The organism is Salsuginibacillus kocurii DSM 18087 (assembly GCF_000377705.1).
GTDB lineage: Bacteria > Bacillota > Bacilli > Bacillales > Marinococcaceae > Salsuginibacillus > Salsuginibacillus kocurii.
In genome coordinates, this window is the sequence record NZ_KB898630.1 from 57,672 (window position 1) to 115,342 (window position 57,671).

The window sequence follows — 57,671 nt, forward strand, 5'->3', positions numbered from 1 at the left end:
CCATTTTCAATCAGCAATATCGCGATTCCATCTACTGCATTACGAAAAAAAACGCTCTTTAGCGATATAAAAGCTGAACTATACTGAATCAAAGCCAATAAAGCAATTGGAAAGAAAGCCTTCCACATAGGCAGTTCAGACTCATCAAGAGCTAAAACAGCAAGTTCTGCAATCATAATGGAGATAACAAAATCGAGCAACGATAATTGCCCGATCTCTCGTTTCCCCATAATACGCAAAACAAGCAGTAAAAATACATAAATGAGCACCGTTCTAACAACCAGCAGACTTAAATCCATGTGCACCACCTGCTACCCTGCATTGTAAGAGTAGCTTTTCCACAATTAAGACATTCATCCTTAAAATATCAAACGCCCGCCTAATACATGAGTAAATACCGAAATAGCACATATACCGTGGCGATGATAAAGGATAGGAAGACAACCGGTACTCCTATTTTTAAAAAATCCATATAGCTAAAGGGTGTCCCAGCTTTGGCAGCAAGCCCGGCAACGACCACGTTAGCGGTTGAACCAATTAAAGTGGCATTTCCCCCAAGACAAGCACCGAGCGCAAGCGACCACCAAAGCGGATCTAAATCGACGACCCCAAATTGTTCAAACTCTTCAATAATGGGAATCATAGCAGCAACAAAGGGGACATTATCGACAAAGCCGCTTAACACCCCTGACATCCATAATATGAGCAGTGAAGTGGTCGGCACATCTCCTTTTGTGGCATATATCAGAGATTGGGCGAGCTCGTCAATCACCCCTTGTTCTTCCAATCCCCCAACCAGAATAAACAGTCCGACGAAAAAAAAGATGGTCACCCATTCCACATCTTTATATAATGCTTCCGTATCTACCTCTTGGTACGAAATAAATAAAATTAAGAGAGCACCTGCCATCGCGATCGCTGTTAATTCCACGCCAAGAAATGGTTGAAGTGTGAAGCCAATTAATGTAGCTGTTAAAACGGATACAGATTTCACCATTAACCTGCTGTTCTTAATATAGGCTTTTGCCTCCATGTTCATCAGCCGATTTCTTAAATAAGGGTCTCCTTGTAAAGAACGACGGTAATAACAAGCAAGGCCAAGCATCACACATATAAAGATAACTAACACAGGCGGTCCTAAATGAACGAGAAAATCATTAAAAGTTAGCTCCGGGACGGCTTGGCCAATCATCAGATTAGGTGGGTCGCCAATAAGTGTGGCAGTACCACCAATATTTGAAGCTAAAATGATGGCAAGCAGATAAGGTAATGAAGGTACATTTAACATCCCTGTTACTTTCATCGCCATTGGAGCAAGCAACAAGACGGTAGTTACATTATTCAAAAATGCAGAGCCTACAGCTGTCATCGCAGCGAGTAAAAAAAACAATGGGAGTGCCCTGCCTCCAACAAATTGAGCAGCTTTAATCGCCATATACTCAAACAACCCGCTTTGGCTGGTTACAAGCACAAGAATCATCATGGCCAGCAAAAGGGTTAATGTATGCCAGTCTACATATTGGAAAAAGGCAGCATTCAAATCGAGCACACCGACAAACACCATGGCTGTTCCACCAGCAACAGCTACCAGTGCCCGGTTTCCTTTCTCAAAAATAAGAAAGGCATAGCTTATTATAAAAATCGCAAGAGTCCAGGCCACCTCCGTCATGGTCCAACCACCTTTGCATGGGTTTGTACCATTTCTATGTTAAATAGCCGGGAGACATGAATGCTTGTATTCTACTTTAAGACTTGCCCTCATAGTTTAGTAATACCAACAACATAGAGGAGGAGTCTTCATGGAACACCGAAAAACCAATGCCATTTGGAAAAGTTTTTTATTTATGCTTGTTGCGGGAATCATATTTAGTGCTGTATTTGCCACGGTCTGGAGTACAACAAATATCACACCTCAATCCATGGCCTGGATTTTCCCTGTAGCCATTGGACTGATCTTAATTAGTGGAGGATTTATTGCAGGTATTAAAGGACGGGAAAGAGGCTGGCTTCTTGGTCTATCATCAGCTTGTCTGTTTTTTATCACAATTCTTTTACTACAATTTCTCGGCTTTAACCAAGCGATGGGCTCATACCAACTTTTATATGTAGCAGCCTTTTTGCCAGTAGCTGCTGCAGGAGGGATTATTGGCGTCAACGTAGGACAAAATGAATGAAGATAACGAATAAAATATAGAGCAAAAGACATTCAATCATATATCAGTGACCGTATAGCATAATCCGTCTTCCTACTCAGGGCCAGCAAAGGCCTTTCCCGTACTATGTATACAGTAAGCATATTTCACTAGCGTTGCCAATGTACCCACAAGCAGGTATCTCAAAAAAGAGGGCCTGCTTTTTCGTTTGCCGGCTTCAGCTCTCCCTTGTAGTGAAAGCGTCCACCTGCAGCGAAAAACTGAGACCACTGTATTGAATGCTTAACCAATGACCATTTTTCCAATAAAAAAGCCGCTCTCTCCGTTTTAAAGGAGAGAGCGGCTTTTAAGTACATTAGTTTTCGTTAGCAACTTCTCTAACAGCATTGCGATCAAACGTCAATTTTTTGTTATCATCAACAAGAAGAACGATCTTGTCTTCATCGATTGCATCGATTGTTCCATGCAATCCACCGATTGTGATCACATCGTCTCCTTTTTGCAAGTTATCATGCATTTCGCGAATCTGCTTTTGCCGCTTTTGCTGCGGACGAATCAAAAGGAAATAAAAGATCGCGAACATTAGCACGAGCATAATAATCGCTTCCATGAAAAGTGTCCCCCCCTTCTAGACTAACACCAGCCTGCCTTAAAAGTTCTTGGCATCGGCACGGTTAAAACCATATTGCTCAAAAAATGTCTCTCTAAAATCAAGTAACGAATCATTACGAATCGCAAGACGTACGTCACTCATCAATTTTAGCAAGAAATGTAGATTGTGATAAGAGGTCAGGCGAAATCCGAATGTTTCATTTGCTTTAATGAGATGGCGCACGTACGCGCGGCTATAGTTTTGACAAGTATAACAGTCACACTTTTCGTCAATCGGTCGAAGGTCACGAGCGTACTTAGCATTACGAACCACAAGTCTTCCTTCGCTCGTCATGCATGTCCCATTTCGGCCGATTCGAGTAGGCAAGACACAATCAAACATATCAACCCCGCGAATGGCACCGTCAATTAAGGCATCAGCGGAACCGACGCCCATCAAATACCTCGGTTTATCTTGAGGTAATAACGGGGTCGTAAATTCTAGCACCTCATTCATCACATCTTTTGGCTCTCCGACTGAAAGCCCTCCTATAGCATACCCGGGAAAGTCCATAGAGACAAGGTCCTCAGCACTTTGTTTCCTTAAATCTTCATATTCTCCACCTTGTACAATTCCAAACAAGCCCTGATCTTGAGAGCGTTCGTGGCTTTCCAGACATCTTTCAGCCCAGCGGCTCGTTCGCTCTACTGATGCTTTCATATAACTATGCTCGGCCGGGTAAGGCGGGCATTCATCAAAGGCCATCATAATATCTGGGCCTAAGTCATTTTGAATCTGCATTGCTTTCTCCGGTGATAGAAAAAGTTTAGCTCCGCTAATATGATTACGAAACTGAACGCCTTCTTCCGTTATATTACGCATATCACTTAAACTAAATACTTGAAATCCGCCAGAATCTGTAAGAATTGGCCGATCCCAATTCATAAAGGAGTGAAGTCCACCTGCTTCTTTGATTAAGTCTTCTCCTGGGCGAAGCCAGAGGTGATACGTATTAGCCAAAATGATTTGAGCATTCATCGTTTTTAACTCTTCCGGGCTTAACGTCTTTACAGTAGCCAGGGTGCCAACCGGCATAAACATCGGCGTGTCAAAAGATCCGTGTGGTGTATGAACTTTCCCAAGTCTAGCCCCTGATTGCTTACATGTTTTTATATGTTCATACGTTATTGCTGCCATAATTTACGGCTCCCTTCCATGATGAGCATAGCATCTCCGAAACTGAAAAAGCGGTACTTTTTTTGAATGGCTTCCTCATATGCTCTTAATATATTTTCTCTTCCAGCTAATGCACTCACAAGCATTAGTAAACTGGACTTTGGTAGGTGAAAATTCGTGAGTAATGCATCAATGCCTGTAAAGGTATAACCAGGATAAATAAAAATATCCGTCCAACCCGAAGAAGACGTGAAGCGACCATCATTCTCCCTGGCAATCGTTTCAAGCGTTCGTAACGAAGTCGTCCCTACCGCAATAATTCGTTTGCCCTTGCGTTTCGTTTCATTTAAAAGAGCAGCTGTCTCTGCAGACATCTGATAAAATTCAGCATGCATCGTATGCTCTTCCACCGTTTCTGCTTCGACTGGCCGAAACGTCCCTAACCCAACATGAAGAGTAACCTGGCATAGTTGCACACCTTTTAGCTTCGCTTGGTCAAGCAACTCTTCTGTAAAATGTAAGCCAGCTGTTGGCGCTGCCGCAGACCCAACATGCTTAGAAAAAACGGTCTGATACCTTTCACGGTCGCCCAGCGTTTCTTGAATATATGGCGGCAGCGGCATTTCACCAAGCTGGTCCAGCACCTCGTAAAAAATCCCGTCATAATGAAAGGTAACTTGTCTTCCTCCATGCTCCAGTATATCTGTACATTCCGCTTTTAATCGACCATCGCCAAAGGTTAAAATTGTTCCTGGTTTAATTCGCCGGGCCGGCTTGGCTAGCACTTCCCAGGAGTCTCCGTCGGTCTGTTTTAAAAGAAGAAGCTCAGCTTTCCCGCCTGTCTCTTCTTTTTGCCCAAACAATCGGGCAGGCATTACCCTAGTGTCATTAATAACTAGCGCATCCCCTTCATCGAGTGTCTCTAACACTTCTGGAAAAGCCCGGTGTCTCGTTTCCCCTGTTTCAGGATCTAACACAAGCAGTTTTGAGGCATCTCTTTGGGTAAGCGGAGTCTGAGCAATTAATTCTTCTGGAAGTGAAAAGTCAAATTGTGAGACGTCCATAACACTATCCCTTTCTACATACTCATCTAAGTTTTATTTTAAACGTAAAAACAACAGGAGAATGGCTCTCCTGTTAACGAAAACGCCCAATCAGCATTAAGATCAATGATAACACTACACTAATAATAATTGATGTCATTAATGGAAAATAAAAGGTGCTGTTTTCTCCGCGAAATAAGAAATCGCCTGGTAACTTGCCAAGAGGGAGAAACCTTCCCCCAACTTGCCACAGTAATCCAATCAAAATTAATACAACGCCAATACCGATAATAATACGGGGCAGTTCTGCCATTATTTTGGCACCTCCAACCCGAAATGTTGATAAACATGCGGGGTTACTACCCGCCCACGCGGCGTCCGCTGTAAAAACCCAATTTGCAGCAAATAAGGTTCATACACGTCTTCAATCGTGTTTGCTTCTTCACCAATGGTTGCCGCCATGTTTTCTAACCCGACCGGTCCGCCTTTAAATTTTTCTATAATTGTTTGTAAAAGCCGGTGGTCCACATCATCCAAACCAAGCCGGTCAACTTGCAGGCGCTCCAGCGCTTCAATAGATAATTCTTCAGTTACAAATCCATTCCCTTGCACTTGGGCAAAGTCACGGACTCTTCTTAATAAACGATTCGCAATACGTGGTGTTCCGCGAGCACGGCGGGCCATTTCCAGTGCCGCTTCATCTTCCATTTCGACCCCAAGCAATTCCCCGCTTCGGTGTAAGATAGCTGACAATTCATTTTCTGTATAATATTCAAGCCTCGACATTACCCCAAAACGATCACGCAGCGGCGAAGAAAGCATGCCAGCCCGTGTTGTAGCACCTACGAGCGTAAAGGGCGGTAAATCAAGCCGTACCGAACGGGCAGTGGATTCTTTACCAATCACGATATCGATACAAAAGTCTTCCATGGCCGGATACAAGACTTCTTCTACCGCCCGGGGCAGTCGATGAATTTCATCAATAAACAATACATCACCAGGTTCAAGCGCAGTTAAAATGGCCGCCAAGTCTCCGGGTCGTTCAATGGCAGGACCGGAAGTGGTACGGAGGTTGACCTTCATTTCAGAAGCAATGATCATGGCCAGCGTCGTTTTACCTAAACCAGGAGGTCCGTAAAGAAGGACGTGGTCAAGACTTTCTTCACGCATTTTAGCTGCTTCTATAAAAACCTTCAAATTTTCTTTTACTTTTTCTTGGCCAATATACTCGGTAAAACTAAGCGGTCGAATTCCATTGTCCAGCTGTTCTTCTTCCCCGATGGACTCTTGGGTTATTAAACGATCATCCAAAGTGTTCAGCCTCCTTTCTTCCGCTTTTTTGCACTATACTACATGTTGAGCATAAGGCGTAATGCTTTTTTTACGTACTCATCTGCATCAAGCGACTCCTTTTGCAGCTCTGGGGTGATTTTTTTTATTTCTTTCTCAGCATACCCTAAAGCTTTTAGCGCTTCATGTGCTTCAGCAAGGGCTTTATCTTCCTCAGTCGCTGAGATTTCTTCGCTCACTTGATCTTCAATTAAAGAAGAGTGTGGAAATAATGGCTCTACTTTTCCTTTTAAATCTAAAATCATTTGCCGGGCTGTTTTCTTCCCAACCCCGGGGAACTTTACAAGAAATGTCTCATTTTCCTGTTCAATGGCTTCAATAACGGCATCAGGATGGCCAGCCGCAAGTATCGCTAACGCACCTTTTGGCCCAATCCCGGACACATTAATCAACTTTTCAAACAAACTACGTTCTTCACGTGTTGGAAAGCCATACAATTGAATGGCATCCTCACGCACATGTTGATACGTAAACACTTTCATTTGCTCCCCGACATGTTTTTGAAAACTATAGGGATTCGGACAGAGTACAAGATAGCCCACCCCTTGCACGTCAACTGTCAGACCTTCTGCACGAATATGAGCAATCTCACCTTGCAAGAACTCAATCATCAAATCTCCTCTTTCAACACGAACATATATTCATCATTTATAATAGCAAACTTTGGGTTATTAGAAAAATACAATTCGCCGTTGAGGAGTTCTCTAGGTAATTACTTGCACATCTTTCATAAAACGATGCAATGTTACTCTCCTTATACGCCCACTTGGACTTGTTTCTAGAAGAACTGTTTTTATACATCCAATCATAAGAAACAGTCCATCAGTATAAGACGGACTGTCAGGAGAGCATAAGCTATTGCAATAATCTTATTGTTTTAGTTGTTGGAATTGATTGATATACTGCTCAAACTCCTCCACGTGAGCTACCCGCAAGCCTGCTCGAAGTTCAGCACGCTCCGCTGTCGTCAATTCTTCAAGCCGCAAAGAAAAGAATGTATTAAGAATATTTCCTTGTTCTGGCATGCCTTGATATAAATGAAGAGTCCCATCTTCATCAATGCCTAAATATCCATTTTCCCGAGCAGCTGGTGACAACTGATTAATTTCACGGGTGAAGAGCATTTCTCCGTCAGTCTGCGTATCTAATGTCCAATCTTCATACTGTGCCCAAAAATCGTCCGGGGACCAAATGGTTTCATTTGATACATTCTCTTCTGTAACTCCGTCAATATATGTTTGCGCAGTAACGACTTCGACTGTTTTAGCACCATAATCTTCAGGTGTGTACGTTTCGACGTAATCTTCTTCAGGTTCATTCGCATCTTCAGGCCAAGTGATCGAAAGAAAGATAACAATACCAGCTACCACACAGAGAATCGAGAGGATGGTTAACCGCGCTGTGTTCATACTCTTTCACTCCCTTTCAATAGGAAGTATCTCCCACTTATGGAGTAGATATGCACAACGCTTCTCTACACATCGCTTCATTCCACTCTGCTTTTTTGGCTCTGTTAGAGGAAGCATTGATTTTTCACTAATGATAAGTGAAGCAAAAGGGGCGAAACCCCTGCCGGAAAAGCCGGTCAAGGCAGACCTCGCAGGTGCCAGACGTCAAGGGAGATCTTATTACTACGCCAACAACCAAGAAAAGTCGGCGACCTCAATCGAAAAGAGGAACCCGTGGTTGCCTTTTGCCAACGGTGAAATCGAGCAGCCTGAAACGAACGCATCAAGAACGTTTCATAGAAACTTTTATTTACCCTATAGTTAAATGTTGAATCTGCTCCTCGGTGATATCAAAATTGTGATAGACGTTTTGAACATCATCATTATCTTCTAATTGATCAATCAGTTTCATCATATTAGTTGCATCCTCATCACTTAATGTAGTACGTGTTTGAGGAATCATCGATACTTCTGCACTCGAAAATACATGCCCTTTTTGTTCAAGTTCATGTTTTACATCCTCAAAGTGAGCTGCATCTGTATAAATAATAAAGCGTTCTTCGTCATACTCAAATTCTTCTGCTCCTGCTTCAATAGCTTCGAGCATCATATCATCTTCGGAGATAGTAGTATCATCACGGTTCATCTCAAGGTAGCCTTTATGATCAAACATAAAAGCTACACAGCCATCTTCCCCCATATTGCCACCATTTTTATTAAAAGCTAGTCTTACCTCTGCTACGGTTCGATTCTTATTTTCTGTTAGTGCTTGCACCATAACTGCAGCACCGCCCGGACCGTATCCTTCATAGGTTAATTCTTCATAGGTGAGACCGTCTTGATCTCCTTTTGCCTTTTTAATGGTACGTTCAATATTATCATTTGGCATATTCGCTGCCCGAGCTTTACTCAATGCTAGGCGCAACCGCAAGTTTGTAGAAGGATCATCACCGCCGTTGCGCACAGCCGCAAAAATCTCTTTCGAATACTTGGTAAACATCTTCGCACGCTTATTATCCTGCGCCTCTTTCCTACGTTTGATGTTATTCCATTTTGAATGACCGGCCATTTACATCCCCTCCTTACGTATCTACCGCTTCTAATCTAATTTTTAGGAAGACCGCGTCGTTCAGCGTAAGGCACACAAAGGTGGCACACAAAAACCGTCTTTCCAGAGGTATCTTTATATTGCTGCATCGTTCCAGTAGTTTTTTTACAAAAATGGCAGGACTTAGTGCGAAAGAGTTGACGGATTTGCTTTAACATAGCTGTCACCTCCACTAGACGTATGTATTATATCATGGAATATATACCAGCCGACAAGCTATAATCCGTCAAGGGAATAACCATCACTTCCCTAGCCTCTACCTGAAAAAATTAATATAAGAAAGAGGCTGCCATAAAGAGACAGCCTCTAAAAAAACTGAGAGTTTATAGTTAGTCCCGAGTTTGTTCAAACGGACGTTGAGCAGCATCAGCGAGATCATCAATCATTTCGTTAAACGTGGCTCCCACTTCGTCAAAAGCAGCACCAGCTTCAAGCTGATGGTCCATTTCGCGAAGTTGGTCGTATTGGCTGTCATCGGTTACTACATATACTTCTTTATCCTCTTCAAACGCTTCCTCAGCCTCTCGCTCTACTTTACGTTCAAGATTTTCTGAGGCATCATCGTCAGCGTCAATACCAATCAACACTTCATCTTCATGGACAATTACACGAGCATCATTAACATCATCAATTTCCTCTACATAATCAACGATGTCTGAGGCAATTTTCCGGTCATTCCCATAATCATCGTCCCCGTTGCCATTGCCGTTGCCATTGCCGTTAAAGGTTCCCTCGTCTCCAACCATTCGAGGACGGTCACCAGTTTGACCTTGGACATTTCCCCCTTGGCGAGTTTCGTTAGGTGTTAACCCTTCTCCGGTTTGGCCAGGCATCATGCCTTGGTTCCGATGATGTTGAGCTGTTGGCCGTTGTTGCCCTTGCCCAGTAGTACCTCTTAGTCCTTGCCCACGGTTTCGGTCATCTACAGTAAACATGTCTGTGACAGGACCCTCACCTCGGTAACGGTTTTGTCCTGTAGTCGGAGCCTGCTCTTGACCCCCACCATCATTTGCCATATATCGCATATCTCCTGTAGCGCCATCATCACCGTCTACACCACAGCCACCAATCAGTCCCGCACAAAGAACCGTAGTTGCTGCAGCGGAAAGTGCCATCTTTTTCATTTATTTAACCTCCTTTCACCCATTAGGATAAGGAAAGGAGGTCATTTTTACACTGTTAGTTCAAACCATAACTTCCATAATGATTAAACATCCTCTTCATCGCTTTCATCATAATTATTATATTGACGTTCATTAAAGTTATTATCAGGCCACTCATTTGGAGGCATCTCTCCATAAGGTGCTATATGATAAGGAATCGTCGGATATGGTGATTCTGGATAACCGTTCATTTCTGGCATTTGATTGGGATGCATTGGCATGTCATTATTATTGGCATCATAATTAAAATTATTTTCATGCATCATAGGCATAGGCTGTTGCATATATGGATGCATTTGCGGGTGCATTTGTGGGTGCATTTGGTGCATGTGCGGATGCATTGGAGCAGGCATGCCATAATGCATTTGAGGCCCCATCATTGGCTGCTGCATAAACTGACCATGCATCGGAGCAGATGGCGCACACCCAGGCATAATAGGTGTCACTGGCACACAATGCTTTAACTTTGGTGGAGGGCATGGCTTTTTGGGTTTAAGCGGCTTTTTTGGTTTTTTCGGCATCGGTGGCGGTGGGGCCGGAGCCATTGGTTCTTTCACTGGCTTCTTTGGCGGGGTTGGTTTTACAACTGGTTTCTTTTCTTTAACTGGCTTTTTCTTTGGAGGTTCTGGCTTTTTTGGTTGTTTAGGTTTCGGTTTGTGAAAATGAACATTTAACTGCTGCTGTTGTTGAACAGGGTGGGTATAATGCATATGCACTGGTGGCATTTGCACAGTCGGCATTTTGATTTCTGGTTTTGGCGCTGGCTTCTTTTTAGGTTCTGGTTTTTTTGCTGGTGGTTTTGGTGGTGGAGCAGGTTTCTTTTTCTCTTTCACTGGTTGTTCTTTTACTGGCTGTTCTTTTTTTGCCTGCACTTCCTTGCCTGGAATTTTGATTTTCATACCAGGCATAATCATATCTGGGTTCGCCAAATGTGTATTTGCCTGTTTGAGCGACTCAAATTCCACACCGTAGGATTTTGCTAATTTCCATAGCGTATCACCCTTTTGGACGATATGAATTTTCACGGGCTTTTCCTCCTTATCGTTCTCAGCTCGTTCTGTGTTCAGCCTATGCAGTCAACCTGGCCCGTATGAACGATTTTGCTGAAAGGAAGGCGAGAGCCAGCCCGCGCAAGAAGAACAGTTTCTTTTGGTGTCTCACGCTCGAACAAGCATGCGGTCTAATGCTTTCTTTGCCATGTAAGCTGTTTCATCTTTCACTTTAATCTTATGGTGTATATGTTGCTTTCTAATTTCACCTAAACTCCAAGCTAAATGAGGAAGATCAATTCGATTCATCGTTAAACACGGACACATGTTAGGGTTCAAAGAAATGATGGAGCGGTCTGGATATTCTTTTATTAATCGATTTACTAAATTCATCTCCGTACCAATCGCCCATTTGCTCTCAGGCTTAGCATTATCAATCGCATCAATAATAGCTTTTGTGGAGCCTTTGTAATCAGCCGCTTGCACTACTTCCCATGTGCACTCAGGGTGAACAATGATTCTCCGGTCCGGCTCTTCTGTACGTATCGTTTCTATATTATCCATTGTGAATTTTTCATGGACGCTGCAATGACCTTTCCAAAGAATGATTCGAATTTGGTTAATCGGCCCCTCTGTTAAAAGAGTTTCTGAAATAGGGTCCCATACTGCCATTTCCTCTAAGGCGATCCCGAGATCATAAGCTGTATTACGCCCTAAATGCTGGTCTGGCAAAAATAACAGACGTTCCTTTTTATCGAGAGCCCATTTCACCATCTTGGCTGCATTTGAAGAGGTCACCGTCGCCCCTCCTCTTTTCCCGCAAAATGCTTTAATCTCTGCTGTTGAATTCACATAAGTGATCGGCAGAATGGTATCACCAAAATAGTCATTCAGCTTTTCCCAGGCACGTTCAGTTTGATGAATGTCGGCCATATCGGCCATAGAACAACCAGCACGCAAATCAGGCAAAATCACATGCTGATGATCTTCAGTTAATATGTCGGCAGTTTCAGCCATAAAATGCACACCGCAAAACACAATCCACTTCGCCTCTTTCCGCCGTTCTGCTGCTTGAGCAAGCTGCAGCGAATCACCTCTGTCATCACAAAATTGTATTACTTCATCTTTTTGGTAATGATGACCCGGCATGTACAACTTTGTTCCCAGTTCTGCTTTGATTTCTGTTACATAGTCACAGAGCTCCTCTTCGCTCATCGTTCGAAAGTGCTCAGGGAGCGCAGTTTGTTTTTTAAAAATTTCCATAATACTCATCATTTCACTACCTTTCAGTGGTCTTCAATAAAAAACTAATATCAAGTGAAGAAGGGGAATGGGTAAGACTTCCCATCGATATGTAATCAGCTCCACACATTTTATAACGCCTTAATTGTTCAATTGTCATTCCGCCTGATATTTCTGTAACAATTGATTCGGGTACCTTAGGCACTAAGGCGTGCACCTCTTCAGGTTCCATGTTGTCAAACATGATGATATCTACGCCTGCTTCAAGTGCTTCCATCATTTCTTCTTCATTCGTCGTTTCTACTTCAATTTTCACAGTAAATCCGGCATTTTGCTTTACACGTTGTACAGCTTCTGTGATCCCCCCTGCACCCGTTATATGATTTTCTTTTAACATAATTAACTCATGAAGATTAAAGCGATGATTGACACCTCCGCCGCATTGCACGGCATACTTTTCATACATCCGCAAACCTGGGGTAGTTTTTCTCGTATCAGTAATACAAGTCGTCCCCCCTTCTAATTCTCGAACCGCCCGTGTTGTCAAGGTAGCAATTCCACTCATGCGCTGCACTAGATTTAATAGTACGCGCTCAGCTGCCAACAGAGCAGAAAGCGGTCCTTTCACTACAGCTATTACCTCTCCTGCTGCAACCCTTTCACCATCGACGACCTTCATTTCTACAAGGATACTTGGGTCGATGAGCTTATAGCCTTCTACTATCACTTGCCTGCCTACGAAAACTCCACTTTCTTTAGCTTTCAAATACCCAGTCCTCCTGGACTCAGGATCTTCAAAAGCTGCGATTGACCGGTCGCCATACCCTAAATCTTCACATAGAAAATGATGCAGGTCGTTTTTGAGTTGCAGAACGTTCATTATTGACCACCTTTCTTTCCACTAAGGGCATATCGTTCACTTTATATGGTTGATCACAATATTTTGAGTGAATCAGCCAATAATCCCCTTTATCTTCTTTCTGACTCCCTTCTACATAATGCGCACCTAACGATTCAGGCCGGGCAAGGATCGCTTTTAAGATTAGCTGGCAAGCCGTAAGCGCATGTGAATTCTCAATATATTCGCCCGAAAGTGGCTTCCAGTCAGCCGTTTCTTTCTCAAGCTCTTGTAAGGCTTTATTCACTTGGGCAGGAAGACGCTTAACACCAGCTGAATATTCCATTTTGTTTCTTATCCGGGCCATTCCTTCTCTATCTACTGTGTTTACAGCTGTTTCCGGAACATGTACTGCAGGAGCAAGGGGTTTTTGCAAATACTTATGCACGCTTTCACTTATCTTACGGCCTGTTACAATTGCTTCCAACAATGAATTGCTTGCCAGCCGATTTGCCCCATGTACCCCGGTATAGGCTGTTTCACCAATTGCAAATAAACGAGAAATGTCGGTTTCCCCGTATTCATTTACATAAACCCCGCCCATCATATAGTGAGCACCTGGCTGTACCGGTATTTTTTCCATAGAAATATGGTGGGCCCGACACCAGGCCGAAATGGCAGGGAACATGGCTTCTTTATTAGGAATAGAGGCCGCATTCACGTAGACACTTTCCCCTTGCTCGCGTAATTGATAAATGGCACGTGCTACTTGGTCACGACTGGAGAGATCCCCATGCTCTAAATGGCTAGTTACCTGTTTTTTACGAGCTGTCTCCAGCTTGGCCCCAGCTCCGCGTAATGCTTCGGAAATAAGAAACACTTCCTTATTACTAGCTACACCCAAAGTTGGATGAAACTGAATAAATTCTACATCAACCAGACGGGCGCCAGCTTGGTAGGCTAGGGCCAACCCATCTCCGGTTGCATGTGCATGATTCGTAGTCGTTTCAAATAAGGCTCCGGCTCCTCCGGTGGCTAATACGACTGATTTTGCATAAAAACGTATATACTCACCTTTTGCCGTTAACGCATCAGCTCCTTCACACTCTCCTGTTGAAACATGCAGCTTGATCACTGAAGTATGGTCCTGCACCTTAATATTTGCACACTTGCTCACCCGTGTTTTAAGACGTTCCATTATATTTCGGCCAGTTTGGTCACCATTGCAGTGAACGATTCGCGGCTGGCTGTGAGCACCTTCACATCCTAATTGATATTGATTGCTCTCATTCTTACAAAACGCCACCCCTTGCTGCTCAAGCCAAGAAACCGCCTCTGTCGCTTCAGAAACCAGATCCCTTACCATACCTTTTCGGTTATGAAAGGCTCCAGCCCTTAAGGTATCCTCCTCATGAAACCTCCAATGGTCGGTTCTCGCAAGAGCTGCAGCCATACCTCCTTGCGCGCGCCAAGAATTAGAAGAACATAACGAGCCTTTGCTTACGATGGTGATACATTTGTCCTCTGGCATAGAGAGAGCTGCCGTAATTCCGGCCAGCCCACTTCCAATAATTAATATATCTGGCATCTCCAGCTTAAGTTCCTTCATAACATCACTACTTTACATGTGTCTTGACATATATAATCACATAAAATTAAACTAATGACAACACTAAATCTGAAAGTAGGGACTAAACCGATGATTTACTTAGATTACAGCGCTACCACACCCATGACTGACATCGCTGTAGATAGTTATGCTAAGGCGGCTCAGCAGTTTTTCGCCAATGCTTCTAGTCTGCATGATACAGGTTATAAGGCTGCAACGGCCCTTCAAGAAGCAAGACAGTCTTTAGCAAACATTACACATGTAAACTATAATGAACTTTACTTTACTGGCAGCGGTTCTGAAGCTAATATATTAACTCTTCTGGCTCTGGCTGAAGGAGCTAAACATAAAGGCCGGCACATTTTAACAACCGAACTTGAACACGCCTCTGTCAAACAAGCGATGTCCGCTCTAGAAACAAAAGGGTTTGAAATTACAATGATACCGATAAATGAAGAAGGGTTAGTTACAAAAGAGGCAGTAAGTGGGGAATTACGCCCTGACACCATCTTAGTTTCTATATGTCATGCCAGTGCAGACCTAGGTACCATCCAGCCAATTGAATCCATTGGTCCGCTATTAAAAAAGAAACATATCCTATTTCACAGTGACTGGGTGCAAACGTTTGGAAAAATTGGACTACCGATTCCTAAAGAGATTGGACTCGATGCCTTTACTCTTTCTGCCCATAAAGTGTATGGGCCTAAAGGGATTGGCCTTGCCTATATTCAAGAGAATGTGCGTTGGGTCCCACCATTGAAAGGAGGAACACATGAATCGGGGTTTAGACCTGGGACGGTAAATGTTCCTGCAGCGCTTAGTTTTACCGCAGCTGCTGAAGAAATCGTTTACCTACGAGAACAAGAAGCAAGTCGTTTACACCACTTGCGAAAAAAGTTTATGGCAAGCATTACCAATGATCGCCTTGAGTGGCTTGGCTCCTCTACTATGAGGCTCCCACATCATAGCGCTTTTTTGATTGAAGGTGTGGAAGGGCAATGGGTCATGTTAGAATTAAATCGACATGATATTTCAATTGGGACTGGAAGTGCTTGCCAAACTGGAGTAAGTTCACCACCAGACGCCATGAAAGCTATTGGCTGTTCTGCTGAAAAAGCTCATGGACTAGCCCGTCTTACCATGGGCCGGTTTACTACTGAAGACGAAATGGAAAAAGTGAGCCAAGTGCTTAACCGTTTAACCCGAGCTGGTCAACCCAACCTTTTCTAATAAAAAGGGAATTATGATCACTAGCGTTGTAAAACTATCTGCAGCTTCTTAATCCTTAGATAAATTTTCAATATAGTGGTTTTAGTTCTCCGCTCCAGGTAGACGCTTTCACCACAGGCACAAGAGCATCTGCTCTCGCTTCTTGGTCTACTCTCCCCCCGTGTCTTCTAGCCATGGAGAGCGTATGAGCCTCCTCGGGAACACCGACCTGCGGGGCCTTTTGCTGCCTTTTTCCCGTTGGAGTCGATCTTTTACTTTTCTAGCTTTAGTGTAAACACTGTGTGGGAAAACAGACTGAATAAAAAAAATGAGGAGTTCATGTATGAATACAAAAACTGATAAAATGAGAGGGGAAAAACGTCGTACGTTTATTAAGGAGTGGCTGGAGAATTCGGAGGCGCCATTAACTGGAAAAGAATTAGCCGAAGCTACAAATGTCAGCAGGCAAGTAGTGGTCCAGGATATTTCTATCTTAAAAGCGCGCGACCTGCCGATCCTTGCTACATCCCAGGGTTATGTGTTCATGAGGCAGGAAAAAGAAGAGGAAAAAAAGAAGCGGGTCTTTGCCTGTCAGCATGGCAAGGAGCCTAGCACCACCGAAAAAGAATTAACATTGATGGTTTCAGAAGGAGCCACAGTTAAAAATGTAATGATTGAACATCCACTCTATGGTGACTTAACGGCTTCTTTGATGCTCTCAAGCGTAGAAGAGGTGCAAACCTTTATCAGCCGATTAAAAGTGACACGAGCCTCTTTATTATCAGAATTAACGGATGGCGTTCATCTACATACTGTAGAAGCAGCCAGCGAAGACACGTTGGATAGAGTAGAAAAAAAACTCCAGGAACACGGTTTTCTGCTTTAATTACACAAAAAAGAAGAAACGGCCTGCCTTATTTAGGGGTGGCCGTTTCTTCTTTTTTTGAGTCTTGTGCCTGGAGCGTATAGCATGGATATGTTCCTAGAACACGCACTCCACATTGCAATGCTTTTAACTCTTCAATCACACCGGGCATTAATACCTCATCCATTCCTTGGTCAACATCTATTACGAAAAAATAATGCCCCAGACCAGTTTTCATCGGACGGGATTCAATTTTGGATAAATTCAAGCGCCTCCAGGCAAATGCGGATAGTACGTGGTGCAAAGCTCCTGAATAATCAGACGGCAACGTCACCATCAGCGTTGTCTTCTCCCCCGTCTTTCCCCCGTCCTTTAACGACAGAGTCTGTTTATGATCGGGCTTTGTCAACACAACAAACCGGGTATGGTTATGTTCATAATCATGAATGTTCGCTTGAGCAACTGTTAAACGATACAGTTTTGCCGCAAGCATATTAGCAATCACTGCAGCCGTCTTGCTTTGTTCTTCTTCAATCTTTTTTGCTGCTTCACCTGTTGAATTCATATAAATAATTTCAGCATCAGGCACATTTTCTTGCAAAAACTCATGACATTGAGCGATTGCGTGAGGATGCGAATAGACCTTTTCAATCTTGGCGAAATCCTGCAATTCATCGTTAGCTATTAATAAATGCTGTTCAATTGGAACTGTAACTTCTCCAACAATAGGTAAGTCTTTTTTATGGATTAAATGATCTAATGTAAGATTAACAGAACCTTCAATCGCGTTCTCTAATGGCACCACTGCACTCTCTACCGTTCCATCTGAGACGGCGTCCATTACAGCTGGAATCGTTTTAAATCCTTGTTTTGCTGGAGCAGAAAACACTGCATCTACAGCTAATTCTGTAAATGTTCCCTGTGGGCCTAGATATCCAACTGATGGCATGCTGACATCGTCTCCTCTCTCATAACCTCAATCTCTTTCAAAACTCAAGAACCTGAGCCTATAATTTCAACCTGTTCCACAGCTTCGGTTTCTTTCAACCTTTTGATGAGCATTGATATTTCCGTGTTGAGCGAACTTGTATCAATTGTCACCGTAATATTTGCCTTTCCCTGCAAAGGGATTGTTTGATTAATAGTTAATACATTAGCACCTTCTTCAGCTACGATGCCCAGAAGGCGCGACAGTGTTCCCGATTTATCCATTAGATGAATCGAAAGCGTAATAATCTGTTCTTTTAACATCGTATGAAAGGGGAAAATAGCATCCTTATATTTATAAAAAGCACTACGGCTTAAGTCTACAGCTTGAACCGCATCTGCCACTTTTTTGACTTTCCCACTTTCAAGCAACGCTTTCGCATCTAATGTTTTTTGCATAGCATCGGTTAACATATCTTCACGTACTAAATAGAAATGATCGATTCGATCAGCCATTATACCTCACCACCGAGGATTGAAAGATTGTCTCATTGTACCATTATATGATGGCTTCTTGTATTTGACAACGTTCCGCTCTTCATTTCAGCAGAACAGGGAAACAAATGTTATTCCACAAACTCAAACTCAAAGTTCAATAAGCGTACAATATCTCCATCTTCCGCCCCTTTTTCCCGTAATGCATCTTCAATCCCCATTTTTCGCATTTTACGAGTGAAGCGCCGGACAGATTCTTCTCGATTCATGTCTGTCATTTTATACATCCGTTCAATTTCTTCACCGGAAATCACAAATGCTCCATCATCATCTCGAGTAATAATAAATGCCGGCTTTTCTTCTTCATGCCGGTAGTAAACCCGCTCTTCTTCAGCTTCCTCTTCCATTAACGGGAATTCATCCGTTGAATCAACTAAATCAGCCACAGTTAACAAGCAGGCGTCCAAACCTTCTGTTGTAATAGCCGACACCGGAAAGATTGCGATATCTTCCCCTCGTTCTGCCAACTGTTCTTTAAATAGCTCTAAGTGCGTCTCACTATCAGGCATGTCCATTTTGTTTGCTAAAACGACTTGAGGCCGTTCCATTAGCCGCAGATTATATTCTTGAAGTTCTTTATTAATGGTCTGGTAGTCCTCAAATGGGTCGCGCCCTTCCATCCCTGACATATCTACCACATGGACAATCACTCGTGTCCTTTCAATATGCCTCAAGAATTGGTGACCTAAACCTATACCTTCATGCGCCCCTTCTAAAAGCCCGGGCAAATCAGCAGCCACAAAGCTTCTTCCGTCTGGAACAGCCACAACGCCTAAGTTTGGCTGCAAAGTAGTAAAATGGTAATCAGCAATCTTCGGTTTGGCCGAAGAAATCACTGAAAGGAGAGTTGACTTTCCTACACTTGGATAGCCGACAAAGCCGACATCCGCCAAAACTTTCAGCTCGAGAACAATATTACGCTCAGCCCCTGGTTCACCGTTTTCGGCATGTTCAGGAGCAGGATTTACCGAAGAAGCAAATCGTGTATTCCCACGACCCCCTCTCCCGCCTCGGGCGATGACAGCTTGTTGCTCATGAGCAATTAAGTCTGCGATCACCTCGCCTGTATCTTCATCTTTTACCGTCGTTCCTGGCGGGACAGCCACAACCATATGAGCTGAATTCTTCCCGTGCTGGCCTTTTGGACGACCATTTTCACCGGCCGGCGCTTTATAATGACGCTGATAACGAAAATCCATCAAGGTGCGCAGCCCTTCATCCACTTGGAAAATGACTGAAGCGCCGTCGCCTCCATCACCGCCGGCAGGTCCTCCTTCCGGAACATATTTTTCCCTCCGAAATGCAACAAGACCGTTTCCACCGTCTCCACCTTTGACGTATACCTTTACATGATCTACAAACATTTTCTTCACTCCTTTTTACAAGGGACAGTAAGCCATATCTCATCTGCACGTATTACACGCTCTCCTTCCAACAGGAGAGGCTCACGTTTTGCAGCTGCATCGAGCAGATGTGAAAATGTATCAATTGAAACCCCCTGGCCTTGCCAATCAAACTCTACGGCCAGAGCTGGTTCAGTCTGAATACTTACGAGGACTCGCTCTTCCTCATCATAAGACAATGCTTTTCTGTAACATTCCAGGACATGACTAACCACCTTTACTAACCAATTATCAAGGTGGCTGAGATCATGAACCGGTCCTGTAACGTCAAGGTCAATCCGAAGCGAATCTGAGCGGCTGTTATAAGTAAGTAAAAATGCAGCAAGTTTAACTGCATTTAGGTTAGTTAACCTACCTTCATTTCTTGCCTTCATGACCATATCATCAATCAGCCGATCGACGTCTTCCAACCTTCCAAGCGCCAGATTGGATTTTAAAAGCTGGGCTTGGTTTAACCATTCATGTCTTATATATCTAATTATCTCAACGGTTTGTTTATTTTCATCCAACGACCGATTGTCCAAAAGATCACCATACCCTTTTAACTCTCAAACATTGTATCATAACCCCACATTGATAGAAAAACCTGGTTTAATGTAGAACTATGTCACGCTTTATATTTCGGCATTGCTACTTTCAGTTTTAAAGCACGTAGAGGATGAAAATATATTTGAGGTAGAAGCAGTGGCAATAACTTTCTAGCTTTTTTTAGCTATAATAAGCATAATCATCAAAAAACCAGTGATATGTAACTGCTCATATCAACTGGCTTTCATTTCTTATTAACCTATTTTCTATCCACTAAATTTTCATTAATTTAAGAAGATTGCTTTAACTGAAAACGATTGACCATTGTACGCAGCCGATCAGCCTGATTGGATAAGTCTACTGCTTGTTCAGATAAGTTCATCACTACCTCTTCTTGACTTTCCAAGCCTTTTGCCGTATCAGCCACCACCTCTGAAAAATCTTCAGCTATTTTGTATATTTCTTCAATAACTTGCTCTAATTCTGCTCCTTCGCTTTTCACATCTTCAGCAAATTGGTGATTGTTTCTCACAGCGCCCCTGGTTTCACTTACAAGCTCACTCAACTTATGAATAGCATTACCAGCAACCGAAACCGTTTCAATCCCTTCATTCATTTTTACTACATTACCGCTGGCTTGTTCCACTGCTCCTTGCACGTCTTTCTTTACGAGCTCTAATCGTTCTACTACTTGGGTACTAAACGAATTTGTTGCTTCAGCAAGCTTCCTCACTTCAGCTGCGACTACGGCAAACCCTTTTCCGGCTTCACCAGCTCTAGCTGCTTCAATAGACGCATTCAATGCCAACAAGTTCGTCTGCTCTGCTATATCTGTAATAGAAGCAACTTGACCTAAAATTTCATTCATTTGTTCAGAGACACGCTCTAACCGTTCAGATGATTCAGTTACCCCTTGTTGGATTTCATTCATCTTCTCAGCTGATTTATCCACTGCTTCTGTACCCCCTTTAGAAGCTTCTTCTGCCCCTTCCGACTGCGTTAGGGTCTGAGCGATATCCTGCTGCATATCGTTCACTTCACTCATCATCTTTTTCACATGCTGATTTGCATTCCCCAGCGCGTTCAACTGATTTTCAGCACCATCTCTAAATTGGCCCAACGTGCTTGTCGTCTCTTGATATGTGGCAGACAAATGCTGAGATTCTTCCTCTTGATTTTTGCTGACCTGTCTAACAAATCTTGACGATTCGTTCATCTCATCTATGATCGAACGAATACCCAGCACTACTTTATTCATCTCAAAACTTAATTGATGAAAATCATTGTTCCTATGTTCAGTAACTTCCTGCGTTAAATCACCTGCTGATACAGAGCGCGCCACTTGATACCAGCTGCTTACTGCTTGGGTAATTGACTTATATAAAAAGAAACATATTAAAAACGTAACAATAAATACCGTAGCCGTTATAATGAATGTTGCTGACCAAGAACCCGTCAATATAAAGCTGCTAACAAAGGCAGAAACCGCCGGTAATACAGTCAGGGAGGTGAACACAGGTTTTAGAAAAGAACGTTGAACACTTCGTCCCAGTCGCAAATTAACACTCTTGCCGTTGTTACTTTTACTAATTGGCGCAGAAGCATCTATTAACACTTCTCCCGTATTTCGTACATATTCCTGAAGGAGAGGTTCAGCAGTAGTAGCGGCTTTTAATCCTGTCTCATCTTGAAAAAAATCCCCTTCTCGCAGCCGGTTGGTATGTATAATGCTTTTCCCTTCCTGATCAACGATGAGCAAATATTCGTCCCGTTTCAGCTTACTATCTAATAATTCCCGAAAGTATACAAGTTCCGTCAGCAAGTCCTCATGATTTTCTATCTTTTCGGCCAATTCTTCTGCAATCGCTTTCACTTTTGATAAAGCTTGCTCAGCGGCTCTTTTTTGAATTAGTGTCCCCAAATTGACCCCCCCTTAAATTTTACTACAACTTAAGTATATTAAATTAATGGAAATTTTCAAATATTTTTTCCGTCCATTGGTTTGTATGCTACTTTAAAGTCGTTAAACAAAGGAAAAGCTTTAAATTAAAATTTCTATTGACAGATTAATAAAGAAAAGCATATACTAAGTACCATAATTCCGACTAAATTTATATGTTTTATAAACTCTTATGCCTTGAGGTGTTTTTATGGCTGAAGTAGCAATTGAAAATGTAGAAAAAACGTTTGTTAACGAGGACAACGAAAACTCATTTACCGTGTTTAAGGATATAGATCTCAATGTGGAAGCTGGAGAATTTGTTTCATTACTTGGGCCTTCAGGATGTGGTAAGTCCACATTGTTAAATATTGTGGCTGGGCTTGAGCAAGCAACAGCGGGAAAGGTTTCTGCTGGGGGAGAGCCTATTACAGAACCAGGTCCCGACAGAGGAGTTGTTTTTCAAGAAGCGGCTCTTATGCCATGGTTATCAGTACTTGATAATGTAAGGTTTGGCTTAAAAAAGCAGAAGCTCTCTGCTGAAGAAGAGATGGAACGCGCTGAATACTTTTTAAAATTAGTACACTTAAGTAAATTCATGCAATCATTCCCACATGAACTATCAGGCGGGATGAAACAGCGGGTAGCCATCGCTCGCGCCCTCGCGCTCGATCCTGATGTACTATTAATGGATGAACCGTTTGGTGCCTTAGATGAACAAACCCGAACCATGCTTCATCAAGAGGTGCAATATATTTGGGAAGAAACTCGCAAAACGATTTTATTTGTTACACATAATATTCGCGAATCGATTCTTTTATCTGACCGCATTGTGTTGATGGGTACCCGGCCTGGCCGCATCGTAGAAACCTTTGATGTAGACCTTGAACGTCCTCGTAAGCCTTCAGATCCAGCTTTCATTGAACTAGAAGAAGCAATAAACAAAAAACTAGCGGTCGAAATAGATAAGGTTATGAGGGAGGAAATTGGCGATGACTACAACTCTAAGAAGAGTGCTCTTCTTTATCATTCTCATCGTGATATGGGAGACAATATATAGAGTAAATTTGCAGGTTGAATTCACAACAACATCCCTGCCTTCATTTCTCGGAACGATGGAGCAATTATATGTTGGTTTTTTTGAAACTCAAATCCTCTTAGGCGCCACTGCTATTAGCTTTTACCGGATAGTACTAGGCTTTGTCATTGCAGTAGTGGTAGGAACTATTGTCGGCATCTGGCTCGCGCGTTCCAAAGCAGCAGATGAAACACTGGGGTCGCTGGTGATTGCCCTGCAATCCATTCCAAGTATCGTTTGGCTGCCAATCATGATCATGATCTTTCAAAGCTCAGGTACAGCACCAATTGTTACAGTAGTAGCGATGGCTGGAGCCTGGGTGATGATATCCAACATGCGCGTCGGGATCAAATCGGTTGAACCGATTCTCATAAGAGCTGCTCAAACGATGGGGTATAAAGGACCAGAACTGATTTGGAAAGTAATGATTCCAGCTTCTATACCAACGTTTCTGTCAGCAACACGGTTAGCGTGGGCGTTTGGCTGGAGAGCATTAATGGCAGCTGAGCTCTTGGGTACCGGTGGCCTAGGGAGAACGTTAATGGATGCCCGCGATTTCTTTAATATGGACTTAGTCATTGGCATCATGGTAATTATTGCCACCATTGGATTGACCATGGAGTACTTTGTCTTTAGAAAGCTTGAAAAACGAATCTTCTCAAGATGGGGTTTGTCTAGTTAATTTTCATATATTCATAAACAGAAAAGGAGTTTTTACATTGAAAAAGTGGATTGCAACTGGCGCACTTGCTTCTCTTACTTTATTTGCATCAGCGTGTGGTGAAGGGGGTTCTTCAGGGTCTGGAGACGAGAGCATTAATCTTGGCTATTTCCCTAACCTGGACCATGCAGCCGGGCTGATTGGCAAACAGAACGAAATATTTGATGAGCATTTAGGAGACACACAAGTAGAATACACCCACTTTCCAAACGGAAACGATTTTATCGATGCACTTGATACCGGTTCCCTTGATATTGGCTACGTTGGCCCTGGCCCTGCTATTAATTACTATTTAAGCGGCGGGGACATCAGAATTTTAAGTGGAGCAGCAAATGGAGCAACCCTCATTGTTTCGGCTGAAGACTCTGGCATTCATGAGCTTGAAGACTTTGATGGCAAGTCATTTTGCACCCCGGGTAATGGCTGTACACATAATGTTCAACTTGAGATTATGCTGCAAGAACTTGGGCTTGAATCCAACCGTGTAGGCGGCACAGTCGAACACCAGTCACGTATTGATCCTGCTTCTATGACGATGCGTTTTGAAAATGGGGAGACTGATGCAGCTGCTGCTCCTGAACCTTGGGGAACTTACCTTGTTGAAGAATATAATGCAAATGTAGTGGCAGAATGGGACGAAGTATTTGTCGGCGAAGAGCTCCCGAGCGTTGTGTTAGTAACCTCTGAAGATTTCCTTGAAGAACACCCAGATAAAGTAGAAGATGTATTGCAGGCACATGAAGAATCCGTCGAGTTTGCCCAGAATAATACAGATGAAACGCTTGAAAGTGTAAATGAATATATTTATGAACTTTCACAGCAAGAATTCTCAGATGACGTTCTTTATAATGCCTGGGACCGGATGCAAATCAGTACAGAAGTTCACGAAGATGCATTGAAAGATTGGGCCCAAGCCTCCTATGACCTCGCATTCCTTGAGGAAGAGCCAGATTTGGAAGGCCTGGTTGATACCACTTATATGGAAAAAGCTCTAGAAGACTAACATGTAGCACATTATCTTTTTAAATAAACGACCATACAAAAAGCGCCTCTTTTACTGAGGCGCTTTTTGTATCTATTTACTTATTATGGAGCTCCAATTTCCTCTGGGGTATTACAGCGTTCAGCGACGACTTGAGCGGCCTTTTCTCCTTGAGAAATACAATCCGGCAGACCAATTCCTTCAAATGACGCTCCTGCAACATGTATCCCCGGGAACCTTGCTTCTAGTTCTTCTCTAAACGCAGCTAACTGCTGAACATGACCGACCAAGTATTGCGGCATAGCTTTGGTCCAGCGTGTAACCCTTGTAAACAAAGGCTCTCCGTGTATAGGCACAATGTGATTTAAATCTGCTAACACCGTTTGTTTAATGGCTTCGTCTGATTCGTGCACAATCTCTTCTTCCCCCGGACGGCCCACATAACATCTAAGCAAAGCATACCCCTCTGGCGCTGCATGTTCCCACTTTTTATGCGTATATGTGCAGGCAGTAATTGTCAGGCCACCCCCTTTTGTTACTAAAAATCCAGTCCCATCTAAATCTGAAGGCAGTTGCTCTTCTTTTAAGGCCATAGCTACTGTAGCAACGGATGTGGAAGGCATGTCCTTAAACCACTGACTATTTTTCATATCAGGTAACGCATTAGCTATTTGTGGGTGCGGGGTTGTCATAATAATTTCATCAAAATGTTCTTCGTGCCCATTAGCAAACCGCAACAGATAAGACCCTTCCTCAGCCGGGGTAACCGCTTCAAGCTCGTGCTCTAGATATAAGGCATCTTCGTCCAAATGATTGCCAATACTCTCAACTAAGGAAGAGAGCCCATTCCTAAGTGATTGGAACATTCCTTTTGGTTTGCTGTCCTTTTCTTGAGAAGTAGCTGTTTGGCGTTCAGCCATTGTCTGTCTCATGCCTAAAATTAAACTACGATGCTTCTCTTCTATTTGAGCAAATTGTGGAAAAGTAGCCTGTAAGCTAAGTGAATCGATTCTTCCAGCATAGATACCAGAAAGCAGAGGTTCAATCAAATGGTCGACCACTTCAGAACCCAGCCGCTTTCTAAAAAAAGCCCCTATAGATTGATCTTCATTTTGTTTGGCCGATTGAGATCGAGGCAAAAAAACATCTGCACCTGCTCTTAATTTACCAAACGGTGAAAATAAAGAAGTGGTTGCAAAGGGAGCTACTTTTGTTGGGATCCCCATAATCGCGCCGCCAGGCATGTTATGCAATTTTTGATCTTTATAAATATAGGCGTGACCTTTGGTATTATAAATGAGCTCATCGTCCATGCCGACTTCTTTGGCCAATTTGGCTGCACTCGTTTTACGAGCGAGAAATGAATCCGGTCCCTTTTCGAGGACAAATCCATTTGTATAATCGGTCTGTATTTTCCCCCCTAACTGAGCGGAGGCTTCAAATAATTTATATTCTCCAGAAAGACCACGGGCAAGTAATTCCTTTTGCAAGTAATAGGCGGCAGAGAGACCTGTTATCCCACCACCGATAATCGCTATTTTCATATAAATTTACCTCGTTTTTCTAATTATGCTTAAATCGGCGCAACACACTATCAGCTAAGCCATCGATAAACAAAGAATCCGTGTTCGGCATCGCTGGTCGATGATAACCAGCTCCGATTTCATCTGTTACGACTTTACACTCAATATCATTATCATAAAGCACTTCTAAATGATCGGAAACAAAACCTACTGGACAATATACAAATTCAGTAAATCCTTTTTCTTCATACAGGTCTTTCGTAAGGTCTTGAACATCTGGTCCCAGCCAAGGGTCAGGGGTATTCCCCTCACTCTGCCAGCCAATTGCCCGATGTTTTACATTAGCTTGTTCACTAATCAAACGAGCTGTTTCTTCTAATTGTTTAGGGTAAGGATCGTTGTGCTGCAGAATTTTCTCAGGTAAACTGTGCGCTGAAAATATCACGACAGTTTGATCTTCGTTTAAGCCATTCAATGTTTTCTGTAAGTTTTCTGCCCAGTATTGAATAAATTTAGCTTCCTCATACCAGCTTTCTACAGAGTAAATGGCTGGTCCACCGATGCGTTCACTTTCTTCCTGGGCTCTTCCATTATAGGATTTCACACTGAAAGTAGAAAAATGTGGAGCCAGGACAATGGAGACCGCTTCTTCTATGCCGTCATCCTTCATTTCTTGAATCGCATCTTCTACAAACGGGTCAATGTGCTTTAAGCCGAGATATGCTTTAAACTCCACCTCTTCTACCCGTTCATTCAATCGATTTTCAAGTGCAAGCATTTGTTCATCCGTAATTCTCGCTAATGGTGAAATGCCTCCAATTGCCTCATACCGCTCAATCAATTCATCAAGAGCTTCTTGCTCTGGCGGTCTCCCCCTTCTTATATGCGTATAATATGGTTTTACTTCATCCAGGCTTCGAGGTGTTCCATAAGCCATAACGAGTAAGCCTATTGTTTTTTTGGCCATTCAAAAATCCCCCGTTTATTTTTGTGTATAATCATGAACAAAAGAAGTTACGCTTGCGAGAGTCTCGGGTTGAATCTCGGGAAAAACCCCATGCCCTAAGTTAAAAATGAAAGCATGGTCATCTTTAGCTTGATCTAAAATGTATTTCGTCTCACGCTCAATTGCTTCCCATGAAGACAGTAAGACCGTAGGATCCAAATTCCCCTGAAGGGTCTTTGTAATCCCCAGTTCTCTCGCTTCTTGCACACTCATCCGCCAGTCCAAACCAATCACATCAATGGGCAGATCATCCCACTCTTTGATTAAATGAGAAGCTCCAACTCCGTAAAGTATAAGTGGAACGCCTTCTTTTCTCAGTTCCTGACATATCTTTTCCATGGTTGGTTTTATATAAGCTCGATAATCTTTCACACTAAGAGCTCCCACCCATGAATCAAACAGCTGAATCGCCTGAGCTCCTGCTTTAATTTGGCTTTTTACATACGTAATGATCATATCAGCAAGCTTGTCCATTAATAAGTTCCATGTTTCAGCATCACCAAACATCATAGCCTTTGTCTTCGCATAGTTTTTGGACGGACCGCCTTCAACCATATAACTTGCAAGCGTAAAAGGCGCGCCGCTAAATGAAATAAGTGGAACCGAAAGCTGAGTCCGGAGAAGACGGATCGTATCTAACACATAATAAATATCCTCTTCAGGATTTAGTTCAGCTAACTGCTCAACATCTGCTTTGGATCGTATCGGATTATCAATGACCGGGCCAATCCCCGACTTAATTTCTACATCTACCCCCATGGCCGGCAACGGCGTCATGATATCTTTATATAAAATGGCAGCATCATTATTATACTGTTCAACCGGTAAGCGTGTAACATACGCGCACAATTCAGGGTCATGAGTAATTTCAAAGAGAGAATACTTTTCTTTCAATGCCCTGTATTCTGGTTGAGATCTTCCGGCCTGGCGCATATACCAGACAGGTGTGTGTGTCACCGGCTCCTGCCGACAAGCTTTTAAAAACTGATCGTTAAATGTTTCATTTGTCATGATCGTGGCACCCCTTTATCTTGCATGACCTTATGTATAAAACAGCACATCCTTCGTACCATTTTTAACACATCCTACCCTATTACGATACTCGTAATTCATTAGAATGTATAGTAGTCTGCTCGAACGTTCAAAAAATTGCTATACGATCGATTTGGTTTTCTCATTTCCATTTCTATTCACCCTTATTATTCGCCACCTAAGCTATAATCTTAATCAGAGTGTGTATACTTTAGTCAGCCTATTCGATTCCTTCTCTTTCTTTTCGAGAATTTTCTAATTACTGCTTTCCATACCTTAATTTTTCCATTACAATGATCATATGTTCCTAGAATGATTTTAAATTCATGCGAAAACGTGCCCAACCACTACATAAGGCTCAGGAGGATTCACACATGAATATATGGAAAAATGCCAGCCTCCGTTTTAAAGTGTTAGCGGGACTAGCTTTGACTTTGGTATTATTTTTTATCAGTTTCGCCATTATTTTCACTCAATTCCAAACGATTAATTCCCAATCTTCCCATATGGAAGAAACAAGTGTTCAAGCGATCGACGCAGTTGATGCAGCATCTCTTTTTCGGGAAAAATACATATTTGCATTAGACATGATGCGTGATGAAGATGCTGTTCCAGAAGACTATGAAGAGCTTAGCTCTCAGCTTGATGAGCGACTTGAACGAATGTCTGGTTATCTCTTGACTGAAGAAGAAGAAGATATGCATGAGACCCTTGTTTTTTTAAATCAACAGTTTGATAACCGGGTGGACGAGTTAATCAGTGTCGGGTTAACCCCTGATGATAGTATTATGAACCAACTTGGTTCAATGCGAGACCAAACAGTAGAAGTAGCGTCTGACTTGGAAAATATTTTAACGAACCGGGTGGAAAATGCAGGTAATGAAGTGACTTCAGCCATTGATCAAGCTATTATTACAAGCATCGTTTCCTTTATCGCGGCGACCATTTTAGGTATCACCCTGTTTATGCTTCTTACCGCAGGGATTAAACGCTCGTTAAATAAGATATTAAAGACAACCGCTCGTATTAGTCAGGGAGAGTTAACAGTGGGCAAACTGGATGACTCCCCTAAAGATGAATTTGGACAATTAAACCATCAAATTAATGATATGAGTGAGAATCTACGTTCTCTAGTGTCTGATATTTCCACTACTTCCCAATCAGTGTCGGCTTCAAGTGAGGAACTAGCTGCTTCAGCCGAAGAAGTCAACGCTGGTGCTGAACAAGTTGCTTATGATTTACAAAACATGACCGACGGACAGCAAGAGCTGCACACTTCAATACAGAGGTCTGCTGAAACTTTTCGTCACATGGAACAGGAGCTAAAAGGAGTAGAAAAAGCAAGTTCAGACATTGCAGCTGCTACTGCTATAGCAGAAGAAAAAACGGCAAATGGGCAAGAACGTGTAAGTGCCACGCAGGAAACAATGGGCAGGATTAAAACAGCCAATGAAAACAATGTGCAAGTTATCGAAGAACTTGGCAGCGAATCCAATAAAATTTATGATATTATTCATTTGATTCAAGATATATCAGCGCAAACTACGTTACTTGCCTTAAATGCAAGCATTGAAGCAGCCCGGGCTGGGGAAGCTGGAAAAGGGTTTGCCGTTGTGGCAGATGAAATCAGAAAACTAGCTGCACAAAGCGAGGAAGCAACTCATTCAATCAGTGAAACCATTGAACGTATCAGCGGAAAAGTCGAAATGTCAGTTAACCAGGCCAAAAACAATTCTACACTCGTGCATAACGGGGAAAACGAAATGAAAGAAACAGCACTAGCATTTAAAGATATTGCTGATAGCATCGCTCAGATGACAGGGCAAACCAACGAAATTCATCAGCTTGTAGACGGAGTTAATAAGCGGAGCCGCTATATTATGGAAGCTGTCACTCAAGTTGAAGAAACGGCCGTCCAGTCTGCAAATACAAGCGAAAACATAGCTAGTACCACAGAAGAACAGACTGCTACCATGGATAGCATCACCCAATCAGCTCAAGAAATGGCGAATATTGCAAATGATCTGCAGAAAAAAGTCGACTCGTTTAAACTTTAAGCGCTAGACTGGCTTGAGACAATAGCATACGAAGCCTGCTCTAAGTAAAAGGCCAGCTGAACATTGCGTTCAGCTGGCTTATTTCAACTCCACTTTTATCGTTATCAGAACCAGAGCCCCACATCAACTGATGCAACATTTGAAGGGCTGCCGTCTTCTCCGGTCTGCGGGTTATGGGGGACAACCATATACTCTTGTAAAGAAAATACATTAACGCCATTTACTGTATATTCTTCCCCACCTTCTACAGTAGCTACTTTTTCAGAGACATCACCTGAAACCTCATAAACATGATACTCTATGCGCTCATCCGTCGCAGGCGTCCATTCCAAATGAACATTAATTATGCCTCCACCTCTTAAAGAAAGAGAAGCTTCTAAGTTATCCACTTGTTCAAGCTCTACTGGTTCTTCTAGTTCCTCAACATGATCAGGTTTATTAAAAGCAACAGCCTGTTCGGTTGGGGCTTTGGTGTCTATTATTTCTTTAAACAAGGCAGTAGCATAAGCGCTTCCCCCTTCAAGGTAACTGTCCTCTCTTGTTTCATCATTTCCTATCCACAGAGCACCGGTTACTTCTGGCGTATAGCCCGCAAACCAAGCATCTCTAGCAGCTCCTTCTACTTCTGTAAAAGACGTAGTACCAGTTTTGCCTGCTAAGGCATGGTCCGTATGACCATTTGTTCCTGTGCCTTCATCTACAACATCTTTAAGCATTTCCGTCATATACCAAGCATTTTGTTCACTCATAACCTGGACTTCTTCGTCAGCAGTTGCTTTTGCCTCCTCATTCATTTCCACTAGGTCTCCCTGCCGATTTACAATACCATCAATAAAGGAAGCATTTTGTCTGACCCCATTGGAGGAAAAAATCGTATAAGCCTCTGCCATCTCAAGTGGAGAAAAGCCATCTGTCAATCCACCAAGCGCAATGGAATAACCATCATCATCTAGTTCTAAGCCAGCCTCTTTCATCCACTCTATTGAATAATCAATTCCAAGCTGGTCTAAAAGCCAAACCGCTGACGTATTGGTCGACTGAGTAATTGCTTCCCGCATCGTGACCTGTCCTTGATACGTGCGATCATGATTTCTTGGCTGATATCCATCCATATCCATTTCTTCATCTTTAAGCAATGAATACGGTTCATATCTCCCGGATTCAAGCGCAGGCGCATATACAGAAAACGGTTTAAAGGATGAACCTGGCTGCCTCGCTATAAAGGCCCGGTTTAAACTTTCAGACTCATACTCACGTCCGCCCTGGATCGCTTGTACCCCTCCAGAATGATGGTCCATCAATACGACGGCAGCTTCTGTAGTGTCATTGTTTCCCGGGAAATATTCATCTTCCTGCAGTAACTGATAAGAAGCTTCCTGGTATTCTTGGTCTACTGGTATTTGAATTGTATATCCACCGGTACGCAGCTCTTCTCTTGATAAATCGTAACTTTTCTCAGCTTCTTCATAGATTGCATCGATATAAGTGGCATATGCAGGATCATTGCTGTTTCTATACAGGTCTTCTGATACAGTTCTACCTTGGTATGCCGATGCTTCTTCAGCATCAAGAAAACCATGTCTTTCCATCACTGCAAGTACTGTATCCCTACGCTCTTTAGCCCGGTCTGCATCTACTGCCGGGGAATACATATTTGGTCCCTTAGGTAAAGCCGCCAACAAGGCCCCTTCATGAACATTAAGCTCAGAAACATTCTTATTAAAATAAAGTTGTGAAGCTACTTGAATCCCGTGTGCACCGTGTCCAAAATATATTTGATTTAAATACATTTCCAGTAATTCATTTTTGCTGTAATTACGTTCTAAATGCATTGCAATTAGAACTTCCTGGGTTTTACGCATCCACGTTTGATCATGTTCTAAGAATACATTCTTAGCTAACTGCTGGGTGATTGTGCTTCCCCCTTCATCAAGAGAGCCAGCCATTATATCTCGATACACTGCCCGTCCAATAGCACGAATATCTATGCCTTGATGTTCATAAAAGCGAACATCCTCCACGGCAATAAAAGCATCCTGTACATGTTGAGGGATCTCAGTTAAATCGACAGTTTCACGATTTTCCTGATAAAGATGAGCTACCTCTTCCCCATTCTCGTCTACAATATATGATGTCTCGTCCATTACAAACTTTGATTCATCAACAAGTAAACTTCCCGTAATTAATACAGCTGCATAAGTACCAACAGCCAGTACCATACCGGCAAGCAAAAAGATAACCGGAAGTAATATTCGTTTCCTCCGCATAGCTTGTTTCTCCTTTTCGGAAAGCATTTGAGCATATTATAATATACATTCTGATTTTCACAAATGGAAAAAAGCCTCCACTTATGTGATTCGATCTTTCCAATAGGGTCGACACTCCTCTAGAAGACGTGACAAATTCCGTCTTAAACCAGTTACGTATCTCTTTTACTTTGGTTTCAAAATAAAGCTCTTTTTTATTACAGGTTCTGTTAAAGCACGTTGCTTATAACGGTCGTTTCAGTTCCTGAAATGGCCGAGATGCCTACAAACCAAGCGGTCCCGAAAAGACTTGTGGATCGCCCGCGCAATAAGTTGCCATGGAAGAAATATCACCACTACTCGTTGCCAGAATCGTTTTATACGCTCTTTATAACTTTCCAAAAACGTAAAAACCAGCCGCAACTTTTTGGCGGCTGGTAACCTATAACTAGAGGAACAGCTGGTCATAGTAAGGGAGGCTCATTTCTAGCTACGGTTATGTCTTTCTCTTACTTTTGCATGAATTGCTTTGCCAATTTCTAAAGCTGCAGTTGCTGCCGGGGACGGTGCATTTACTACATGGACACAGCGCGATGTTGAAAACATTAAAAAATCATCGACCAAATGACCATCTGCATGAACGGCCTGGGCCCGGATCCCCGCTTCCGCGGGAATTAAATCATCAGCTGTTAAATCAGGGATCAGTTTCTGGGCCATACGAACGAAACGATTCTTACTTAAAGAGCGACTAAATTCATCAACTCCTGTTTTACCATGAGCTGCTGCCAGCTTAAAAAAGGCAGAAGAATTTAATGTTGAAAACATTTCTTTTACATCAATACCATCTGTCTTCGTATAACGTTCCTTATTTAACGCCCAGACAGCATTGGGACCAACATGAACTTCATTATCAATTGAACGAGTAAAATGAACGCCTAAAAAAGGGAAAGCAGGATCTGGCACAGGATATACTGAGTGCCTGATTAAATGAGCTTTATCTTCCTTTATTTTAAAATATTCACCTTTAAACGGGATGATGGAAACATCACTTCTTATACCACTTTTCTTTACGAGCGTATCACTCCATAAGCCGGCACAGTTAATCAATGATGCAGCGGTGAAGGTGCCATTGTTTGTTACCACTTCAACTTTTGCCCTTTGTTCATTTACTGTTTTTACTTCTGTATGATAATAAATAGTTCCTCCAGCGTTTTCGATATCTTGTCTTAATTGATACGTTACTTTTTTAAAATCAGTCACTGCTACTGTAGGAACATATATAGCAGCAATTGCGGCCACATGGGGTTCCTGCTCCATCAAATCTTTACCTTTCAGCCATTTCACTGGAACTTGATTACACTTTCCTTGTTCGTACAAAATTTCAAGCCGTTTTCTTTCTTCTGAAGTAGTAGCGGCAATTACTTTTCCTTTTTCATGGAGCGGTAGTTGGTGTTCTTTACAATAGGCTTTCATCGATTTGTTGCCAGCTACAGCAAATTTCGCTTTTTGTGAACCTGGTTTATAATATAGCCCTGAATGAATAACACCGCTGTTTCTACCTGTTTGATGTGTTGAGATATCAGCTTCTTTATCTATTAGCAATAGTTGGTCAGCTGGATGATTTTTTAACCACTCTCTTGCAGTGGCCAGCCCAATAATCCCTGTTCCTACAATTATAACGTCATACATAGCCCTTCCTCCTCTTTTACCCAACAAACCAGTATCTGTCACACTTGCTCGACCCGGATTTTTCCAACTAGAACCGAAGCGGTAATCACGAGCTCTTCTTTCTCTCTTCTCCTTTTACTTCCTGTTGCCACAAATGTTCTAGGTAAAATTCCTTTTTCCTGCTGCCCAAAAATGATTTGCTTTCCTAATAAGGAATGAACGTGAATTTGGCACGGCACACCATAAGGGATATAAAGAACGGTTTCTCCTATCCCGCTTCTTATGGAAATGTGAGCTCGTTTTTGAGCTGAGACTGCCCGAGAGATATCAAGATGAACCTCTCCAATCCCATGTTTCACACGAAAGTCCTGTAGAACAAACGGTTGGTCTCCCATTCTTAAAGAACCGAGCCATATGGTATTTTTCACAGGAACATGTATCGCCCTGTTATTTCCATGGTAACCTTGTGAAAGGGTTTCCGTAATTAGAGGGGGTGGTTCACTAAAATTAAGAGCACCTTGTATTTTGGCAGGATCGGCTAAATCCCGGTCAATATCAATAGCTGTATCGTGTAGCTTTATTCTATATAGTGACTGGCCGACTAAAAGGACACTTATCAGTACGGAGTATAGATAAAGCGGAGCTATAATTAAACTAGCCAAAAATAGAATTCCAAAAAAGAGGAACCCCAGCCGCACTTTTAATCCAGTTGGCATTAAATGAGCTGCCCACACTGACAGAACCAGGGGAAGAAACACAAAAACTGTAGCTTGAAAAGAATAAACAGCTGTCACTGAATAAAAGATGCCACAAACAAGCAAAGCCAGCCCTGCCCAGACGGTCATTGGTACACGCACCATAATCCCCCCGAAGAAGAAGAAATAGGACGATTATTCCTTCTCTTGTGTTTTTTGTACAGAACGTTTAACCTGAAAATCTAAACTTATTCCTGTTTTCCACTTGCTTGGGTGTTTATGCTGCGTTGCTAGTTTTTTTGGCCCCGGACCTTCTTACTCTCTTTTTACCCCTATCTCTCAATCTAACACTGCCTAGCCAGACCTTCACCTTGCTAGTAAGGAACTTACCTAAGAATAATGAAAGAGTGAACTGTTACCTTCTATTTTTATAAACAGAACCCTTCTTTTTCTTGTTTAAATCTATATGTTTCAGCCCAAGAGCTTGTCCGTATTGAAGTGCTAGTAACGTTTGTCACTAAAGCAGTAAAAGAAATACATATGCTATAATAGAAGGGCTTATCTCGTCTTGCTAGATTTCTTTTTTACAGCGCTGGCATTGGATAGGTTTTGATGAGAATGATTTCTGGCTTTTTATGTTGCACAGCCAGAAAGAGGAAACAAAGCTTTGAATTTAGGGAGGCGAACCATGGAAGACCGCTTATACCAATTATTAGATGATTCTTATGAGGAAATGGTCGAAATAAGACGTTACTTACACCAACACCCTGAGCTATCGTTCGAAGAAGTAGAAACCCCTAAGTATATTGCTTCTTTTCACCGAGAACTTGGACACGAAGTAAGAGAGCAAGTCGGAAGCCGAGGCGTAGTCGCTACCTTAAAAGGTGGGAAAGAAGGACCAACCGTAGCCTTACGGGCCGATTTTGATGCCCTCCCAATTCAGGATGAAAAGGACGTTCCTTATCGCTCAAAAGTAGAAGGCAAAATGCATGCCTGCGGTCATGACGGCCATACTGCCACATTGCTCGTCTTAGCAAAAGCCATAAACCGCTTGAAGGACGAATGGCCAGGGACGGTCGTCTTCATTCACCAGCATGCTGAAGAATTTGCTCCAGGTGGCGCAATCGAAATGGTTGAAGATGGCTGTCTGGCAGGAGTGGATGTTGTTTTTGGGACTCATTTGTGGGCAACCGAACCAACAGGCGTGCTGCAAGTAAAAAGTGGGCCAATGATGGCTGCTTCTGATCGTTTTGAAATTACGGTCCATGGAAAAGGCGGACATGGAGCTATGCCCCATCTAACAAATGACGCTGTGCTGACCGCTTCACAGCTCGTAGTTAATTTGCAATCAATTGTTAGCCGTAAAGTGGACCCGCAAATGCCTGCGGTTCTTTCTATTGGTTCGTTTGTAGCAGAAAATGCTTTTAACGTGATTGCAGACTCTGCTTATTTAATGGGAACGGTCCGCACATTTGATGAAGAAGCTCGCAATCAAATCGAAGAAGAAATGAATACAATTGTAAATAACACATGTGAAATGGCTGGAGCTACAGCGGAATTTAATTATTTACGTGGTTACCCTGCTGTTGTTAACCATAAAGAAGAAACTGAATTTATCCAAAAAGAAGCTACTAGTGTCCCGGGAGTTACTCGAATCGAGGAAAGAGAAGCGGTGATGGGCGGCGAAGATTTCGCCTATTATTTGCAAAATGTAAAAGGGACATTCTTTTTTACCGGGGCCCAAGCTCCTTCGGTGCAAGAACCTTATCCTCACCATCATCCAAAATTTGATATTGATGAAACGGCTATGCTGATCGCAGCAAAGACATTAGGAAAAGCAGCTCTGTGTTACGAGAACTAAGCTGGCCCCTTTTCTGCTTAGTGTTTTACTCGAAATTAATAAGTAATTATATTACATCCAGCTATCAAAAAAAGATCTTCATCGATGAAGATCTTTTTTATTTGTCTCGCTCGGTAAAAGGCGAAACCGGTAACTTTGCTTTGCCGCATCAGCTAACACTGTCAAAAAGTGGCGGTTGACCACTGCTCCCACCACCGCTCCAAAGCCAGGCACTAATTGTAACAATTTTGGAAGGTCTATCGCATCTCGATACCCTTCTTGAAACAATGTCCAATCTACCCAATTCTCGGGAGGTTCTTTGCTTTTTATGTTATCAATCCATGTCTCCCACTCTCTAATACGCTTTGCTGCTTCTGCTTTTTGCTGCGGGGCCGAAAAAGCAGATTGAAACACATGAACAAGAAACAATCGTTCTTCTTCAATGCTTGGGTCAAAACCATAAAGTTGAGCCGCTTCCCAGAGAAAACGAAATTTGATAGATAATAAAGCAGGAAAATCAACCATCCCTAAAAATAACCCGCCTGCTCCAGTTCCCGCCCCTTCAGCAGTAGCAATATTGCGGTGCTTTGCTGCTAACTCTTCGATTGCATTGTCAGCTTCCTTTAAAGAAGGTGTTGAAACAGGAGCGATCTTGCCAAACGTTGTAGATGAACTCAAAACGGTTTCGATCATGGCTTTTACGGCCTGGGCTGAAGCGTCATGTACTTTTTGTGGAATGTAACGATTCATCTTATACTGAATTTGTTTTGTCATTGTCGCTGTCATCGAAGGAGGCTTAGTGGTATTGCGATACCAGGCAAAAGCTTCATCATGCGCATTCTTTTCATAATTCGTCATTCTTTCACCCCGATTCATTCCCAATCCCGACTTCTCTATGCCTATGCTTTCTTTCTTGGTTTTAATACCCGATATTCAGCGTACCAATACACCGTTAGAAAAGCTAATGCAATACCTGCAACAGTCCATAACCAAGAAGCTGATAATAAAAGCAGGCCAATACTAAACAACGCTACTTGGCCAAATAATAAATACTTAACGAGTCGTTTAAACGACGTTTCTTTAAGACCATGGCGAATCGGATAAATATCTGGAAGCTCTTTCGTAGCAAAATGATGATAAAGAGTTGATAGTTGCAGCCCAGTCATATAGGCAAACAAAATCATCAACCCAACAGTCAGCCATGAAAACGGTGAAGCATACATGAATAACAAACCAATCGCCGTCAAACGCAAATAAATGCCAAGATAATCATTAGAACGAACAAACGCTTTCCCAAACATAAAATCGTATACATGATCTTGGCTATGTTCAACTCGGTCAATAAGTTTGGCAAATGGAGTGCGCGCTTTCACTTTCCCTTTTAAGTGCGGAACATCTGTAAACGCATTCGCCATCCGATAAAACAACATCAGCATGCGATTTTCCATCTCTAAAAGATGCTGCCATTTAATGCGGTGCTGCTTCAACAGCGGATAATAGTACCAGACATACACTACAGCCATTGCCGCTAACACGGCGATTTGAAAACCAACCCCTGCATTAGCAAATAAAAGAAACGCAAAAACCAGATTTACTACAAAACGAAGCCAAGCATGAAACCAGCGATGACTTTCTGTCTGAATTCTTAATTCTGCCCACTTAGAGGCCATGTTCCATCCTTTCGCCAGCATCAAACCAAGGAATACAACAAACCAGTATGCTGCTTCAGGATGAATTCGATCAAAAAATAACGGAGCGAGTATTACAAGAATTAAAAGCATGCCTGCTCCTTGAAAAATACCGGAATACACTGTTGACTTTCTAAAGTAACTGGACATCCTCATTTCAAGCGGGAGCAAAAACACAAGGTCCCCTTCTTTAACAAACGTACGGATTGGCGACCGAGTTAACATATAAGCAAACAAGACAGAAAAAAATAACACAGTCGGGAACTGTTCAGGCAGCCATTCTAGAAACGTGCTGTAATAATAACTCCCTACCAACACAAGAATATAGAGCGAAAACATAAAACCGCTATTGCCAATTAACCGCAAATAACGAATAGCTTCATTCCAAAACATCATTGCCCGCTCTTGCCATAATTGCTCCACATTCATCCGATTTCATCCTTTGTCACAGCAATATAAATATCATCCAAGGTGGCTTGAGGCATGTTAGCATCCCGTTGAAGCTCACTCATCGTCCCATGCATGTGGACTTGACCATTGTGAAGCAAGACAAACCGATCACAGTATTTTTCAGCAGTTGATAAAATATGAGTAGACATTAAAATGCCTGCTCCCTTTTCTTTCATATCAAGCATCATATCCAATAGCGACTGAATCGCTACGGGGTCGAGCCCGACAAACGGTTCGTCCACCACATATAATTCAGGCCGTACTAAAAAGGCACACATAATCATAACCTTTTGCCGCATCCCTTTTGAAAAATGGCTGGGGAACCATTTTTTCATGCCATTCATTCTAAATTGTTTCAATAACTCATCTGCCCGCTGTTCAAACGTAGTTTCTTCAATATCATAAGCCATGGCAGCCAAACGTAAATGCTCCCACAAGGTCATATCTTCATAGAGAATAGGGGTTTCAGGAATAAAAGATAGCGATTGCCGATAGGCCTCCGGCTCTTCAGTAAAGGCCTTACCTTTGATCTGAATTTCCCCTTTTGAAGCTTCCATCAAGCCCAAAATATGTTTAATAGTCGTGCTCTTCCCAGCTCCATTTAAGCCAATTAGCCCAACGATCTCAGCTTCTTGCACCTGTAAAGAGATATCATGCAAAACCGGCTTGTGAATATTATAGCCGCCCGATAAACCGCTCACATTCAATAATGCGCTCATAAGACAAGTCTCCTCGTTCAGTTCTAATCAACGTCTCCATTGTACCTTTTTTCCATTCCAGATGAAAACCTTGTCCTTTAGAGATAAGATACTCTAACCTTGGACCTTTTTAACATATACATAAACTAAAAAAGTTGTGTGAACAGGAATAAGCCTTTCACACAACTTTCAAAATTATTATCACATAATTACTAGCCACTCTCCATAAACACCAAAGCAGTAATCACTTTACGGATGCGGGGTTGGGGTAGCTTCTGGATAGCCGTCTGCATAATGAGCGTCAATAGCTGTACGAATATCCTCGGCTGACAGTCCCGCTTGTTTCATTTGAATGGCGTCACGGGCAATTTCCAGGCACACTCCGCAGCTCATCCCATGAGTGTCCCAGACCACCGTGCCATCCTCATTAAATTGATGAACAAAACATTCATACACATCTCTGTGATTAGCTGATTCATAACAGCCGCAATAACACGGAATATGTTCAAGCAAATCTTGATGTTTAACTACCTCTTCATACAGCTCAGCTATATCCTCATGCGTTTCATCCAGAAAAGCTGGCATCTCAGCAGCATCTGCTGTCGTTTCAATAATATCAAAACCATGTTCTTGTTGTTCCCCTACATCAGGAATTTGACTCTCTTCATTACCGCATGCCGCTAATACAAGCATCAAACTAAAACATATTACAATAAAGGTAAGCTTCTTCACGATCCATTCTCCTTACCATTTTTCTTTAGTTTCAGTATAGCATGAATATGGGTTGAAAAATGTTACAGCCTTTTGAACTGATCATAGTGTCTTTCTATCTCTATTTTTTTCCCTGGCTCAATAGTTTTTACTAACAATTCCATAAAGAAAACCTGGTAGAGTCAAGCTACGGCGTAGGCTGAGTCTTAGTTGCACTTATACCGTTTCCTTCAACTATTTATGCATTCTTACGGAGTGCCAAACAATCAAATTCCTGATTAGCGTTCTATACTGGTCATAAGAAAGCTAGTTCACCAACCGGCCGGTATCTCCCCATAATTCTTTGCGGATTTGCACTTTTTGGATTTTTCCTGAAGCAGTTTTGGGCAGTTCATTTTTGAATGAAATCTCTTTAGGAGCTTTAAAATGGGCTAGCTGTTTTCGCGCAAAATCAATTAATTCCTTTTCTGTGGCGGCACCCTCTTCTCGTAGAACCACAACAGCATGAGGAACTTCTCCCCATTTTTCATGCGGAGCAGCTACAATAGCTGTTTCTAGCACGGCTGGGTGTTCATACAGACAAGCTTCTACTTCAATCGAAGAAATATTCTCCCCGCCGCTTATAATCACGTCCTTTTTGCGGTCGACAATTTGAATATATCCATTTTCATCAACTACAGCCATATCACCAGTGTAAAGATAGCCATCTTTTATAGTTTCAGCGGTTGCTTCAGCATTTTTCCAATATCCTTCCATTACATTGTTCGAACGCGTTACAATTTCACCGATCGTCGCCCCGTCATGCGGAACATCTTCTCCAACTTTATCTATTACACGAACGGTGGAGCCAATCATTGCATAACCGGTTTTTGCTTGGGTTTGATAACGTTCTTCCTTTTTCATATTTTTATGCTGTCTTCGTGGTTTGGAAGTTGTAATGAGAGGAGAAATTTCAGTCATCCCATACACTTGAATAAACGTCCAGCCTAAATCTTCCTCTACCCGTTTAACAAATGTCGGCGGGGGCGCAGATCCTGCAATTACAATTCGCATGTTTTGATTGATTGCAAGTAAATCTTTGTTATTGTCAAAGTATTCAAGCAGCATATTTAAGACAGTAGGAGCCATATGGCAAATAGTGACCCCGTACTTTTCGATAGCAGCAAAGATCTCAGCCGGGTCTATTTTTCTCTGCATTACCTGTTTAGCTCCGTTCGCCGTATAATAAAAAGGTGAGCCCCACCCGTTCACATGGAACATTGGTAAAACATGTAGAAGAGTATCCTCGTCTGTTATTTGTAAATGATGCATGGTAGATAAGGCATGTAAGTAATTGCTGCGGTGACTAAGCATGACGCCTTTTGGATTTCCAGTTGTCCCGCTTGTATATAAAAGACTCGCGATATCTGTCTCATCTACTTCTGCTCGTTTAAAAGGCTCATCTGAAAAGGACTGCAGCCAAGGCTCGTAAGCTAATTGACCCTCTTCTTCTTGTTTTTGGCTTAATCCATGTACGATAATTGTCTCTACGAAGGTTAGCCTTTCTCGAATTGGTTCTATTTGTGTTAAAAGTGTATAATCGACAAATAATACCTTACTTTCACTATGATTAAGGATAAATAAATAATCCTCCGGTTTTAACCTTGTGTTTAATGGCGTCATAACAGCTCCAATTTGAAACACGCCATAAAAGCCTTCCAGCATTTCTAAACCATTAGGAGCAAGATATGCAACTTTATCGCCTTTGCTAATTTGAAGCGCTTTCAAACCATGGCTTAATTGATTGACCCGTTTGTTTACTTGCCTGTAACTCCATTCTTTATCTTGGTCAATCACCCCGGTTTCGTCTCCGTAATGAGCCACAGCCCGATCCAGAAACTCAGTCACCACTAATGGTACATGCATTATACATACCTCCCGACATTCTTTAAAAAAAAACAATATTCTGACTTTGTTTATTATATCACAGCCTGAAGCTGTTATGAGGAAAGTTTATTATCGCTATTAACGTTGGTCAGTCCTCCCTACTTTTTGCTATGATAGCTTTAGATTCGAAAAGTGAAGGAGGATTTATTATGGCCCACGATCCAGATTGCATATTCTGCAAAATTGTAGCAGAGGAAATTCCTGCAGCTAAAGTCTATGAAGATGACTATGCTTTAGCTTTTATGGACATTAGCCAAGTCACAAAAGGGCATACGCTGCTCATCCCAAAAGACCATCAGCCTAACATTTTTGAACTGCAAGAAGAAACAGCTGCTTATCTTTTTTCTCTTGCCCCTAAAATTGCCCGTGCGATCGAGTCAGAGTTTCAACTTGAAGGTATGAATTTGTTAAATAACAACCATGAAACAGCAGATCAATCAGTGTTTCATTTCCACCTTCATTTCCTCCCTCGCTATGACAAAGATGCTGATGGATATAAACCAAAGTGGCAAACTCATAGCGATCAGTATACGGCTGAGGACTTACAGCACATGGCTGCTTCAGTAAAAAAACAACTCGATCTTACCACGTAACGTAAAGAAAACGTTAGACAGGAGGTAAGCAAGAGTACCAGCTCTTATTACCTTGTCTAACGTTTTTTAAATCTTATTTTCAAGCCTATCTAAACGACCTCATAATACGATTTGGTTGGTTCGCTTCGTAGCGCTGTTAATTTTCACCGCAGGCTGCTCCTTCTCACCACAGAATCAAGGGTGGTCTCAGTGCATTTGAAGTCGCCATTCATCCTTTGCCGAAAATGTATCCAGAATCTCCCTGGCCCTCCGTTTTTTGGCGTTTTCCTTGAGCCGCTTGTCTCTAGAAACCATACGTATCGCTTCCATTAACACTACATAAAAAATTTACATTCACCTAAAACAGCACCTTCCTTAAGGAGGATGAGTTAATGGAAAGCTCATGAACTTCAAAAGCGGCTGTAGCCTTTATAGCCCTTCCTTTGATAAGATAAAAGAAGAACCTACAAAACAGCAACGCGTTAATTGCTTAAAGGAGTGGAGATTACATGCCTCGGGCACATAATTTCAATGCAGGTCCCGCTGCATTGCCAACTGAAGCTTTACAACAAGCTAATGATGAACTTTTAAATTTAAATGGCACTTCGATGTCGGTGATGGAATTGAGCCACCGAAGTGACGACTATGAAGCCATTCACAATGAAGCTATTTCACTACTAAAAGAATTGCTTGCTGTGCCTGATAGTCATGATATCTTGTTCCTTCAAGGCGGGGCAAGCCTTCAATTCGCCATGCTTCCGATGAACTTTTTGACCAATGGCCAGCCGAATTATATCCTTACGGGTTCCTGGTCAGAAAAAGCACTGGAGGAAGCAAAACTGCTAACATCCCCAAAAGTGGGAGGCAGCACTAAAGAAGTAGATTACCGACGAATTCCCAACTTCTCTGAGTTAAACATTTCAGATGATGATGACTATGTGCATATTACATCAAACAACACCATTTACGGTACGCAGTGGAAGTCGTTTCCTGAAGTCATTCATTCACCACTAATCGCTGATATGTCAAGTGACATTATGAGCCGCCCCCTCCCAGTTGATCAGTTCGACCTTATCTATGCAGGAGCTCAGAAAAACTTGGGACCATCCGGGGTAACAATTGCTATTGTTCGTAAAAGCTTATATGAACGTATTCCTGACAACACCCCTACTTTAATGCGTTATGATACCCATGCTAAGAAAAACTCGTTGTATCATACTCCCCCAACATTTTCGATTTATATGCTCAAAAATGTACTTCAATGGATTAAAACAAACAAAGGGTTAGAAGGGATGGAAAAACGTAATCAAGCAAAAGCTTCCCTCCTTTATGAAACAATGGATGAAAGTGACGGCTTTTATAAAGGCCATGCTGAAAAAGAAAGCCGCTCCACTATGAATGTAACGTTCAATCTTCCAAGCGAAGAGTTAAACAAAGCATTTTTACGCGGCGCCGAAGAAAAAGGATTCATCGGTTTGAATGGCCACCGGTCCGTCGGCGGATGCAGAGCCTCCATCTACAACGCTGTCACCCTAGAATCCTGCGAAGCACTAAGAGACTACATGAAAACCTTCCAAAAAAATAACCGGTAGACAGAAAAGCGGAGCGAGCTTGATTAACGACGCAGAGCCCTTCTCTCCCACCGAGGAGGCTGTCGCCGCCGCAGTGTGGGAGAAAGGGATCTCAAGTCGTCAGCTCGCAAAGCTGGACAGAAAAGCGGAGGCGCTTTGCTCAGAGGCGACAAGTTTTTCAGCATCCGCACAGCGTGGCTTGCCGCGCGAAGCCGGAGGCAGAAAAAACCTCGAGCCTCTAAGCGCCGCAGCTGGACAGAAAAGCGGAGCGGGATGGCTCAGCGGCGAGACACGATTCTTAACCGTCTGTTGCCGATTACTTCCGCAGGGAGCCGCCGACTGCGTTACGTTTTTACCTTACAACAATAACCGGTAACAGAATCATAAAATAAAGAAGAGCATATAAAGTCTTCCCACCTAACGAATTCTACTAATTTTTCGTTAGGTTTTTCTTTTAAAATAGTTTTGTTCTATAATAAACGGTAATAGATAGATAAGAAGGAGGATTTGATATGAAGAAAACTTCAGTAGCCTGGGGTGGAATTTGCGGCTTTCTAGGTGCTGCCTTAGCTGTTTTGCTAACTACGCCAAAATCAGGCAAAGATATACGTGCCACCATGAAGACAAAACCAAGCCAAGAACTTACGAAAGAGCCAAGTCCAGAAGAATGGAAAGATGTTCTTGCCGACAGCCAAGCAGCTTATAAAGTATTAGGCCAGGAGGTGAACACTTCCATTCAACGCTTCCGTGAAGAAATTGAACCCGATATCCGCACCATTGAACAAGAAATCCGAGAGGCGATTCAACTGATCCGAAATTGGTCCAGTCAGGCTAGATAAGCACACACAACAGATTAGTGGCTAGGTCTCAGCGTGCTCTGTGCGCCTATCCACTAGTAATTATATGGGATGGGAGGAGCTGTATGGATTATAAACCGCCTCATTCGGTAAAAGAGTCCATGGTATTCAGCCATAAGCTAGCCCAGCTTAGTAAAGCCCTGTGGAAATCAGTAGAAAAAGATTGGCAACAATGGATCCAGCCATTCAATTTGAATATCAATGAACACCACATACTGTGGATAGCCTATTATATGGATGGAGTATCAATCTCAGATGTAGCTAAATTTGGAGTCATGCATGTCTCAACTGCTTTCAATTTTTCTAAAAAGCTAGAAGCGCGGGAATTGCTTGTTTTTTCGAAACGAGATAGTGATAAGCGAAACACTTACATCTTTTTAACTGAGCAAGGTAAACAGCTGTTTCTTGAAACGCTTGAACACTACCAACCAGACACTTACAACATTTACACTGGGGCTTTACCGATAAAAGAATTATATGGAAGATTTCCTGAATTTAGTGAATTAATGACGATTGTTCGTTATGTGTATGGCGAAGACTTCATGGAAATATTTGATGGATCCCTTGAAGCCATGGAAGAGCACTTCACAGATAACGAGGGAAAAGTGCAGTCAATATCAACTGAAAATTCAAAAAATGATCCTTCCTAGCTTTACTTTTTTTATTGTCAAAACTTTGGTTCATCTCCTTCTTTTTCTACTTTTTTTGTAGAACCTATTGAAAAATTCTCTCCAAGGGAGTAAATTAATCACTTGGGGAGAACAAAGGAGGAGATGTAGGTGAATTGTCTAAAATCAGTCAGCATTCGTAAAAACCACGATCATTCCAAATTAAATCTATTATCTATAGGAACAATGATTTTTTGCTTTGTTCTTTCTTTTTTGTTTTTTAGCTTATTAGGCCCTGAGGTTTCATATTATGATTTACATGTGCTTTACGCGCTCATGATTGGAATAGCACTTATACCTATACATTTAAGTTTGCATCTTTTCCCTCTATGGTTTAGAGGCTATAAAGCTTATCCAAGAAGACAGTATATCCGAAAACGCAAAACCTATTACATTACGTTCTTTTGTAAAAATCCAGTTCCACGAAATGTATATTTAATCGCCCTGCTGTTTCCAACTATTGTTTTAACCGGAGGCGGGCTTGTACTTGCTTTACTATTGCCAGCGTTTATGCCATACATTCTTTTATTAGCTTCAGCTAATGCAGGATTAGCCGTATTTGATTACCGATGTGTGAAGGAAGTTGTATCAGCTCCAAAACACGCTTATATTGAAGGGGACCATCACAACTTTGATATCATCACAAATGAACCGGCTTCTGCTTAAAGGGAAGCCGGTTTTTGCTTTGGGATATTTATTGGTTTTGGTAAACGTTGTTGTTCGTTTCAGGCTCCTCCGATACTGACAGACATATGGACAACATCGCTTAACCTTCACCTCGTTAGTTCTCTTCCGCTTCTTCTTCTTTCCTGAGGGCGGGTTTAACTGTATACTATAACCTGTAATAAAAAGGTTAATGATTCCTGCGCAAGCTCGCTTTCCGGGAAGAAGTCTCACTTGCTCCGTTCTCGTCAACTGATTTTCACTATAACTTGTAGTGAATGATCTTTTTCAGCAGCCTTCGTCCACAACTCCTGCAGCTGTCTCGCGGCAGGTTCAGCTTCATTCAAAAATGTCCGTTAACCGGTGTGCAAAAGAAAAAGGTTATACATTCTCTCTCATTCAACGCTGATAAAGAGTTAATTGTGCTGTTTCGTGTTCGAGGTCAATACTCTCTGCTAACATATAATAATCTTCACTAATATCCATCTCTGCCATTTCTATCTGCAGCATTTCATTTGCAGGATCAATGTGAAGCCATTCCGGTACATCCCCTTGGCTCTGAACAATCTCAAGTACTTGAGGGCCAGGCAAATTGATCGGCCCAAAGGAGAAAGATTCTTTAGTTAACCGAATATCCCCTTGCTCTGTAGCTTCAGGAATAAATCTCATATCCAGTCCAGCTTCTTGACCTAGAACTGTATATGTATTACTTAACGTTACTCCTTGTTGATCAAATACAACCTCAAATCCTCCAGTATCTTGGGCATTGATAAGCTGATTAAGCTGGGAGAAATTTGTTTCAATCTGTGCTACTGACTGCCCTTGTTCTTCTACTTCTCCCCCGTTATCCGATTCTTCAAGCTGGGACGTTGATGTATCCGAGGTCTCAGGTATCAAGCTTTGGACAGCAACCCAACCGAGAATAAGGATCAGGAGATTGAGCGATAATAAGAATAAAAAGGCCCACTTCCATCCATTTCGTCGTTGTCTCACATTGTTTCCCCCTTTAATGAAGTACGACCTCCTCGTATTTATCTTACCAAGAAATTAACGGCTTGTATAAGGTTATATAACTATCATTTTTCACTCATGTTTGGTAAAGTATAAATGATATGAATATTGGGGGTCCAACTATGTTTATCGTTTTATTCGTGTTAGTCTCTTTGTTATATATTTTTCTTATTAATACGATGACCAATGCTTTATGTATACAAAGAGAAATCCCTGAAGAGCGGGTTCCTAAGGTATTTCGAACGGTGAACGTGCTCATAATGATCTTGCTTACATCCACCTATGTAAAAGTGTTATTTACTTAAACATTATGTAGAAGCAAAAGAGCCGAACTGCCTTGGCAGCTACCGGCTCTTTTTATTGCTTTCATTTTTAGCACCACGCCGCTCCAATTATCACCAATAAAATAAAAAGAACGACGATGAGCGCAAAATTCGATTGATAGCCGTAGCCCATAGTCTCACCACCTTCTTACTTTTTTAGTTACAAGTTTAATACCAGGAAGCGCCGACAATGACTAGGAGGATAAACAAAACTACAATAAGCGCAAATCCTCCATGATATCCTTTTGACATCGTGCCACCTCCCTCATACCGAGTTATCCTTATCCTATGAAAAGTACCTACAAAGAGGTTAGGCTTCTGTCTCCGCTTGGAAAATGTTTTTCCAAGTTTAAGTTATTTATGGTATAGTTAAACTTGCTTTAAGTAATTCAAGATATATGTTAAGGAGTGGGGAACGATGCATCATCGTTTATTGCTTAGTTTGGGGCTTGCCGGCACACTTTTTCTTGTAGGTTGTACAGATAATGATAATAATGAAGACGCTTCAGACGAGCAAACAGAAAACGCAGAGGTTGAAGAAAATGGGGCGGGAAGTTCAGAAGCTATCGCCGAAGTTGGCGACCTAACCCTAACCGAAGATGAGTTTAATGAAGAACTAAGAGACCGTCACGGTTCGCAAGTACTAAATGACTTGGTCCAAACATTAGTGCTAAGAGACAAGGCTGATGAAATGGATATATCAGATGAGGAAGTCGAAGAAGAACTTGATGACTTTCGCGAACAACTTGGGGCGGAAGATGATGATGAATTACTTGAACTGCTTGAGGTTCAATTCCAGATCTCAGTCGACTCCATAGATGAACTTAAAGAAGAATTTATGAAGCCACAAATTGTATTACAAGAGTTGGCTGCTGAAGATGTTGATATTTCTGAAGAAGAAAAGGAAGCATATTTTGAAGAGAACGAAGAGGACTTAGTTGAAGTAGAAGCTAGACATATTTTGTTAGAAGATGAAGAGACAGCACTAGAACTAATAGCTCAGCTTGAAGAAGGAGCTGACTTCGGCGAGTTGGCCGAAGAGTACTCCGAAGACCCTGGATCTGCGGCCGAAGGAGGAGAACTTGGCTCCTTTGGACGAGGCACAATGGTTAGTGAATTTGAAGACACTGCTTTTGACCTCGAGCCTGGTGAAGTAAGTGAACCGGTGGAGTCCGAACATGGGTATCATATTATTGAAGTATTAAACATTCAAGACAGCTATGAAGAACTGGATGAAAATATTGAACGAATCCTAGAAGAAGAACAAACGCGCTCAGGGGAGGAAATCCTTCTTGAGCTGCTTGAAGACACTGATGTTCAAGTAAATGAAGAATATGAAGATTGGCTTCAATATTAGTTCAATTTAAACGCGAACCCTGCCTATAACTAAAGGTGTCCTGTTGGTCTATACAAACCGACAGGACACCTTTTTAATTGGAGATATCTCGTTCTCTCTTCTTTTCCTCTAACCGTCTAATGTAAACATTCCCCTCTTGTTCTATCCATTGTGTATCCACAGCTGCAGCTTCTGCTTGTCGTTTAGCACGCAGCCACATGATTCCACTTACTAAAGCAGCAAGCATAACAGCATATACCCATATTGGTGTAGCAAGAGGAGCTGCTGAAAAACGTTGCAAAGTCACAAGCACGAGAAATAGTACAATTACAGAGAAAAGGAAACGTTTCGTCCGCTTATTCACCTGTCCATCCCCCCATATCATTCATATCATCATTCGTATGAAGCAAAAGGACAAGTTATGCTCTTATCTCGCCATTCTATTCCTGTGAAGTTGATGAAGAAAAAGACGGTTTATAAAATTGACGATTTTCCATAGCAAAAATCCGTTCAGAAAAAGAGCCTGGGTCCACCGTTTCCAATGCTTGTTCTAGCATATTCATGCGGGCGTCAATATTATCGATGTAATGTAGCATCTCCGCTTCCTTAATCAATGGAACTTTTGGACTTCCCCATTCTCCTTTGCCATGATGACTTAAAATCATATGTTGCAGCATAAGTGGTTCTTCCCCTTGAATATTCAATTCAGTCGCAGCCTTTTCAATTTCAGCTGACATGATTGAAATGTGGCCAATAAGGTTACCTTCTAGCGTGTAGGCAGTATCAATTGGTCCAGTAAGCTCCCTTGTTTTTCCGAGGTCATGCAAAATCACGCCACTGTACAATAAATCAGCATCAAGTGTTGGATAAAGTTGGACAAGAGCTTTGCTGAGGTGGAGCATGCTGATAACATGATAAGCTAAGCCACTCATAAATTCATGGTGGTTTTTTGTGGCCGCAGGTGAGGTCTTAAACGCCTCTTGATATTTTTTCAAGATATGCCGGGTTAAGCGTTGGAGATTAGGATTTTTCATATCAAATATGTACTCTTGTACTGTCTCAAACATTGCTTCAGCATCAAGCGGGGCCGCCTTAACAAAATCCGTGATATTTACTTGGTCAAGGTTATTCACGGGCCGGATTTTAGCAATTTTCAGCTGCATCCGTCCTTTAAAATCAATTACTTCCCCTGCGATATGAACAATCGTTCTGGCCTGGAATATTCCTTCATCCTCCGGTGTTACTCCCCAAAGCTTCGCTTCAATGTCTCCGGATTTATCACTTAACATCAGGGTAAGGAAGGGCTTTTGATTACTCGCAATCCCTCTTGTTGAAGCACGTATAAGCGCGTATTGATCTACTTTTTCACCAACTTTTTTTAATCGAATACCTTCAGCCATAACAGGCTCCTTTCCAGTTTTTCTTTTTCCATTTATATACGGTTTCTAACTTTTGTATTATAGCATAATTTCCCTTTAGACTATTAGGGCTGACCCCTGTGGCGGTTCTCGGCACTAACAGTTGGAATACTTGCTTTCACCTCAGGCCCACCTGCGTCATTAGTTTCACCTGCACTGCAGTGGCTGGATACCTTTCACCTTCTAAACTCATTTTTTTAAAGAACCCCATTGTTTCAGTACAGGCTTAAGGTCTTCTCGAAGAACAGGCTTACCTCATGGTAAAAGAGGAAACGGACTGTTTCCTTCACAGTCCGTTTCTATTATTCTTTTAAAGAACGCGGAATATAAATTCGAAAAGCAACGCCACGTTCCGTATTACGAACTTCGTGAGACCCTTGATGAAGCTCGGCAATACGTTTAACAATGGCAAGTCCAAGACCATACTGGCCCTTGTTACCTTTACGGAAAGGGTCAAACAAGTGGGCAAGCTCTTCTGCTGGAATGGGCTCTCCATCATTTTCTACTGTCAGCATAATATCTGCCTTTCGACGTTCAGCCCGCATCCATATTGTACTCTCGGCATAACGAATCCCATTTTCTACTAGGTTATCAAGCAACACTTCAATATGCTCAGCATCTCCATAAAAGGTAACGTCAGGGCCTTCGATATGAAAGTGCAAATCATCGCGTTGGACTCGAAACCGGTCTTCTACATGGTAAGCTAACGCCCCAAAAGTTAATGCTTCTAAGTTAATCGTATCGTTTTTCAGAGCGTCTAGTTTCGTAAAGTAAAGCATATCCCTAACCCGCTTATCCATTCGATTCGCTTCTTCTAAGATGACATCCATTGTCGCTTCCATATCCTTTTTAGGCAAAATACCATCTTTTACAGATTGTGCATACGTTTTAACAACCATAATTGGTGTTTTCAACTCATGCGAGGCATGCTGTATAAACGTTTTTTGCGATCGATCATACCGAATTAAGTTTTGCCTCATGCTTTCAAATTGATCAGACAACTTTTTGAAATCATCATCCCCTTCCCAATGGAAAGGTTCTTTCCAATTTCGTTTTGCAATCTGCTCAAAATGGTTCCCTAAAAGACGAAGAGGTTGTCTTAGATAACGTTTCAACCAAATAGCAGGAAGAAGACTTAAGGCCCCGGCAATTAACAGTAAGTAAATCAGCCGTTCATATAATCGGTCCACCATTAAATCTCGATATGTATCCCACATATACGAAATTTGAAAAGCTTCTTCCTCTTCACCTTCTTCGTTTTCATCTTCTATTTTTGTAATAACATAAAATAACGTAGCTCCACTATAAGTCAATTCATAACGGCCGCGTTCAGTTTCTTGATTGACAGCATTAGAGACCATTTCTCGTAAAACATTATCAGGAACCGGGTCGCCGCGCTGTGTCCCAAATTGATTATCAAACAAAAATAAATGACCGACTGCCCGTTCTGCTTCGCGCCGTTCGGTAAAGTCCAATTCCGACTCCGGGGGCGAAAAATAATCACTAAATGGATTAGCATAACGAGCTTGTTCCTGTTCAATAATTCGATACGTTTCTTCAGTAAGGGTTCCACTAATAGAAATGGGATAAACAATAACTACCGTCAAACCTAACAATACGATGAGGGCAATAAACGAGAGCCAAATTCGTCTCGTTAAATTTAACTTAATCATGAGGATAAAACTCTGTAACCAAACCCGTACAGTGTCTCCAAATGAATCCGAGGCATTTTCTTCCGCACCCGGCGGACGACATCGTCAACTGCACGTTCCGAGCCAAAATAATTTTCGCCCCAAACGCGTTCGATAATATCTTCTCTAGATAAGGCCTTCCCAATTTGGGCAGTTAAAAGTAGGATCAAATCCATCTCTTTCGTCGTTAAATCGACCAGGTCATTGTCATTCTCTCCATCTTCGACTGTTCTTGCATCTGGGTCGATGAAGTAATTATTTAGCTCGATTTTGTTTGATTCCCCGCTCTCTTCTGCATACACCCGTGATAACAACTTCTTCGCACGGATAATTAATTCTTGAGGAAGAAATGGCTTAGCAAGGTAATCATCACTTCCCATTTCCAGCCCGAGGACACGGTCTAAGTCCTGGTCGCGAGCAGAAATAAAAATCACTGGAATATCGCCTTGTTTTTCACGAATACTCTTTAGAATCTGGTAGCCATCTGTTCCAGGCAGCATAATATCAAGCACCCAAAGATGCGGCGTTTCTTCTACTGCGTTTTGGGCAGAGTCTCCGTCGGGATAGACACGTACTTCCCAGCCCTCTTTTTCCATATATGCTTTTAACGCTTCCGTTAAATTCTCTTCATCTTCAACTAAAAAAATTTTGTATTCACCCATGTCCTCGTATCCTTTCTATAGAGAAGTAACGATTTATTGATTGAGCGCTATTATTCACTATGATTTCTTTATACCATACATTGCTTTCTTGCAACAGGTTTTCTATCATTAATTTAAGGCTACCACAGCGAAGAGGTGTAGATAAAATAAGAGAAACACCTGAAGATGGTTAAAAAGAGAGAGAAAACCGTCCAAAGGGGGAGAACCATGAACGTATATACCGCCTATGTAATGACAATTGCTGCAACAACCTGTTGGGGATTGACCGGTTTATTTGTTAGTGGCTTACACGAAGCAGGATTTAGCTCGTTAGAAGTGGTAACCATTCGTTTATCGGTATCTACAATCGTCTTATTCCTTCTAATCAGTATCTTTGCTCCCCGCTACTTAAAGATCCAAATGAAACATCTGCCTTTTCTCGCCGCACTTGGAATTGTCAGTCTTTCGTTTTTTAATTGGGCGTATTTTACAGTCATTGAACAAGCCAGTTTATCAATCGCTGTCGTACTTTTGTACACTAGTCCAATTTTTGCGGCAATTCTTGCCCGTGTTTTTTTTAATGAGCCCTTGACCAAACAAAAAGCAGCAGCCCTTGTTCTAACATTTATCGGCTGTGCCTTTGTGGTAGGGTATTTCCCGGGAGGAAACTTGGATATCACTCCAGTTACACTAGTAATTGGTATTTTATCAGGATTTTTCTGTTCACTATACAGCATCATTGGCAAAGCAGTGAGTCGGTATTATCATACCCTTACTATTACAACTTACGCCATGTTTACGGGAACTCTTTTTATGTTCCCACTAAGTCGAGTGTGGGAAGAACCATCTCGGTTTATGAATAACACAGTATGGCTGTATATAATAGCTATCACCTTAATTTCTACCCTTTTAGGTTATCTGCTGTATACGTATGCTCTTGCTTTTATCGAATCTAGCCAAGCAACGATCTTTTCAACCATGGAACCTGTTATTGCAATTTTAATAGGTGTTACTATTTTAAATGACCCGCTTTCTTCTTTTCAGGTTTTTGGAATCTTCCTCGTTTTATCAGCCATTTTTGTTATGATCATAAGGAAGAAAAAACGAAAAGTTACTCCCTATACTTGGGACCAAGCAACTTAATTTGTATAACCTGAAATGTTGCTTCAGAGCCTGTTTGAATAAGTCAGCGCCTGACCATCCTCTATTCATTTCAGCGTATTAATAACTACGCTCTCCCCCTATCTGTTCAGTGAAGATATATAAAAAGCTGTCCAATCTGCCACATTTTCTCGGGCTATTGGACAGCTTATCTTTTTCGTTTGCCTTTTTATGATTCTTTATCTAGCCCTGCTCCGATCCGGTTTCTATTGGAGAGATTCGGACGATAGCAGCGTCAACCGCTTGGGTATCCCCTGTAATTGAAGAGTGCCTACAATGTCTTTCGTCTCCATGCAAAAAGGTTTACTTAGTTGGCTACCAGATGCCTGGGAGAGCGGATAGAGCGACTAAAGCTGCAAGGGGCAATGCCAGCCTGCGCCATGGTGTATAAGGATAATAACCTCCGTAGTATGGGGAACCGTAATATGGATACCCTCCGTAACCTATGCCAAATTGCCGGTCAGTTCCACCAACCATTGGAGGATAGAAATTATTGTTATCCCATGGTAGTTGGTTATTGTTATTAAAGTTATTGTCCCATGGCCATTGGTTATTATTATTGTTATTTGCATACGGCGGCATCATTTGATAATTATTATCCCAATTCATGGACATCATCTCTGGATGAAACTGGCCTTGCCCTTCAAAATTAGCGAAGTCAAAGTCTTCAGGGTCAAAATCTTCAGGAACCATTAGGTAGATATATTCATCATCTACGTGTTCAACCATTCCTTGATGAACCGAATTATCATTCATTTGCGCCGTTACCATCTGACCAAGGTGTTGTTCACACCAATTTTTCATATTACTCATGTACATCGCCTACCTCCTTTTCACCCTTATGCTATTCAAAGAAGAATTACGATGTGATTGTTACTTATAAGCAGGCAGTTCAATTAAAAATTGTTGTTTTTCACTTCCTAGATAACTGCTTATTTATACATATTTAACGCTCTTTTTATATCTTGTAAGAGGCGGAACTTTCCATACATGAGCACTCCATTTCTATACACCCGCGCCCCAATCCAGGCAAACAAAGCAATAGTGCCGATCAATATACCAATTGAAAGAGCTAACTCCCAAAATGGCACATTGGTCATCCCAATTCGTAAGAACATAAGCATCGGCGCAAAAAACGGAACGAATGAAGCTATCGTTACAATTAGAGAATTTGGAGCATTCAATCCAAACACAGCAAGCACAAATCCTGCAATCACGACCATATTTAAAGGCCCTGTAGCTTGGCCGACATCTTCAATTCGACTGATAATTGATCCTAGCATAGCAGAGAGGGTAGCATATAATAAAAAGCCAAGCACAAAGAAAAGAAACGCGTAACCTATTAATGACAGCGAAACAGTACCCGCTCCAAACAACTCTTCACCTCCATCCATTTCGGTTCCAGTCATTGTGCTTATTTCTTGAAAGCGCCCTGCCATTGAACTAGCACCAATGAGAAATATAAGTGCAAATTGTGTTAACCCAAGCAAAGCTATGCCCGCAATTTTCCCAAACATTTGCTTCTCCGGTGAGACGCTTGAGATTAAAATTTCCATTACCCGCGAGGATTTTTCTGTCGCTACTTCCATCGAAACCATGTTTCCTAAGAAAATCACTGAAAAATAAATAACAAATAAAAGAATATACACTAAAAATGTTGTTTGACTTCTTTCTTCTGCCGTAGAATGTTCAGCAGCATCTTGCTGAAGAGAAGAAAAATCCAGCTCTATGCCAGCACTTATAAGCTGTTGAAAGTCTTCACCCACGCCTGCTTCCTCTAACATATGTTTTGAATGAATCTGGTCCACCCAAGTAGTGAGCTCCATTCTTTCGTGATTATCTGGAGTGGAAGTAGCTTTATACTCAGCCTCCAAGCTTCCATCACTAGCTTCTGTGAGTATTAACAAACCATCTGCTTCACCGTCTAAGACTTGCTGCTCGCCTTTTTCTGCATCTCCAGTTGGCACTACCATCAACAGTTTTTCTTCTGCTTGTTCTTCTGCAATAGCATAGTGTGCTTCATTCGCTTGCACAACCACATGTTGCTCAGTACTATTAGCTGGGTCGCTCGCATCAAAAACCCCAAAAACTCTATCAATATTCAGAAAGAGAAATAAAAAAAGAATTGTAATGAGGGTCGTTGTAATAAAGGCTTTGGACTTAACTTTCATGAGATATGTATGCCCCATCACTACTAGAAAGTTACGCATAAGCCATTCCTACTTTCTCAATAAAGATCTCCTCAAGAGTTGGTTCTTCTAGCGCAAAATGCCGGACAAACCCTTTTCCTTGCAAAGCTGCAAAGACTTCTTTTGCTACATAGTCTTTAGTAACCTGCAGCCAGACATCACCTGCTTTTTCTTCATATTTCATAACACCATCAATATTCTCTAAAAAACGACAGTCAAAATCAGTTTTTAAGCGAATGTTTTGTTTTCCAAAGGAGCTCTTAATATCATTAATGTTCCCATGAACAACCGGCTTGCCACTATGAAGAATAGCCAGATGCTCACACAATTCTTCGACATGCTCCATCCGATGGCTAGAAAATATGATCGTAGTACCACTTTGTTTCAAATCATGCACTGCTTTTTTCAACATCTCTACGTTCACGGGGTCAAGTCCACTAAATGGTTCATCTAGTATCAACAGCTCAGGTTTATGCAATACTGCGGCAATGAACTGTATCTTTTGTTGGTTCCCTTTTGACAGTTCTTCTACTTTTACGTTTTCATACGAGCGAATATCAAACCGTTCTAACCATACACGCATCTCTGCTATAATCTCTTGTTTCTTTAACCCTCTCAATCTTCCTAAATAAAGCAATTGTTCAACTACGCGAAGCTTAGGATACAAGCCTCTTTCTTCCGGCAAATACCCAAGTGAAGTGCTGTTTTTATACGATAAAGGCGCGTTTCTCCATCTAATCGTACCGTTTGTCGGGTCTAGTAAACCAATAATCATACGAAACGTAGTTGTCTTTCCAGCTCCATTTGCCCCGAGCATGCCGAACATTTCACCTTCAGGTATAGAGAGTGTGAGATTATTAACAGCAGTATGCTCACCGAAATTCTTTGTAACTTGATGTAATTGAAGAGTCATATATCCACCCCGTTATTAGTAAAATCACTTTTCTTAGCGTATCGATCTTTCTTCCAAAAAGCACCTATTACTCATTTGATTATATATGATAAATCAAGTAAACTATAGATATTATGAATGAGTATTCAGCCAAAAGGGGGAGAGGTTTCATGAACTATGCCTTAACGGTATTTGCTAAAGATGGTTCTCTTTTATTAAA

At 42.0% G+C, this 57,671-nt stretch carries 58 protein-coding genes (2 of these 58 cut by a window edge); 17 read left to right on the forward strand and 41 right to left on the reverse strand.

Annotated elements, in window-relative coordinates; all coding sequences use genetic code 11:
* Nucleotides 1-299 carry the start of a DUF421 domain-containing protein gene (locus D469_RS0114670; RefSeq protein ID WP_018924162.1) on the reverse strand. The gene continues 346 nt to the left of window position 1, outside the view, so 299 of the gene's 645 nt are visible here — the first part of the coding sequence; it begins with the start codon at nt 297-299; its stop codon lies off the left edge, out of view.
* Nucleotides 300-379: 80 nt separating this feature from the next.
* Nucleotides 380-1,669 carry an ArsB/NhaD family transporter gene (locus D469_RS0114675; RefSeq protein ID WP_018924163.1) on the reverse strand — a complete coding sequence of 430 codons (1,290 nt, stop codon included), beginning with the start codon at nt 1,667-1,669 and terminating at the stop codon, nt 380-382.
* A 130-nt stretch (nt 1,670-1,799) separates the two neighbouring features.
* Between D469_RS0114675 and D469_RS0114680 the strand changes: the two genes are divergently transcribed.
* The gene (locus tag D469_RS0114680) at nt 1,800-2,174 is read left to right on the forward strand and encodes a TIGR04086 family membrane protein (RefSeq protein ID WP_018924164.1); all 375 of its coding nucleotides are present in this window, start codon (nt 1,800-1,802) and stop codon (nt 2,172-2,174) included.
* A gap of 334 nt (nt 2,175-2,508) precedes the next feature.
* On the opposite strand, the gene yajC is transcribed toward D469_RS0114680, so the two are convergent.
* The 13 genes from yajC to D469_RS20510 all read right to left on the reverse strand — a co-directional run bounded on the left by yajC (nt 2,509) and on the right by D469_RS20510 (nt 14,711).
* Nucleotides 2,509-2,763 carry a preprotein translocase subunit YajC gene (gene yajC, locus D469_RS0114690; protein ID WP_018924166.1) on the reverse strand — a complete coding sequence of 85 codons (255 nt, stop codon included), beginning with the start codon at nt 2,761-2,763 and terminating at the stop codon, nt 2,509-2,511.
* 39 nt (nt 2,764-2,802) lie between these two features.
* Nucleotides 2,803-3,942 carry a tRNA guanosine(34) transglycosylase Tgt gene (tgt, locus tag D469_RS0114695; RefSeq protein ID WP_018924167.1) on the reverse strand — a complete coding sequence of 380 codons (1,140 nt, stop codon included), beginning with the start codon at nt 3,940-3,942 and terminating at the stop codon, nt 2,803-2,805.
* Nucleotides 3,930-4,985 carry a tRNA preQ1(34) S-adenosylmethionine ribosyltransferase-isomerase QueA gene (queA, locus tag D469_RS0114700; protein WP_018924168.1) on the reverse strand — a complete coding sequence of 352 codons (1,056 nt, stop codon included), beginning with the start codon at nt 4,983-4,985 and terminating at the stop codon, nt 3,930-3,932. The genes tgt and queA overlap by 13 nt, the downstream gene beginning before the upstream one ends.
* Nucleotides 4,986-5,058: 73 nt before the next feature.
* Entirely contained in the window at nt 5,059-5,277 is a 219-nt protein-coding gene (locus D469_RS0114705) for a DUF2905 domain-containing protein (RefSeq protein WP_018924169.1), read from the reverse strand.
* Nucleotides 5,277-6,275 (reverse strand): Holliday junction branch migration DNA helicase RuvB, encoded by a 999-nt coding sequence (ruvB, locus tag D469_RS0114710; RefSeq protein ID WP_018924170.1) that lies wholly within the window; start codon nt 6,273-6,275, stop codon nt 5,277-5,279. Before ruvB ends, D469_RS0114705 begins: the two co-directional genes overlap by 1 nt.
* Before the next feature lie 38 nt (nt 6,276-6,313).
* Nucleotides 6,314-6,925 carry a Holliday junction branch migration protein RuvA gene (ruvA, locus tag D469_RS0114715; RefSeq protein ID WP_018924171.1) on the reverse strand — a complete coding sequence of 204 codons (612 nt, stop codon included), beginning with the start codon at nt 6,923-6,925 and terminating at the stop codon, nt 6,314-6,316.
* A gap of 258 nt (nt 6,926-7,183) precedes the next feature.
* Entirely contained in the window at nt 7,184-7,723 is a 540-nt protein-coding gene (locus tag D469_RS20500; RefSeq protein WP_018924172.1) for a BofC C-terminal domain-containing protein, read from the reverse strand.
* A gap of 349 nt (nt 7,724-8,072) precedes the next feature.
* Nucleotides 8,073-8,831 carry a YebC/PmpR family DNA-binding transcriptional regulator gene (locus D469_RS0114730; protein WP_018924174.1) on the reverse strand — a complete coding sequence of 253 codons (759 nt, stop codon included), beginning with the start codon at nt 8,829-8,831 and terminating at the stop codon, nt 8,073-8,075.
* A 368-nt stretch (nt 8,832-9,199) separates the two neighbouring features.
* Nucleotides 9,200-9,994: a YhcN/YlaJ family sporulation lipoprotein gene (locus tag D469_RS0114735; RefSeq protein WP_018924175.1), complete on the reverse strand. Its 795-nt coding sequence runs from the start codon at nt 9,992-9,994 to the stop codon at nt 9,200-9,202.
* Nucleotides 9,995-10,077: 83 nt separating this feature from the next.
* Nucleotides 10,078-11,058, reverse strand: coding sequence for a SafA/ExsA family spore coat assembly protein (gene safA, locus D469_RS22695; RefSeq protein ID WP_018924176.1), 981 nt, complete (start codon nt 11,056-11,058; stop codon nt 10,078-10,080).
* A 132-nt stretch (nt 11,059-11,190) separates the two neighbouring features.
* Complete coding sequence (gene nadA / locus D469_RS0114745) at nt 11,191-12,294, reverse strand: quinolinate synthase NadA (protein ID WP_018924177.1); 1,104 nt, start codon at nt 12,292-12,294, stop codon at nt 11,191-11,193.
* A 7-nt stretch (nt 12,295-12,301) separates the two neighbouring features.
* A complete protein-coding gene (gene nadC, locus D469_RS0114750) occupies nt 12,302-13,144 on the reverse strand; it encodes a carboxylating nicotinate-nucleotide diphosphorylase (RefSeq protein WP_018924178.1) in 843 nt (280 codons plus the stop codon).
* Nucleotides 13,098-14,711 (reverse strand): L-aspartate oxidase, encoded by a 1,614-nt coding sequence (locus tag D469_RS20510; RefSeq protein WP_018924179.1) that lies wholly within the window; start codon nt 14,709-14,711, stop codon nt 13,098-13,100. Before D469_RS20510 ends, nadC begins: the two co-directional genes overlap by 47 nt.
* Before the next feature lie 90 nt (nt 14,712-14,801).
* Here D469_RS20510 and D469_RS0114760 point away from each other — a divergent pair, with 90 nt between their 5' ends.
* Together D469_RS0114760 and D469_RS0114770 are read left to right on the forward strand one after the other, a co-directional pair.
* Nucleotides 14,802-15,941 (forward strand): IscS subfamily cysteine desulfurase, encoded by a 1,140-nt coding sequence (locus tag D469_RS0114760; RefSeq protein WP_018924180.1) that lies wholly within the window; start codon nt 14,802-14,804, stop codon nt 15,939-15,941.
* Nucleotides 15,942-16,263: 322 nt separating this feature from the next.
* A complete protein-coding gene (locus D469_RS0114770) occupies nt 16,264-16,806 on the forward strand; it encodes a transcription repressor NadR (protein WP_018924182.1) in 543 nt (180 codons plus the stop codon).
* 28 nt (nt 16,807-16,834) lie between these two features.
* On the opposite strand, the gene pheA is transcribed toward D469_RS0114770, so the two are convergent.
* The 5 genes from pheA to D469_RS0114795 form a co-directional block, all read right to left on the reverse strand.
* Nucleotides 16,835-17,734 carry a prephenate dehydratase gene (gene pheA, locus D469_RS0114775; RefSeq protein WP_018924183.1) on the reverse strand — a complete coding sequence of 300 codons (900 nt, stop codon included), beginning with the start codon at nt 17,732-17,734 and terminating at the stop codon, nt 16,835-16,837.
* 44 nt (nt 17,735-17,778) lie between these two features.
* Complete coding sequence (locus D469_RS0114780) at nt 17,779-18,228, reverse strand: ACT domain-containing protein (protein WP_018924184.1); 450 nt, start codon at nt 18,226-18,228, stop codon at nt 17,779-17,781.
* A 110-nt stretch (nt 18,229-18,338) separates the two neighbouring features.
* The gene (gene obgE, locus D469_RS0114785) at nt 18,339-19,631 is read right to left on the reverse strand and encodes a GTPase ObgE (RefSeq protein WP_018924185.1); all 1,293 of its coding nucleotides are present in this window, start codon (nt 19,629-19,631) and stop codon (nt 18,339-18,341) included.
* A gap of 5 nt (nt 19,632-19,636) precedes the next feature.
* Nucleotides 19,637-20,194, reverse strand: a complete 558-nt coding sequence (locus tag D469_RS21300; RefSeq protein WP_018924186.1) for a Spo0B C-terminal domain-containing protein — start codon at nt 20,192-20,194, stop codon at nt 19,637-19,639.
* Between the two features lie 293 nt (nt 20,195-20,487).
* Entirely contained in the window at nt 20,488-22,119 is a 1,632-nt protein-coding gene (locus tag D469_RS0114795) for a methyl-accepting chemotaxis protein (protein WP_018924187.1), read from the reverse strand.
* Between the two features lie 229 nt (nt 22,120-22,348).
* Between D469_RS0114795 and D469_RS0114800 the strand changes: the two genes are divergently transcribed.
* From D469_RS0114800 to D469_RS0114810, 3 genes are read left to right on the forward strand one after another with little or no spacing between them, the layout of a single operon-like run.
* On the forward strand, nt 22,349-23,197 hold the full coding sequence (locus D469_RS0114800) for an ABC transporter ATP-binding protein (protein ID WP_018924188.1): 849 nt from the start codon (nt 22,349-22,351) through the stop codon (nt 23,195-23,197).
* Entirely contained in the window at nt 23,130-23,897 is a 768-nt protein-coding gene (locus tag D469_RS0114805) for an ABC transporter permease (RefSeq protein ID WP_026286261.1), read from the forward strand. The genes D469_RS0114800 and D469_RS0114805 overlap by 68 nt, the downstream gene beginning before the upstream one ends.
* A gap of 37 nt (nt 23,898-23,934) precedes the next feature.
* Nucleotides 23,935-24,939 (forward strand): aliphatic sulfonate ABC transporter substrate-binding protein, encoded by a 1,005-nt coding sequence (locus D469_RS0114810; protein ID WP_018924190.1) that lies wholly within the window; start codon nt 23,935-23,937, stop codon nt 24,937-24,939.
* Nucleotides 24,940-25,022: 83 nt separating this feature from the next.
* On the opposite strand, the gene hemY is transcribed toward D469_RS0114810, so the two are convergent.
* Genes hemY through hemE form a run of 3 tightly spaced genes read right to left on the reverse strand, consistent with a single transcriptional unit; the run spans nt 25,023 to nt 28,458 of the window.
* Nucleotides 25,023-26,462 (reverse strand): protoporphyrinogen oxidase, encoded by a 1,440-nt coding sequence (gene hemY, locus D469_RS0114815; RefSeq protein WP_018924191.1) that lies wholly within the window; start codon nt 26,460-26,462, stop codon nt 25,023-25,025.
* Nucleotides 26,463-26,481: 19 nt separating this feature from the next.
* Nucleotides 26,482-27,408 carry a ferrochelatase gene (gene hemH, locus D469_RS0114820; RefSeq protein WP_018924192.1) on the reverse strand — a complete coding sequence of 309 codons (927 nt, stop codon included), beginning with the start codon at nt 27,406-27,408 and terminating at the stop codon, nt 26,482-26,484.
* A gap of 15 nt (nt 27,409-27,423) precedes the next feature.
* Nucleotides 27,424-28,458, reverse strand: coding sequence for a uroporphyrinogen decarboxylase (gene hemE / locus D469_RS0114825; protein ID WP_018924193.1), 1,035 nt, complete (start codon nt 28,456-28,458; stop codon nt 27,424-27,426).
* A gap of 395 nt (nt 28,459-28,853) precedes the next feature.
* Here hemE and D469_RS0114830 point away from each other — a divergent pair, with 395 nt between their 5' ends.
* Nucleotides 28,854-30,536, forward strand: a complete 1,683-nt coding sequence (locus D469_RS0114830; protein ID WP_018924194.1) for a methyl-accepting chemotaxis protein — start codon at nt 28,854-28,856, stop codon at nt 30,534-30,536.
* A 104-nt stretch (nt 30,537-30,640) separates the two neighbouring features.
* Here the strand turns inward: D469_RS0114830 and D469_RS0114835 are convergent, their stop codons facing one another.
* The 3 genes from D469_RS0114835 to liaF all read right to left on the reverse strand — a co-directional run bounded on the left by D469_RS0114835 (nt 30,641) and on the right by liaF (nt 35,310).
* On the reverse strand, nt 30,641-32,803 hold the full coding sequence (locus D469_RS0114835; protein WP_018924195.1) for a transglycosylase domain-containing protein: 2,163 nt from the start codon (nt 32,801-32,803) through the stop codon (nt 30,641-30,643).
* 465 nt (nt 32,804-33,268) lie between these two features.
* Entirely contained in the window at nt 33,269-34,471 is a 1,203-nt protein-coding gene (lhgO, locus tag D469_RS0114840; RefSeq protein ID WP_018924196.1) for an L-2-hydroxyglutarate oxidase, read from the reverse strand.
* Between the two features lie 38 nt (nt 34,472-34,509).
* Nucleotides 34,510-35,310, reverse strand: coding sequence for a cell wall-active antibiotics response protein LiaF (gene liaF, locus D469_RS0114845; protein WP_083910835.1), 801 nt, complete (start codon nt 35,308-35,310; stop codon nt 34,510-34,512).
* A gap of 523 nt (nt 35,311-35,833) precedes the next feature.
* Between liaF and D469_RS0114850 the strand changes: the two genes are divergently transcribed.
* Nucleotides 35,834-37,006, forward strand: coding sequence for a M20 family metallopeptidase (locus D469_RS0114850; RefSeq protein ID WP_018924198.1), 1,173 nt, complete (start codon nt 35,834-35,836; stop codon nt 37,004-37,006).
* Between the two features lie 78 nt (nt 37,007-37,084).
* On the opposite strand, the gene D469_RS0114855 is transcribed toward D469_RS0114850, so the two are convergent.
* From D469_RS0114855 to D469_RS0114875, 5 genes are all read right to left on the reverse strand, one after another.
* Nucleotides 37,085-37,843, reverse strand: a complete 759-nt coding sequence (locus D469_RS0114855) for an EcsC family protein (RefSeq protein ID WP_018924199.1) — start codon at nt 37,841-37,843, stop codon at nt 37,085-37,087.
* A gap of 41 nt (nt 37,844-37,884) precedes the next feature.
* Nucleotides 37,885-39,102 (reverse strand): ABC transporter permease, encoded by a 1,218-nt coding sequence (locus D469_RS0114860; protein ID WP_018924200.1) that lies wholly within the window; start codon nt 39,100-39,102, stop codon nt 37,885-37,887.
* On the reverse strand, nt 39,099-39,842 hold the full coding sequence (locus D469_RS0114865) for an ABC transporter ATP-binding protein (RefSeq protein WP_018924201.1): 744 nt from the start codon (nt 39,840-39,842) through the stop codon (nt 39,099-39,101). The genes D469_RS0114860 and D469_RS0114865 overlap by 4 nt, the downstream gene beginning before the upstream one ends.
* A 228-nt stretch (nt 39,843-40,070) precedes the next feature.
* The gene (locus D469_RS0114870) at nt 40,071-40,553 is read right to left on the reverse strand and encodes a PCYCGC motif-containing (lipo)protein (RefSeq protein ID WP_018924202.1); all 483 of its coding nucleotides are present in this window, start codon (nt 40,551-40,553) and stop codon (nt 40,071-40,073) included.
* A 285-nt stretch (nt 40,554-40,838) separates the two neighbouring features.
* Complete coding sequence (locus D469_RS0114875) at nt 40,839-42,437, reverse strand: long-chain-fatty-acid--CoA ligase (protein WP_018924203.1); 1,599 nt, start codon at nt 42,435-42,437, stop codon at nt 40,839-40,841.
* A 170-nt stretch (nt 42,438-42,607) separates the two neighbouring features.
* Between D469_RS0114875 and D469_RS0114880 the strand changes: the two genes are divergently transcribed.
* From D469_RS0114880 to D469_RS0114910, 5 genes are all read left to right on the forward strand, one after another.
* A complete protein-coding gene (locus tag D469_RS0114880) occupies nt 42,608-43,051 on the forward strand; it encodes an HIT family protein (RefSeq protein WP_018924204.1) in 444 nt (147 codons plus the stop codon).
* 488 nt (nt 43,052-43,539) lie between these two features.
* Nucleotides 43,540-44,622: a 3-phosphoserine/phosphohydroxythreonine transaminase gene (gene serC / locus D469_RS0114890; protein WP_018924206.1), complete on the forward strand. Its 1,083-nt coding sequence runs from the start codon at nt 43,540-43,542 to the stop codon at nt 44,620-44,622.
* A gap of 491 nt (nt 44,623-45,113) precedes the next feature.
* Nucleotides 45,114-45,440 carry a hypothetical protein gene (locus tag D469_RS0114900; protein ID WP_018924208.1) on the forward strand — a complete coding sequence of 109 codons (327 nt, stop codon included), beginning with the start codon at nt 45,114-45,116 and terminating at the stop codon, nt 45,438-45,440.
* Nucleotides 45,441-45,523: 83 nt separating this feature from the next.
* Nucleotides 45,524-46,108, forward strand: a complete 585-nt coding sequence (locus D469_RS0114905; RefSeq protein WP_018924209.1) for an HTH-type transcriptional regulator Hpr — start codon at nt 45,524-45,526, stop codon at nt 46,106-46,108.
* A gap of 129 nt (nt 46,109-46,237) precedes the next feature.
* Nucleotides 46,238-46,792: a DUF3267 domain-containing protein gene (locus D469_RS0114910; RefSeq protein WP_018924210.1), complete on the forward strand. Its 555-nt coding sequence runs from the start codon at nt 46,238-46,240 to the stop codon at nt 46,790-46,792.
* A gap of 396 nt (nt 46,793-47,188) precedes the next feature.
* Here the strand turns inward: D469_RS0114910 and D469_RS0114915 are convergent, their stop codons facing one another.
* On the reverse strand, nt 47,189-47,782 hold the full coding sequence (locus D469_RS0114915; RefSeq protein WP_018924211.1) for a DUF2140 family protein: 594 nt from the start codon (nt 47,780-47,782) through the stop codon (nt 47,189-47,191).
* 140 nt (nt 47,783-47,922) lie between these two features.
* On the opposite strand from D469_RS0114915, the gene D469_RS0114920 reads away from it, so the two are divergent.
* Nucleotides 47,923-48,105, forward strand: coding sequence for a hypothetical protein (locus tag D469_RS0114920; protein ID WP_018924212.1), 183 nt, complete (start codon nt 47,923-47,925; stop codon nt 48,103-48,105).
* A 67-nt stretch (nt 48,106-48,172) separates the two neighbouring features.
* Here D469_RS0114920 and D469_RS21755 read toward each other — a convergent pair whose 3' ends face one another.
* A complete protein-coding gene (locus tag D469_RS21755; protein WP_018924213.1) occupies nt 48,173-48,256 on the reverse strand; it encodes a YjcZ family sporulation protein in 84 nt (27 codons plus the stop codon).
* Between the two features lie 35 nt (nt 48,257-48,291).
* Complete coding sequence (locus D469_RS20520; RefSeq protein ID WP_018924214.1) at nt 48,292-48,375, reverse strand: YjcZ family sporulation protein; 84 nt, start codon at nt 48,373-48,375, stop codon at nt 48,292-48,294.
* 166 nt (nt 48,376-48,541) lie between these two features.
* On the opposite strand from D469_RS20520, the gene D469_RS0114935 reads away from it, so the two are divergent.
* Nucleotides 48,542-49,480 (forward strand): peptidylprolyl isomerase, encoded by a 939-nt coding sequence (locus D469_RS0114935; RefSeq protein ID WP_018924215.1) that lies wholly within the window; start codon nt 48,542-48,544, stop codon nt 49,478-49,480.
* 73 nt (nt 49,481-49,553) lie between these two features.
* Here the strand turns inward: D469_RS0114935 and D469_RS0114940 are convergent, their stop codons facing one another.
* The 4 genes from D469_RS0114940 to D469_RS0114955 form a co-directional block, all read right to left on the reverse strand.
* Entirely contained in the window at nt 49,554-49,823 is a 270-nt protein-coding gene (locus D469_RS0114940) for a sporulation YhaL family protein (RefSeq protein ID WP_018924216.1), read from the reverse strand.
* Nucleotides 49,824-49,899: 76 nt separating this feature from the next.
* Nucleotides 49,900-50,859, reverse strand: a complete 960-nt coding sequence (yhaM, locus tag D469_RS0114945) for a 3'-5' exoribonuclease YhaM (protein WP_018924217.1) — start codon at nt 50,857-50,859, stop codon at nt 49,900-49,902.
* Between the two features lie 320 nt (nt 50,860-51,179).
* A complete protein-coding gene (locus tag D469_RS0114950; RefSeq protein ID WP_018924218.1) occupies nt 51,180-52,550 on the reverse strand; it encodes a sensor histidine kinase in 1,371 nt (456 codons plus the stop codon).
* On the reverse strand, nt 52,547-53,230 hold the full coding sequence (locus tag D469_RS0114955; RefSeq protein ID WP_018924219.1) for a response regulator transcription factor: 684 nt from the start codon (nt 53,228-53,230) through the stop codon (nt 52,547-52,549). The genes D469_RS0114950 and D469_RS0114955 overlap by 4 nt, the downstream gene beginning before the upstream one ends.
* 207 nt (nt 53,231-53,437) lie before the next feature.
* Here D469_RS0114955 and D469_RS20525 point away from each other — a divergent pair, with 207 nt between their 5' ends.
* Nucleotides 53,438-54,352 (forward strand): DMT family transporter, encoded by a 915-nt coding sequence (locus D469_RS20525; protein WP_018924220.1) that lies wholly within the window; start codon nt 53,438-53,440, stop codon nt 54,350-54,352.
* A 333-nt stretch (nt 54,353-54,685) separates the two neighbouring features.
* Here the strand turns inward: D469_RS20525 and D469_RS0114965 are convergent, their stop codons facing one another.
* The 3 genes from D469_RS0114965 to D469_RS0114975 all read right to left on the reverse strand — a co-directional run bounded on the left by D469_RS0114965 (nt 54,686) and on the right by D469_RS0114975 (nt 57,472).
* Nucleotides 54,686-55,183 (reverse strand): hypothetical protein, encoded by a 498-nt coding sequence (locus D469_RS0114965; protein ID WP_156817010.1) that lies wholly within the window; start codon nt 55,181-55,183, stop codon nt 54,686-54,688.
* A gap of 119 nt (nt 55,184-55,302) precedes the next feature.
* Nucleotides 55,303-56,580: an ABC transporter permease gene (locus tag D469_RS0114970; RefSeq protein ID WP_018924222.1), complete on the reverse strand. Its 1,278-nt coding sequence runs from the start codon at nt 56,578-56,580 to the stop codon at nt 55,303-55,305.
* Nucleotides 56,573-57,472 carry an ABC transporter ATP-binding protein gene (locus D469_RS0114975; RefSeq protein WP_018924223.1) on the reverse strand — a complete coding sequence of 300 codons (900 nt, stop codon included), beginning with the start codon at nt 57,470-57,472 and terminating at the stop codon, nt 56,573-56,575. The genes D469_RS0114970 and D469_RS0114975 overlap by 8 nt, the downstream gene beginning before the upstream one ends.
* 149 nt (nt 57,473-57,621) lie before the next feature.
* Here D469_RS0114975 and D469_RS0114980 point away from each other — a divergent pair, with 149 nt between their 5' ends.
* Nucleotides 57,622-57,671: the 5' portion of a YhzD family protein gene (locus D469_RS0114980; protein WP_018924224.1), read on the forward strand. 130 nt of this gene lie beyond the right edge of the window; 50 of the gene's 180 nt are visible here — the first part of the coding sequence; the start codon lies at nt 57,622-57,624; its stop codon lies off the right edge, out of view.

Excerpts from the sequence above, each read along its gene's own strand:
- D469_RS0114900 (WP_018924208.1), top strand. The coding sequence starts at position 45,114 with ATGAAGAAAACTTCAGTAGCCTGGGGTGGAATTTGCGGCTTTCTAGGT.
- D469_RS0114920 (WP_018924212.1), top strand. The coding sequence starts at position 47,923 with ATGTTTATCGTTTTATTCGTGTTAGTCTCTTTGTTATATATTTTTCTT.
- liaF (WP_083910835.1), bottom strand. The coding sequence starts at position 35,310 with ATGGTGCGTGTACCAATGACCGTCTGGGCAGGGCTGGCTTTGCTTGTT.
- D469_RS0114850 (WP_018924198.1), top strand. The coding sequence starts at position 35,834 with ATGGAAGACCGCTTATACCAATTATTAGATGATTCTTATGAGGAAATG.
- yhaM (WP_018924217.1), bottom strand. The coding sequence starts at position 50,859 with ATGGCTGAAGGTATTCGATTAAAAAAAGTTGGTGAAAAAGTAGATCAA.
- yajC (WP_018924166.1), bottom strand. The coding sequence starts at position 2,763 with ATGGAAGCGATTATTATGCTCGTGCTAATGTTCGCGATCTTTTATTTC.
- D469_RS21755 (WP_018924213.1), bottom strand. The coding sequence starts at position 48,256 with ATGGGCTACGGCTATCAATCGAATTTTGCGCTCATCGTCGTTCTTTTT.
- D469_RS0114955 (WP_018924219.1), bottom strand. The coding sequence starts at position 53,230 with ATGGGTGAATACAAAATTTTTTTAGTTGAAGATGAAGAGAATTTAACG.
- D469_RS0114875 (WP_018924203.1), bottom strand. The coding sequence starts at position 42,437 with ATGCATGTACCATTAGTGGTGACTGAGTTTCTGGATCGGGCTGTGGCT.
- D469_RS20500 (WP_018924172.1), bottom strand. The coding sequence starts at position 7,723 with ATGAACACAGCGCGGTTAACCATCCTCTCGATTCTCTGTGTGGTAGCT.
- hemY (WP_018924191.1), bottom strand. The coding sequence starts at position 26,462 with ATGAAAATAGCGATTATCGGTGGTGGGATAACAGGTCTCTCTGCCGCC.
- D469_RS0114770 (WP_018924182.1), top strand. The coding sequence starts at position 16,264 with ATGAATACAAAAACTGATAAAATGAGAGGGGAAAAACGTCGTACGTTT.
- D469_RS0114735 (WP_018924175.1), bottom strand. The coding sequence starts at position 9,994 with ATGAAAAAGATGGCACTTTCCGCTGCAGCAACTACGGTTCTTTGTGCG.
- D469_RS0114865 (WP_018924201.1), bottom strand. The coding sequence starts at position 39,842 with ATGAGCGCATTATTGAATGTGAGCGGTTTATCGGGCGGCTATAATATT.
- D469_RS0114675 (WP_018924163.1), bottom strand. The coding sequence starts at position 1,669 with ATGACGGAGGTGGCCTGGACTCTTGCGATTTTTATAATAAGCTATGCC.
- D469_RS0114965 (WP_156817010.1), bottom strand. The coding sequence starts at position 55,183 with ATGAGTAATATGAAAAATTGGTGTGAACAACACCTTGGTCAGATGGTA.
- D469_RS0114800 (WP_018924188.1), top strand. The coding sequence starts at position 22,349 with ATGGCTGAAGTAGCAATTGAAAATGTAGAAAAAACGTTTGTTAACGAG.
- ruvA (WP_018924171.1), bottom strand. The coding sequence starts at position 6,925 with ATGATTGAGTTCTTGCAAGGTGAGATTGCTCATATTCGTGCAGAAGGT.
- D469_RS0114830 (WP_018924194.1), top strand. The coding sequence starts at position 28,854 with ATGAATATATGGAAAAATGCCAGCCTCCGTTTTAAAGTGTTAGCGGGA.
- hemH (WP_018924192.1), bottom strand. The coding sequence starts at position 27,408 with ATGGCCAAAAAAACAATAGGCTTACTCGTTATGGCTTATGGAACACCT.
- D469_RS0114680 (WP_018924164.1), top strand. The coding sequence starts at position 1,800 with ATGGAACACCGAAAAACCAATGCCATTTGGAAAAGTTTTTTATTTATG.
- D469_RS0114975 (WP_018924223.1), bottom strand. The coding sequence starts at position 57,472 with ATGACTCTTCAATTACATCAAGTTACAAAGAATTTCGGTGAGCATACT.
- nadC (WP_018924178.1), bottom strand. The coding sequence starts at position 13,144 with ATGAACGTTCTGCAACTCAAAAACGACCTGCATCATTTTCTATGTGAA.
- D469_RS20510 (WP_018924179.1), bottom strand. The coding sequence starts at position 14,711 with ATGAAGGAACTTAAGCTGGAGATGCCAGATATATTAATTATTGGAAGT.
- D469_RS0114760 (WP_018924180.1), top strand. The coding sequence starts at position 14,802 with ATGATTTACTTAGATTACAGCGCTACCACACCCATGACTGACATCGCT.
- serC (WP_018924206.1), top strand. The coding sequence starts at position 43,540 with ATGCCTCGGGCACATAATTTCAATGCAGGTCCCGCTGCATTGCCAACT.
- D469_RS0114860 (WP_018924200.1), bottom strand. The coding sequence starts at position 39,102 with ATGAATGTGGAGCAATTATGGCAAGAGCGGGCAATGATGTTTTGGAAT.
- obgE (WP_018924185.1), bottom strand. The coding sequence starts at position 19,631 with ATGTTTGTAGATCATGTAAAGGTATACGTCAAAGGTGGAGACGGTGGA.
- nadA (WP_018924177.1), bottom strand. The coding sequence starts at position 12,294 with ATGAGTATTATGGAAATTTTTAAAAAACAAACTGCGCTCCCTGAGCAC.
- D469_RS20525 (WP_018924220.1), top strand. The coding sequence starts at position 53,438 with ATGAACGTATATACCGCCTATGTAATGACAATTGCTGCAACAACCTGT.
- lhgO (WP_018924196.1), bottom strand. The coding sequence starts at position 34,471 with ATGTATGACGTTATAATTGTAGGAACAGGGATTATTGGGCTGGCCACT.
- D469_RS20520 (WP_018924214.1), bottom strand. The coding sequence starts at position 48,375 with ATGTCAAAAGGATATCATGGAGGATTTGCGCTTATTGTAGTTTTGTTT.
- D469_RS0114950 (WP_018924218.1), bottom strand. The coding sequence starts at position 52,550 with ATGATTAAGTTAAATTTAACGAGACGAATTTGGCTCTCGTTTATTGCC.
- D469_RS0114805 (WP_026286261.1), top strand. The coding sequence starts at position 23,130 with ATGACTACAACTCTAAGAAGAGTGCTCTTCTTTATCATTCTCATCGTG.
- pheA (WP_018924183.1), bottom strand. The coding sequence starts at position 17,734 with ATGCCATCAGTTGGATATCTAGGCCCACAGGGAACATTTACAGAATTA.
- D469_RS0114835 (WP_018924195.1), bottom strand. The coding sequence starts at position 32,803 with ATGCGGAGGAAACGAATATTACTTCCGGTTATCTTTTTGCTTGCCGGT.
- hemE (WP_018924193.1), bottom strand. The coding sequence starts at position 28,458 with ATGACAAATGAAACATTTAACGATCAGTTTTTAAAAGCTTGTCGGCAG.
- D469_RS0114705 (WP_018924169.1), bottom strand. The coding sequence starts at position 5,277 with ATGGCAGAACTGCCCCGTATTATTATCGGTATTGGCGTTGTATTAATT.
- D469_RS0114855 (WP_018924199.1), bottom strand. The coding sequence starts at position 37,843 with ATGACGAATTATGAAAAGAATGCGCATGATGAAGCTTTTGCCTGGTAT.
- D469_RS0114935 (WP_018924215.1), top strand. The coding sequence starts at position 48,542 with ATGCATCATCGTTTATTGCTTAGTTTGGGGCTTGCCGGCACACTTTTT.
- D469_RS0114780 (WP_018924184.1), bottom strand. The coding sequence starts at position 18,228 with ATGGCTGATCGAATCGATCATTTCTATTTAGTACGTGAAGATATGTTA.
- D469_RS0114730 (WP_018924174.1), bottom strand. The coding sequence starts at position 8,831 with ATGGCCGGTCATTCAAAATGGAATAACATCAAACGTAGGAAAGAGGCG.
- D469_RS0114970 (WP_018924222.1), bottom strand. The coding sequence starts at position 56,580 with ATGCGTAACTTTCTAGTAGTGATGGGGCATACATATCTCATGAAAGTT.
- D469_RS0114880 (WP_018924204.1), top strand. The coding sequence starts at position 42,608 with ATGGCCCACGATCCAGATTGCATATTCTGCAAAATTGTAGCAGAGGAA.
- queA (WP_018924168.1), bottom strand. The coding sequence starts at position 4,985 with ATGGACGTCTCACAATTTGACTTTTCACTTCCAGAAGAATTAATTGCT.
- D469_RS0114905 (WP_018924209.1), top strand. The coding sequence starts at position 45,524 with ATGGATTATAAACCGCCTCATTCGGTAAAAGAGTCCATGGTATTCAGC.
- tgt (WP_018924167.1), bottom strand. The coding sequence starts at position 3,942 with ATGGCAGCAATAACGTATGAACATATAAAAACATGTAAGCAATCAGGG.